Source organism: Candidatus Acetothermia bacterium (assembly GCA_024653305.1).
Lineage (GTDB): Bacteria > Bipolaricaulota > Bipolaricaulia > Bipolaricaulales > Bipolaricaulaceae > JACIWI01.
In genome coordinates this window covers 1-57,551 of sequence record JANLFW010000003.1, presented here as the reverse complement: position 1 = coordinate 57,551, position 57,551 = coordinate 1, and the positions used below count along the sequence as shown (strand labels likewise).

Genomic DNA, 57,551 nt, shown 5'->3' with positions numbered 1-57,551 from the left:
GCACAGCCCACAGCCCTTGCACCGTTCTCGGTCGATGAGCGCCATTCCCTTGGGCATCCCTCCCCCTTCAGTCGGTGTAGAACTTCTCCGAGAGCCGGCCGGCACGGCGTTTCCGCAGCCCGGCCAAGGCGGCCTCCGCCTCGTCCAGCCACCGGGAAAGCCGCCACTCCAGCCGCTCCTCCGGCCGCTCAGGAAGCGGAACACTGATCGAGCGATTGGCCAGCACGGATCGGAACTCGATGGCCTCGCGATGGAACTCGGCCGCCTCCCGATCCCGGTCGGTGACCCGCCGCAACGACAGGGATGGCCGGCCGAGGCGGTCGTACCCGATCACCTTCACCAGCACCTGCTGGCCCTCGGTGAGGTAGTCCTCCACCCGCCCCACCGCCTCCTCGGCGATCTCCGCGAGGTGGAGGAACCCGGCCTCCTCCCCCTCGGCAAGGCCGATCAGGGCCCCGTTGGGGTGGATCTCCAAGACCTTGCCCAGGCTAAGGTCGCCGACCTTGAACTGCATCATCCCTCCTCAACCAAAGGAACGGGCCCCCGCCCACTGGGGAGGCGGGAGGGCAAGCCCCTCACGCCTTCCCGATCTTGCCCGCCTTGATGCAGCGAGCACATACGCGCCTCCGCCGCCGGCGCCCTTGGTACACCGCCCGCACGTACTGCAGGTTGGGGAGCCTGACCCGCCGGCTGTGGTGCCCAGAATGGCTCACCTGTGTCCCGTATTCCGGCCCCCGCCCGCAGATCTCACATACCCTGCCCATCATCCCTCCTTCTGCACGTAGTGCGGCTCAAGCCGCAGCACATCGTCCGGCCCCAGTTCGAGGAACCTGGCCCGACCTTGTCGCGCCACCTCCAGCGGACTCGGCCAGGCCCACAGGGGATCCGCCACCGTCACCCCGGGCGCCTGCGCCCGGACCGCTTCTCCAAACCGGACCGCCCCTGAGCCCGTGAGGAGCACCCCTGCCCGATCGCCGATCCTAGCCAGGGCGTCCGGCCACGGGAGCACGATCTCGCTTCCCGCCCGGTGCGCATCCGCCCAGGCCATGTACACGAACTCCCGTCGGTCGTGGACCCACACCGCGACCCGCCCCGGCCACCACCGCGCCAGCGGCTTCCCCACCACCTCGGTCTGCCGCACGCCCACCACGGGCACCCCCAGGGCTTGGGCCAATCCTTTGGCGAACGCGAGTCCTATCCGGAGGCCGGTGAACGATCCCGGGCCCACATCCACCGCGATCAGGCCGAGTTCCCTCGGCCGCACCCCAGCCAAGTCCAGCACCGCCCGCGCCGCGGGCGCGAGGAGCTCGCCCTGGCCACGGCCGGTGGGGAACATCACCACATATCCTGGACCCTCCTCGCCGAGAAGGGCTACTCCGCCCTGCTCGCCGGCCGTCTCGATCCCTAAAACCCGCATGAACGATGATAGAGCCTCTCGGCCCACGTGCGCAACCGTCGTTCTCCCGCTCATCCGACCAGAAGCGGGGTGGGGGGCCGGGTCGCGCGCACGACCGTCTCCGCCTCCTGCCGATCCCGGGCGATCCGGCGGGTGAGGGCCTCCGGATCGGAAAACCGCTCATCCCCCCGCAGGAACCGGAGGAGGTGGACCTCCACCGGGCCGGGCACCTCCCCAGCCGGAGGGACCAGGAGGTGGACTTCGGCCGACGGGGGAAGTCCGGGGAAGGTGGGGCGTTTCCCAATGTAGAACAGCGCCCCTCCGTCCCCTCCCGGCCAATGGGCCCACGCCGCGTACACGCCCTCCCGCGGCCGCAGGAGCTCGGGCGCGAGGTCCAGGTTGACCGTGGGGAACCCGATCCGTCGTGCCAGGGCGACCCCGGGCACCGGTTGGCCGACCACGCACGGGGGGCGGCCGAGGAGCCGCGCCGCCGCGGCCACCTCGCCGCAGCGCAGGAGATCCCGGATGCGCGCTGAACTCACCGCCCCCCCATCCACCTCGAGCGGCTCCACCACGTGCACGGACAGGCCGAGCTCGCCGGACAGGCGCCGCAGGAGCCCCACATCGCCGGCCCGGCCACGACCGAACCGGTGATCGGGCCCCAGCACCACGCCGCGCGCCCCCAGCCGCTCCACCAACTCTTCCCGAAGGAACACGTCCGGAGCCAGGTCCTGCACTTGTTCCCACCGCACCACCGTCACCTCGTCGGCCAATGCCCCAAGCAGCCGTTCCTTGGCCGCGAGCGTGAGGAGCGATGGTCCCCGTGGGGGGAAGGTGTACGCGGTGAGGATGAGGCCACGCTCCTGGGCCAAGCGCCGCCCTTCGGCGAACAACGCCTGATGGCCAAGGTGGACACCGTCGAACCGTCCCACCGCCACCAGCCGCCCCATCCCCACGCGGTCGCCCATGGCGGGTTCAGGAGGAGCGGTCAGGCTCAGTAGGTCCCCTCGGCGAGGAGGACCCACCCGCCGACGCGCAAGGAGGCATAGCCGATCTGGTCTCCGGCGGGCGACCAGCAGGGGAAGGCATCCCGCCAAGCGTCGTGGGTGAACGGGGTCAGGTTCCGGCCGTCGCGGCGCATGAAGTAGATGTCCGAAGGTCCGCGTCGGTTGGACTCGAACGCGATCCATTCCCCATCCGGGGAGAAACGGGGACACCAATCGAAGAACGGGTCCTCGGTCAACTGTTCCACCCCACCGGACAAGAGATCGAGGATGAAAATGTCCCAGCTCCCCTCCGGGCCGGTGCCCCACAGCCCGACGAACATGAGGAACCGGCCATCGGGGGAAAACTCGGGGGTGTCCTCAAGCCACTCCGGATCCGTCTCGGTCAGGCGTTTGACCTGACGCGTCTCGAGATCCAGGAGGTACAGGTCCCAAGGGCCGTCGCGGTTGGATACGAACGCGATCCGCCTTCCATCCGGGGACACCGCGGGTCGGGCGATGAGGGCCGGCAGGAACAAGAGTTCCTCCGGCTCCTCCCCGGACAGCCGGCCCCGCCACAGGGTGTACCCTCCCTCCACCGGGGTCGCGTACACGAACCAATCCCCGGGGCCGAAGCGTCCCCAATCCGTGCCGGCACCGGACGTGAGCGGGCGCGCTTCCCGGCCGCTCGGGGCAAGGCCGATGTACAGATCACCGGCCTCGCAGAACAGCACGAACCGGCCGTCGACGGACCAATCGAGGGAGGTCAGGGCGAGGAACCCCCCCCCGGCACCGAGCGGGACCAGGAACCCCACGAGCACCCCCAGGATCCAGCGCATTGCCTGCCCATTTTAGGGACGGACGCACGCGGTGACAAACCCGTTGCCCATCCCCGCGCGGGCGGGCTACAATGGCCCACGATGGCCGAACGGGATCTCGGCGCGGAACGGCAGGACACGGATCAGCCCCTGCGGGCCCTGCGTCCCCGCACCCTGGCCGAGTTCGTCGGGCAAACGGAGATCAAGGAGCGCCTCCAGGTCTACATTCAGGCGGCCAGAGCGCGGAACGAGCCCCTGGACCACGTCCTCCTCCTCTCCCCCCCCGGCCTCGGGAAGACCACCCTCGCCTACATCATCGCCCACGAGATCGGGGGGCACATCAAGGTCTCCTCCGGCCCGGCCATCGAACGGCCGGGGGACCTGGCAGCGATCCTCACCCACCTCTCCCCGGGCGATGTGCTCTTCGTGGACGAGATCCATCGCCTGCGACCCCAGGTGGAGGAAATCCTGTACCCGGCGATGGAGGAGTACAAGCTGGACATCGTCCTCGGGGAGGGCCCCCACGCCCGTTCCATCCGCCTGGACCTCGCCCCGTTCACCCTGGTCGGGGCCACGACCCGGGAGGGGCTCCTCACCGCCCCCCTCCGGGATCGGTTCGAGGTCGTGTTCCGTCTCGACTTCTACCGGCCGGAGGAGCTGGCCGAGATCATCCGCCGGGTCGCGCCCCGGCTGGGGGTAGACGTGGAGGAACGGGCGGCCCGGGAGCTGGCCACCCGGGCCCGGGGCACGCCCCGCATCGCCCTCCGCCTCCTCCGCCGGGCCCGCGATGTGGCCCAGGTGGCCGGGACCAACACGGTGAGCCTGGCCGTGGCCGAGGAAACCTTGTCCATGCTGGGCATCGACGAGAAGGGACTGGACGGGTTGGATCGCAAGATCCTGGGGGTCGTCATCGATCGGTTCGACGGGGGACCGGTGGGGTTGGAGACGTTGGCCGCGGCCCTGGGGGAGGACCCGGACACGATCGCCGAGCTCTACGAACCCTATCTGATCGCGTTGGGGTTCATCCGCCGTACCCCCCAGGGACGGCTGGCCACGGACAAGGCCTACGCCCACCTCGAACGGACCCCGAGCCGGCTCCTCTAACAAGGGCTCACGGTCGGCGCAAGAACGCGCGGGCCCCGGACAGGAAGTCCCCCACCACCCCGGCGAACCGGCGCCGGTCCACGAGGAGGGCGCCCGCCGTCCACGCCAGCCCCACGTAGGCAGCCAACGGATCGTAAAAGTAGGCCACCACGAACGGGAGGAACACCCAGGGGAAGGCGATCAGCATCGTCACCGCTTTGAACCGAAGGAACTGGGCGGAGCGGCTGTGCACGGCCAGGGCGACCAGGAGCCCCACCGCGAGGTACACGATGCCCACGGCGCGGGGCACGAGGCCGGTGGCCACCAGGTACACCGCGCTGGCGAGCACCATGAGCATGTCGATCTGGAAATCGTGCTCTCCGATCCAACTGGGTTCCTTCTCCCACCGGCGGGCAAGGCGCCCGTCCACGATGTCGGTGGTCCACCCCACGAGGAGGAGCCAGGCCACCGCCCGCAAGGCCCGGGGACCGGCGGGGATTAGGGCCAAGATGGCCAGGGCGATCAGGACCCGGCTCGCCGTAAGCCAGTCAGGGATCCTCTTCTTCCTGGTCATACGTACCCAATTATACTACTCCCCGATCTGCAGGCCCTCGTCCAGCGGAGCAAACCGGATCTTGGCCTGGGGGAACGCGGGCACCTCCACCGTGAACCGGATCCCGGTGAGGGTGGCAACCACCCCCACCCGCAAGCACCCGGCGAACACACGGACAACGCTCCCCTCCAACTGCACGAGGCGCGCCGTCGGGCCGTCGTATTCCAGCGCGAGCCCGAGGCCCCACTCCGGGACCGGCCGCCACTCCCCGGCGAGCGCTACCCTGGTCACCCGCGCCGGGGAAGCCGCCACCCGTGCCCCGCCGGACAGGGAGAACGCCTCCCCGGACCAGTGCCCTTTGACCAGCGTGTCCTCCCACCGCCACGGGGAAGCGCGGAACCCGCCGACCACGATGACCGCCACCCCCTCGTCCTGCCAGCTCAGGGACCACGTGCTCCCGTGCAGGGCGAAGGGGGCCGGGAGGAACGTGACCTCCCAGGACAGCCCGGGCCGGGAGAGATTCCACCTCGCTGGGAGCGCCGCCTCCGCGGCCAGGTCCCACCCGAGGGACAGCCGTTCCCGCCACCCCCCGGCGCGGGTGGCAAGCTCGAGCGCGAGCCGACTCAGGGGCGGAGTCGCGTCGAAATCGAACGGCGACCGGCCGACCTCCCACCGCCCTTGGTACCCGAAGGACAGCCCCCCCACCGTCAGCCGTGGGGACAGCGAGAAGAAGGCGCGCCCTGCCTCCCGGTACTGGTCAACCCCCAACCGCCACGGAACGTCCACGACGGCCGGCCCCACGACCCACCGGCGGGACCAGGAGAGGTCCACCCCGGCCCGCAAGCTCTCCGTCTGCCCTTCGCGGAAGCGGCCGCCGGAGAGCGTGACGGCCAACGTCCCATCCAGCCACTCCACCTTGGGCCGCGTGAGCGAGAACTCGGGCATGCGCTCGTAGGTTTGGTCTCCCGCCTCCACCCGCCCCCAGGACAGGGACCACGCCCACCCCGCCAGGTCCCCGGACAGGTCCGCGGAGAGCTGGTCCTCGGTCACCCGCAGCGCCGCCCGCCACGGCTCGCCCTCCCACCGCCCTTCCGCGCGCAACCGCAGGCCGGTAGGGCTAGCCCAGATCCCCCCTGTATCCCACACCGCCTGGATGGCCGGGTCGACCCGTCCCGTCCCCACGTACCAGGTGAGATCTGCCGCCCCCGCCACCCCTTCCCCGAAGGCCCAGGGGAAGGACCAACGCAAGAGCCAATCCGCCCCGGCCCGGCCCACCTCGGGGAACAGGGGCGATGCCTCCTCCCCCAGGCGGGCCGCGTAGAACGGGAGCCAACCCACGGCAACGCCGAACGACTCCACCGTCACCCCTTCGGCGAACAGCCACTTCGCGGGCCGGAGCACGAACCGATCGGCGCGTACGAGGTAGGGGGCGTGAGGGAAACAGGGGCAGGTGGTGAACCGCACCGACCGCGCCTCGAGCCGCACCAGTTCCCCGTCCGCGAGCTCGGCTTCCCCCCATGCCCCGGAGAAGAGGAGCGTCTCCTCCTTCTCTGGGCCACGGAACGTGGACCGGCCGGCGAAGCCCGCGGCCACCGCCCCGGCCGGCTCCCCGTCGGGGGTGAAGCGCACGGTGAGGTGCTCGGCCTGGAGCTCGCCGTCGGAACCGGTGAGGGAGGCCTGGGTCGCCTCCACCGTCCACCCCTCCTCTTCCCTCGCCACCAGGTGCGCGGCGACGAGCGTGTACCCTTGGAAGTGGGCGCGGACCCTGGTCCCGGTGAGGACCGTGCCCGCGGAATCCAACACGAGCTCGTCCGCCCACAACTCGGCGAACGGAGGGGCAGCACCCGCGCCCACCCCGATCATCGCCAGAAGCAGGAACGCCAGGGTCCCCCGCAGGCGGAGCCGGTCCACCGCCAGGAACAGCACCAGTCCGAGCAGGCCGAACGCGATGTGGGGGAGCCACCCCCCGAGGAACGCCGGAAGCACGCCGCGGCGGGCCATGGTGCGGGCCCAGACGAACAAGGCCTGGGCGGCGGCGGCGAGGAGGAACCCGGCGATGGCGCCGGTGGCCCGGCCGCGTCGCCCGAGGAGCGCCCCCAGCGGGGCGCCGAACAGCACGAACACGAACGCCGCCACGGAGATCGCGAGCTTCCCGTGGTACTCCACCACCAGCGCCCGGGGATCGAGCCCGCTCCGGCGCAAGAGGTCGATGCGCTCCGCAAGCTCGCGCAGGGACATTTCGCTCGGGGTCTTGCCGCCCAGCACTGCCCGCTGCACGTCCTCCCCCACCTCCAGGGACAAGCGTTCGAACCGCACCAGCTCCTCCAGCCCCCCGTCCGAGGCGAACCGCAGCACCCGCCCGCCGTGGAGCTCCAGCGTCCCCCCGCGGAACCAGCCCTCACGGGCGGTGATCACGTTCGGGAACGGCCCGTCCTGGGGGTACAGCCTGCCGCGGAGGTCGTACACCACCACCCCCATCACCCGCTGCCCGTCGTACCGCTCCACGTAGTAGAGCTCCCCCTCCGCCCCACGGAAGAACACGTCCTCCTGGATGCTCGGCACCGACCCCCGGTACAGGATCGCCATGAGCTCCCGGCGGTAGGCGGCCTCGGCCGGGGGGGCGCCGAACTCCCCGAGCGAGAAGGAAAGCGCGCTCGCCGCGACCCCGAACAGGAGGAACGGCACGGTCAGGCGCCGTAGGGAGTACCCAAGGGCTTGAAAGGCAAGGAGCTCCCGGTCCGCGGCCAGGCGACCGAACGCGAGGAAGGTGGCGAGGAGGGCCCCGGCGGGGATGGCGAAGGTAAGGAGGCTCGGGAGCTTGTAGAGGAGGAGGCGCAGCATCTCCGCGGCCCCCGCCCCCCGGGCGAACACGGCATCGGACAGGGAGATCACGAGTTCCAGGCCGATGAACACCAGGAACGCGAGCAGGGCCACCCCAAACGGTGGCACGATCTCCCGCGCGAGGTACCGATCCACCCGGTGCTGCACGCCCGATCATAACCGGTGATCCCATCCCCCTCCCACCGCGGTTGAGCCCGCCGGGACAAGTCGGTTATCTTTTCCCACATATGAAGGCGTGTGTGCTTACGTGGGGCTGTCAGCTCAACGAACACCGCTCGGAGGAGATCGCGGGGGTGCTCGCCGCGGCGGGGTATGCCCTCGTCGCCCAGCCCGAGGAGGCGGACGTGGTCATCCTGAACACGTGCATGGTCCGCCAGCGGGCCGAGGACAAGGCTGCCGGGCGGGTGGGGGAGCTCGAACGCCTGCGCCGGGAGCGCCCGCTCGTGATCGGCGTGGGGGGATGCATGCCCCAGGGGCGGCGGGACGCGATCTTCCGGATCTGTCCAGGGGCGGACTTCGCGTTCGGCACGGCCCGCATCGCGGAGCTGCCTCGCCTCATCGAGCGGGCGAGGCGCGGGGAGCACTTTGCGTTCCTGCCGGACCCCGACGGCGTTGAAGCCTTGCCCGTCCTCCGCCGGAGCCGATTCCAGGCGTACGTGACCATCGCCGAAGGGTGCTCCCACGCCTGCGCCTATTGCGTCGTGCCCTGGGTGCGGGGGCCCCTGCGCTCCCGCCCGCTTGTTGCGGTTATGAACGAGCTCCAGGACCTGGCCGCGCAGGGGTATCAGGAGGTAACCCTGCTCGGGCAGAACGTGGACGCGTACGGGCGCGACCTGGGAGGGGACACGGACTTTGCCCGACTCCTCCGTGCCGCCGCCCGCGTGCCGATACCCCGCATCCGGTTCACCAGCTCCCACCCCGCGTACATGACCGATGAGGCCATCGCCGCCATCGCCGAAGGGGATAACATCTGCGAGCACGTGCACCTTGCCGTCCAGTCCGGGAGCGACCGGGTCCTCAGGGCGATGGGGCGCGGCTACACCCGCGCCCAGTACCTCGAGCTCGTCCGCCGGCTCCGGGAGCGGATCCCGGGCGTGAACATCACCACCGACGTCATCGTCGGCTTCCCCGGAGAGGAGGAGGCCGACTTCCGGGACACCCTATCCCTGATCGAGGAGGTGCGCTTCGGCACGGTGTACGTGGCCGCGTACTCGCCGCGGCCGGGGACCCGGGCCGCCGCCCTCCCCGACTCCGTCCCTCCCGCGGAGAAGCGGCGGCGCCTGGCGGAGGTGCTCGCCGTTACCCGCGACATCGCCCGGGAGCTCCACCGGGAGCGCATCGGGACCACGGTGGAGGTGCTGGCCGAGGCCTACCTCTCCGATAAGGGCTTGGTGATGGGCAAGACGCGGGACTTCCGCACCGTGCTCTTCCCGGGGGATACGGGTATGATCGGGAAGCTCGTGGAGGTGGCGGTGGAGGGGGCGACCGCAGGGGCGATGATCGGCCAGGAGCGGGTGCGATGATCCTCACCGTCACCCTCAACCCGACCCTGGACAAGTTCTACCGGGTGGATCACCTCCCCCTGTCCCTGGAGCGGGTGGAGGAGGAGATCGTGATCCGCGCCATCAAGTCCAGTACTTCCGCGGGCGGAAAGGGGATCAACGTCTCCGTCTTCCTCTCCGCCCATGGGGTGGACACGGTGGCGATGGGGTTCCTCGCCGGACACACCGGGCAGATCATCCTCCGGGACCTCTTGGCGTGGGGTGTGACCGCGAACTTCGTGTGGATCGAGGGGGAAAGCCGGACCAACGTCACCATCCTCGAACAAGGCAAGGAGTACCACCCGGTCCGGATCCACGAGGAGGGGCCGGAGGTCCCGCACCCCGCGGTGGACATCTTCCTCCGCAAGTACGAGCGCATGCTGGCGCGGGCGGAACACGTGGTGCTGGCCGGGGCCCTGCCCCCGGGAATCCCGGACGACTTCTACCGCACGTTGGTCCAACTGGCCAAGCTGCGGGGCGTGCCCACAGTGCTCCATGCCGGCGGTAGTCCCCTGGTGGAGGCGGTCCAGGAAGGGCCGTACCTGGCCAAGCCCGACGTGCGGGAGGAGCTCCGGTTTTGGGACATGCCCCTCCGCACGGAAGAGGAGATCATCCGGGCCGGCAGGCGGGCCGTGGAGTGCGGGGTCACCGCCTGCCTCATCTCCCACCACGTGACCGGGGACATCCTGATCACCCCGGATGGGGTGTGGGAACTGGAGGCCAAGGTCCCCCTGACCACGTTTAAGAACCTGGTGGGGGCCGACGACGCGTTGGTGGGCGGGATCCTCGTGGAGCTCGCGCGTGGGGCCGCTCTCCTCGATGCCGTCAAGTATGGGATGGCGGCGGCGGTGGCCACGGCCGAGGTCGAGGAAAAGCTGTGCCTGGACGAAGCGGCCATCAAACGGGAGCTCGACCATGTGGTGATCCGGCCTAAGGGGGGCGGATGAAGGCCCGTGAGCTGATGCGCCGGGACCTGACCGCGGCGGACCTGGACACCCCGGTCACCCGGGTCATCTACCTCATGGACCAATCCGGGCTGACCTCGCTTCCGGTGGTGGACGAGGAGGGACGGGTGGTGGGCATCGTGTCCGAACGCGACCTCATCCGGGCCGCCCTGCCGGGATACCTGGACATGCTGCAGTCGGCGTCCTTCCTCCCCAGCGTGAACCAGCTCGCCCGGAGGCTCGGGGAGATCGCGCATGAACCCATCGCCAAGTTCATGACCCGGGAGGTGGTCACCGTGCGTCCCGACGATGGCGACTTTCACATCGCGGACATCATGATCCGTAAGGGACTCAAACAGATCCCGGTGGTGGACGCGGACGGGCACCTGGTAGGGGTGGTCCGCCGCATCGACCTCTTGTACCGGCTGAAGCCGTAACTGCAGTGGAGTTCGTCGCCGTCGCACTGGACAAAAACGCACTTGCGCTGGTGCTCTTCCGCGACGGGAAACCCACGGAGACCGTGCGGGTCTCCTGCGGTGGCCAGGGTGAATCCGGCGGGATCCTCGGACGGGACGAGCGCCTGGCTCAATTCGCCGGGTTCCCCTTCGTCGCCCACGACGCGCCCCGCCTGCGGGCCGCACTGGCCGAGGCGTTCGACCGGCTCCCCGAGGCGCGGTGGGTGGACATGTTGGTCCTGTCCCGCGCGGTGTGGCCAGGCGAGGCCGACCATACCCTTCCCGCCCTGATCCACAGGTTGGGCCTGCCCGTGCCCGCTGCCGAGGACGCCGCAGCCCAGGCCGAGGCCACGGGGCGCGTGTTCCTGGCGGCGCTGGCGGCGGTGGGCGCACTTCCTCCCGGCGCGCAGGCCGTGATCCAGGGGCTCCTCCCAGATCCGGGCTGGCTCGTCCCCCGGAAGCCCCCGCCTCCCCGCCCGGCCAAGGCCCGGTCGCCGCCCCCAGGGGTGGACGAGGCGTTCGCCCGCCTGGAGGCGCAAAGCCGCCTCCACCGGCGCCCCCAGCAACGGGCGTATGCCCAGGCCGTGCGCGCGGCGCTGGAGCAAGGGGGCGTGTGGCTGCTCGAGGCCGGTCCAGGCACGGGCAAGACGTTTGGCTACCTCGTCCCCCTCCTCCTCGCCCTGGCGGGGGGGCGGGAGCGGGCGGTGGTGGCCACCCGTACCCGCGCCCTCCAGGAGCAGCTCTGGCAGCGGGACCTTCCCTTCCTGATTGCTGAGCTGGGGGTGAACGTCCCGTGCGCCCTCCTCAAGGGCCGGGAGAACTACCTGTGCCCCCGACGGCTGGAGGACGCACGTCGGCGGCTCCTGCCCCCGGAGATCCTTGTCCCCCTCCTCGCCTGGGCCGAGCGCACCGCGAGCGGCGACTTGGACGAGCTGACGGCGCTGCGGTCTGTCCCCGGGGGTCCGTCGCTCCTCGCCGAGCTCAGGGACATCCCGTACCGGTGTGGCGGGGCGGCCTGCCCGTGGTGGGGCCGCTGCCCGTCCTGGGCGGCCCGGGACCGGGCGCGGGCGGCCCGGCTGGTGGTGGTCAACCACGCCCTCCTCGGCGCCGACCTCGCCGGCAAGGGGAAGCTCCTCGGCCCGTACCGGTTCCTGGTGGTGGACGAAGCCCACGGCTTTCCCGGAGCGATGCGCGAGGCGCTGAGCCTGAGCCTCACCCCGACCGTGATCCCCCGGCTCCTCGGAGAGCTGCGCCGCGGCCCGGCCGGGCTCCTTGCAGGCTGGGGAGAGCTCGCCGGTGTGGAGGCCGCAATCCGCGGCTGGGAGCGGGCGGTGGCCACGCACCGGGCGTTTTGGAAAGCGGCCTCCGCCACGTTCGAGCGGGAGATCGGGCGCTACGAGCCAGACAATGTGCGCCCCCTTTCCCCGGCCGGGACGGCGTTGGCCCAGGCCGTGGCCGAACTGGCCGAAGCCCTGGCCGATCTGGCCCGGGATCTCCCGGAGGAGGAGGCGGAGCAAGCCGCGGCCATGGCCGCCGAGGCCGGCCGGCTGGCGGGGCTCGTCCGGTTCCTCCTCGCTCCGGACGGGGAAGGGTTCGTGTTCTGGTATGCGCGTGGGCCCACCGGCCTCGTCCTCACCGCCTCCCCGGTGGAAGTGGGGGAGACGCTGGCCGAGCAGTTGTGGACAGAGATCCAGGCCGGGGTGTTGACCTCGGCCACGTTGGCCGTGGGGGACGACGCCACCGCCATCGCCCGCGAACTCGGCCTGGACCCGGACCGCACCCCGTTTTTCTCCTGGCCTTCGCCCTTTTCCTACCGCCGCGTCCGGGCGTTCGTCCTCCGGTACCTTCCCCACCCTGACGATCCGGGCTATCCAGCGGCCCTGGCCCAATCCCTGGGGAAGGCGCTGGCCGCTGCCCCCCGCAAGGGCCTCGTCCTGTTCACGTCCCGCCGCCTGCTCGTCGCCACCGCCGAGCATCTCCCCGAGGTCCCCATCCTCGTCCAGGGCCGCGATGGGGAGCGCGACCAGTTGGTGGCCCGATTCCGCCGCCACCCACCGCCGGTCCTCCTGTTCGGGTTGGACACGCTGTGGGAGGGGATCGACCTCCCCGGCGAGGAGCTGGAGCTCCTCGTGATCGTCCGCCTCCCGTTCCCCGTGCCCACTGACCCGGTGGCCGAGGCGGAAGCGGAGCGGATCCAGGCCAGGGGCGGCAGCCCGTTTCACGAGCTGTTCCTGCCGCGGGCGGTGCTCAAGCTGCGCCAGGGCGTAGGCCGCCTTGTGCGCACCCCGCTCGACCGCGGTGCGGTGGTGCTCGCCGACCCCCGGATCGCGACCCAGTCGTACGGCGGACACTTCCTGGCCGCGCTCCCTGTCCCGGCGACGATGGTCGATGGACCGGACGAGCTGGCCGTTGCCCTGCGGGACCTTTTCCGCTAATCTTAGGGTAACGATGGCCTACGTTCGTGCCAGTCAATATTTGCTCCCCACGTGGAAGGAAGACCCTGCCGATGCGGACCTCCCCAGCCACCGCCTGATGTTGCGGGCGGGGATGATCCGTCCCCTCGCTGCCGGGATCTACACCTACCTCCCGCTGGCGTGGCGGGCGCTGCGGAAGATCGAGGCCATCATCCGCGAGGAGATGGACGCCATCGGCGGGTGTGAGCTTCACATGCCCATCGTCCATCCGGCGGAACTGTGGGCCAAGACCGGGAGGCTTGAGGATTTCGGGTCCCAGCTCGTGCGGTTCCGGGATCGCGCCGGGCGGGACATGGTCCTCGGCCCCACCCACGAGGAGGTGGTGACCGACCTCGCCCGGCGGGAGATCCAATCCTGGCGCCAGCTTCCCCTGATGCTCTACCAAATCCAGACAAAGTTCCGCGACGAGCCCCGCTCCCGCGGCGGCCTCGTTCGGGTGCGGGAGTTCACGATGAAGGACGCCTACAGCTTCCACGAGAGCTTCGAGGACCTGGACCGCTACTACCCCCAGGTGTACCGGGCCTACCTGAACATCTTCCGGCGCTGTGGCCTCGCGCCTCTCCCGGTGGAGGCCGATCCCGGGCTGATGGGCGGCTCGGGGTCCCACGAGTTCATGCTCCCCAGCGAATACGGTGAGGACACCTTCGTCCAGTGCGAGCGCGGCGATTATGCGGCCAACCGAGAGGGAGCGGTGGCGATCAAGGATGCCGACGAGGGGGAACGGGAGCGCCCGCTGGAGAAGGTGGCTACCCCGAACTGCTACACGATCGACGCGGTGGCGAGCTTCCTCGGGGTCCCCAAGCGGAAGACGGCCAAGGCCGTGTTCTACCGGGGCAAGGGCGAGCTCGTGTTCGTGGTGATCCGTGGAGACCTCGAGGTGAACGAGGCCAAGCTCGCCCGGGCCGTGGGGACCACGGACCTCGCCCCGGCCACCGAGGCCGACATCGCCGCGGTGGGCGCGGTCCCCGGTTATGCCTCGCCCATCGGCATCAGGGGGGATGGGGTCAAGGTGGTGGTGGACGATTCCATCCCCAAGGCCCGCAACCTCGTGGCCGGGGCGAACCGGGAGGGGTGGCACCTCAGGAACGTCAATTTCCCCCGTGATTTCTCCGCCGACCTCGTGGTGGACGTGGCGATGGCCCGGGACGGCGACCGGTGTCCCCGCTGCGGGGGGACCCTCCGCGTCACGCGAGGGATCGAGCTCGGGCACATCTTCAAGCTGGGGACCAAATACTCCGAGGCGCTGGGGGCGACGTTCCTCGACCGCGAAGGAAGGCCGCGGCCCCTGATCATGGGCTGCTACGGGATCGGGACAGGGCGGCTCCTCGCCGCGGTGATCGAGCGCCATCACGACGACCAGGGCATCATCTGGCCGGCCTCCGTGGCCCCGTTCCACGCGTTCATTGCCGTGCTCAACCCGGACCGTCCGGACCATGCCACGTTCGCCGTCCGGGTCGCCGAATGCCTGGACCGAGCCGGGCTGGAGGTGCTGGTGGACGACCGGGAGAGAACGGCCGGGGAGAAGTTCCACGACGCCAAGCTCCTCGGGATCCCGGTGCTCGTGGTGATCGGGCCGCGGGCGTTGGCCCAGGGCGAGGTGGACCTGGAGCGGCGCCGGGACGGGGCGCAGCGGAAGGTCCCGGCCGAACCCGACGCCTTGACCCATGCCGTGTACGACCTCCTCCGTGCCGAGTCCAGTTGATCAGGAGCCCGTCCCGCGCTATACTGGTTGTACACAGTGCTTGACCGGTTGGCCAACCCATGAAAGTCTCAGCCATCATCCCGGCGTACAACGAAGCGGAAAGGATTGGAGCCGTCCTGGAACCGTTGCTCTCTGCGCCCTCGGTGGGCGAGATTGTCGTTGTGGACGATGGATCCACCGATGGCACCGCGGAAGTGGCGGATGGTTACGGGGTGCATGTGGTGCGTCTCCCGGCCAATCGCGGCAAGGCCGCGGCGATGGCGGCAGGGGTAGCGAACGCTCAAGGTGATGTGCTCCTGTTTCTTGATGCGGACCTTACCGGCCTCCGCGTCCACCACGTGGAGGACATGATCCGCGCCTATGCGGAGGGGGATGCAGACGTGGTGATCGGCGTGTTCCGGGAGGGGCGTATGGCCACCGACCTTTCCCAACGGATCGCGTCCTTCCTGTCTGGCCAGCGGGTGATGTCCCGCAAGAACTGGGAGCGGGCCAGTGGGGCGGTGGAGGACACGGAGTTCGGGATCGAAGCTGCCCTGACCAAGCTAGCGTTGAAGGAAGGATGGCGCCAAAAAAAAGTGGTCCTGTGCGGGGTAAGCCACGTGCGCAAGGAAGAGAAACGCGGGTTTTGGGCGGGGATGGTCGATCGCATGGCCATGTATTGGGATGTCCTCAAGTCCTTTTTCAAGAAGATTTAAACTAGAAAGCGTTTCGTCACGGCAAAGGGGGCGGTTCGATGGTACCTCATCTCCCAACCCGAGGGATCCTCACACCCATACCGGCCGTGTCCCATGGGGACACTGGCCTGATCCACCTGAGCGTTACCTGTCTTGCGTGAGGTGATCGGCATGCAGATGACCGAGGTACGCGCACTTGGCCCGGAGAAGCTCCAGGAGCTCGCGCAAAACCTTGGGGTCAACGGCTTCGGCGAGCTCGCCCCGGCCGAGCTGGAGCTCGCCACGATGCGCATCCTGGCCGAACGCCAGGAGTTGGTGACCGAGGGCGTGCTGGAGATCATGCCCGACGGCTACGGGTTCCTCCGGGAGAGATCCTGCCTCCCCAGCCGGTACGACGTGTACGTGTCCCCGTCCCAGATCAAGCGGTTCGCTCTCAAGGACGGGGACATCGTGCAGGGCCTGGTCCGCCCACCCCGGGAAGGGGAGCGCTACTTCGCCCTGCTCAAGGTGGACCAGGTGGACGGGATGGACCCCGAGGCTGTGCGCAAGCGAGCGGACTTCCAGCACCTGACCCCGCTCCACCCGAACGAGCAGCTCGTCCTGGAGCACAACGCCGAGGAGCTCTCCACGCGGATGATCGACCTGTTTTCCCCTATCGGCAAGGGGCAGCGTGGGCTCATCGTGTCCCCGCCCAAGGCGGGCAAGACCACCCTCCTCAAGCACATCGCCCAAGGCCTGGAGGCCAATTACCCGGACGTGCGCCTCCTCATCCTGCTCGTGGACGAGCGGCCGGAGGAGGTAACGGACTTCCGGCGCTCGGTGACACGGGCCGAGGTGATCGCGGCCACGTTCGACATGGAGCCCCAGCACCACACCCGGGTGGCGGAGCTGGCCACGGCCGAGGCCAAGCGCCTGGTGGAGGTGGGGTACGACGTGGTGATCCTCATGGACTCCCTGACCCGCCTGGCCCGTGCCTACAACCTGTCCATCACCCCGTCCGGGAAGCTCCTCTCCGGTGGGATCGACCCCACCGCCCTCTACAAGCCGAAGGAGTTCTTCGGGGCGGCCCGGAACCTCGAGGAAGGAGGGTCCCTCACCATCATCGCCACCGCGCTCGTCGACACGGGATCTCGCCTCGACCAGGTGGTGTTCGAGGAGTTCAAGGGCACCGGGAACATGGAGCTTGTTCTGAACCGGGATCTCGCCAACCGGCGGCTCTTCCCGGCCATCGACCTCATCCAATCGGGCACGAGAAAAGAGGAACTTCTCCTCAAGCCGGATGTCCTTCGCCGGGTGTGGATCCTGCGTAAGCTCCTCGCGGAGATGCCGGATCCAGGAAGCGCCCTGGAGTTCATCAAGCAGAAGATGGAACAGACGCGGACGAACAAGCAGTTCCTGGAGTTGATGAACAGTGAGTGACAACCCGATCCTGGCGGTGGCCATCGCCCTCCTGTTCCTCCCGCTCCTCTTGGTCCCGTTCCTCCCGAGCCCCCAGGCGGGGGGGCCGGTGGCCCCGCCGCCGGCGACCGCCTCCGCTTTTCCTACCTACGTGGTCCGCCCGGGGGATACCTTGTCCGGAATCGCCGACCGGCACGGCGTCCCCCTTGCGTACCTCGTGGCCAGCAACGAGATCGCCGACCCGTCGCTGGTACGCCCGGGCCAGCTCCTCTACATCCCCCAAGGGGGGGTGCTGCACACGGTGAAGCCGGGGCAGACCGTGGCCGACATCGCCAAGACCTATGACGTGGCCGAGGACGCGATCCGCAGCGCCAACAACCTTGCCGGCGAGCCGTCACCAGGTGCGCGGCTCCTCGTGCCCGCCCCGGGGACGGTGCCCCAGGCCACCGCGGTCGAGCTCGGCCGAGGGCGGAGCAGCCTGTTCGTATGGCCGGCGCGAGGGCCGATCTCGTCCCCGTTCGGACCCCGCGTTCACCCCATCTACCGGGTGCCCTCGTTCCACTCCGGGGTGGACATCGCCCTTCCCGAGGGGACCACGGTGTACGCCGCCGCCCCGGGGCGGGTGGTGGAGGCCGACTGGCAGGGGGGCTATGGCTTGCTCGTGGTCATCGACCATGGGAACGGGTACACCACCTATTACGGCCATCTATCGCGGCTCCTGGTGTTCCCAGGCCAGTTCGTGGAAGCAGGGCAACCCATCGCCCGGTCCGGGAACACCGGGCTTTCGACTGGTCCTCACCTCCACTTCGAGGTCCGCCAGGGGGACAACCCGGTGGACCCGGTACCCCTGCTCCCGTGATCGTCGTCGACGGCGGCCGTCCCCTGGTCGGCACGGTGCAAGCGTCCGGGGCCAAGAACGCCGCCTTGCCCGCGGTGATGGCCTCGCTCCTCACCACGGACCCGGTGGTTATCGAGAATGCCCCGCGCCTCCTGGACATGGACACCGCCCTCACCCTGGCCCGCACCCTGGGGAAGGAGGTGGGGCGAGAGGGGGGCACGGTCCGGCTCTGCGGGGGGGATGAGCTCGCCCAAGCCGCCCCGGATGCTGTCGTCCAGCGCATGCGCGCCTCGTTCCTCGCCCTGGGGCCCCTCCTCGCCCGCACCGGTGAGGTGTGGATGCCTCTTCCCGGCGGGTGCGCCATCGGCCCACGGCCGGTGGACCTCCACCTGCGGGGGCTGGCCTGCCTGGGGGCGGAGATCGCCGTGGACGGCGGTGTCGTCCACGCCAAGGCCTGCCAGCTTCGGGGGTCCACGGTGTACCTCGACTACCCGTCGGTGGGGGCCACGGAGCAAGTCCTCCTGGCCGGGGCACTGGCCGAGGGGGAGACGGTGGTGGTCAACCCAGCCCGGGAGCCGGAAGTGGTGGACCTGACCCGCCTCCTCTCCGCGATGGGGGCGGACGTGGTGTGGCACATGGACCGGGTGGTCATCCGTGGGCGGCCGGAGCTTGAGGGGGCCACGCACCGGCTGATCCCCGACCGGATCGAGGCCGGAACCTACCTCCTCGCCGGGGCGATCACCCGGGGGACGGTGACCGTGACCGGAGTGCGGCCGGACCACCTGGATGCGCTGCTCGCCAAGATCTCCCAGGCCGGGGTGGAGGTGGCGGTAGAGGAAGCGGCGGTGCGGGTCGCAGCGTCGGCCCGTCCTCATGCGGTGAACGTGCAGACTGGTCCCTATCCCGGGTTCCCCACCGACCTCCAGCCACCGCTGGTGGCGTTCCTGTGCCTGGCCGAAGGACAGGCCACGGTGACGGAGACCGTGTTCGAATCCCGGTTCGGCCAGGTGGAGGCGCTCGTGCGCATGGGGGCGAGGGTCCGCGTTTCCGGGAACACGGCGATCACCGAAGGCGTGAGCGGGCTTCACGGGGCAACGGTGCAGGCCACCGACATCCGTGCCGGGGCAGCGGTGGTGCTGGCTGCCCTGGCCGCCCACGGGCGCACCGAGATCCGCGGGGGGGGCCACCTCGCCCGCGGCTACGAGGACTTTGTGGGGAAACTTCGAGGGTTGGGGGCAACGGTATGGGAGGCAAGCGAACCCTGATCCCGGCCATCGAGGACTACCTCGGCCGGCGGGCCCGGGTCTATGGGCAGGAACGGGCGATCCTGGCCGACGTCCTATCTCCTCAACCCGAGGTTGACCCCGACGAGCGGATGGCGGAGCTGGCAGCCCTGGCGCGCACGGCCCGGGTGGCGGTGATGGCCCAACTCGTGCAGCGGCGAGCACGCCCCGATCCGGCCACGTTCCTCGGCCGGGGCAAGGCCGGGGAGATCCGGAGCCTGGCCGCAGAGGTGGGGGCAGATACGCTCATCGTGGGGGCCGCGATCTCCCCGGCCCAGGCCCGCAACCTGGAGGAGGCGACCCGCCTCAAGGTGGTGGATCGCTCCCAGCTCATCCTGGACATCTTCGCTCAGCGCGCCGGGACCAAGGAAGCGGCCCTGGCCGTGGAGCTGGCCCAGCTCGAGTACCTCCTCCCGCGCCTCCGGGGATGGGGGCAGGCCCTCACCGATCCCGGCGGGGGGATCGGCACCCGCGGCCCTGGGGAAACGCGCCTCGAGCAGGGCCGGCGCGCCGTGCGGCGGCGGATCCAAGCCATCCGTGGGGAACTCGCGCGGGCCCACCAGGCCCGGGACATCCGCCGCCGTCGCCGCCGCAAGGCCGGCCCGCCCGAGGTGGTCATCGTCGGGTACACCAACTCCGGCAAGTCCACCCTGTTCAACCAACTCACCCAAAGCGACGTGCTCGTAGAGGACAAGCTGTTCGCCACCCTGGACACCCGTGTCCGGAGGGTCCCCCTCCCCGGAGGCGGGGTGGTGGTGGTGACGGACACGGTGGGGTTCATCCGGGACCTGCCCCACCAGCTCGTGCCCGCGTTCCACGCCACGCTGGAATCCGTGCACGACGCGGACCTCCTGCTCCTCGTCCTCGATGCCTCCTCCCCGTCCGCGCCGGACCACCTCCGGGTCGTGCGGCGGGTGATCGCCAAGGAGATCCTTCGGCCGGGGGAACCCCATCCCCCCATCCTGCACGTGCTCAACAAGATCGACCTCGTCGAGAGCGAAGCGCAACAGGCGCGGCTTGCGGCGCTCCAGCTCGAGGCGATCCCCCACATCTGCATCTCCGCCAAGACCGGGGACAACGTGTCCGCCCTGAAACGGGCGGTTGCGGCCTTGCTCGCCGGCCAGGCCGTGGCGCGGGCTCACCCCGGTCGGTAGGCGCTGGCTGGCCGACCAGGGCGAAAGCCGTTACCCTACCGGGCGATGGGCCACCGTGAGGCGGGCGCATGCGGGGATTGGTGTGGGAAGTGCCCACACTTTTCGCGGAAGTGCCCGGGCTGCATCCCCCTCCAGCACCTGGACTGCCCGTTCGTGCGGTGCTGCCTCGCCCGGGACATCGAGCACTGCGGCCTCTGTCCGGACTTCCCATGTCGGGAGCTTCGGGAGTTCGTGCCCGACGATCGGCCCGGGTGCCCGCCGGGTTACCACATCGAAAACCTGCGGGACCGGGCGGCCCGGGGCACCGCGGCGTGGCTCGCCGCCCAACGGGAGGCGTGGCGGAAGCCCTGAACCACACTGCGAAAACACCCCCTTCACCGCGGTTGAACGGGTTGGGGGCCTAGGCGGCCGACGGCGCTCGGCGTGGCTTTACCTGGCCTCGCTCGCCGGATAACATGCGGCAAAGGTGGGTGATCCCTGTGCGCAAGATGTTTGCTTTTACGGCCCTTTTACTGTGGGCGATGGTCGGGCTTTCCGCCCCTGAGCTTGTCCTCTACTCCGGCGGCTTCGGGCTTGTTCTGGAGACGCGGACCGTGACCCTGGCCCGGGAAGGCGAGCTCGTCCTGGGCGACCTCCCCCACACCATCCTCCTGGACAGCCTCACCATCGATGGCCTTCCCCTGACCCAGGTTGAGCCCCGTTGGTCGGGCGTGCCCGATCTCGCGGGGCTGGTGGGGGAGACGGTGCAGGTGTTCGCCCACGGGGAGCGCTTGGAGGGGCGCCTCGTCGCGGTTACCGACGGGCTCGTCCTCGCCACCGCCGATGGCCTCCTGTTCCTGGCGAGCTACGATCGCGTCCTGGCCCGGCTGCCCGAGCAGCAGACGGTGCGGTTGGGGTACCGCGGGGCCACCCCGGGCCCGGCGGCGATCACCCTCCGCTACCTGGCCGGCGGCCTCGCCTGGGGGGCCAGCTACACCGCGGTCCTGGGCGAAGACGGGCTCGTCCTGGTGGGCATGGCGACCCTGATCAACCGCACCGGGGTGGATTTCCCCAGTGCCCAGGTGACCCTGGTGGCCGGGGACGTGTACCGTCCTTCCTCGAAAGGAGCAGGGGAAGGACTGGTGCGGGCGTTGGCCATGGCCCCGGCGGACGTGGCGGTGGCCCCGGCCGCCGAGTACCACCGGTACGACCTTCCCGGCCCGATCGACCTCCCCCACGGGACGGCCCTCGTCCCCCTGGTGAGTGCCACGCTCGCGTACACCCGGGCCTACCGGTTCACCGGTGGGCCAGTGGAGGTGCTGGTACGGTTTGAGAACACCGCCTTACCCTTGCCGGCCGGAGAGGTCCGCACGTTCGATGAGGGCGGCCGGCTGTTCGTGGGGGCAGCGCCCATCGGACATACCCCGGTAGGGGAGAAGGTGGAGCTGGCCGTGGGCGCGGCGTTCGACCTCACCGGCGAGCGCGTTCAGGAGGCGCGGCAGCGTCTCGCCGAGAACCTCTACCGGGACGCCTGGCGCATCGCCCTCCGCTCCGCCAAGGAGGAACCGGTGGAGGTGGAGGTGGTGGAGACCCTCCCCGGCATGTGGACCATCACCGAGAGCAGTTTCCCGTACGAGCAGCTGGATGCGCAGCGCGTGCGGTTCCGGGTGGTGGTCCCGCCCTTCGGGAGCGCCGAGGTGCGGTACACGGTGGAGTGGGGGTACTGATCGATCTAAGATATGGCGGAGATGGAACAGGACCTGCCCCGCCTGGAGGACGGGTACCGGCGGGCCATTGAGCGGGCGTTTGAGCGCGTTCCGGTGCGGAATGGGGTGGTGTCCATCCGGGATCTCTGGCTGGAGACCTCGCTTCCCATGGACCTCATCGCCGAACTGCTGCAGGGGAATGGCGTCAAGATCCCGCCGTACGTGGAGCGGGTGGACCTGGACCAAGGCCGGAAGCGTCGAAAGGCACGGCATGGGCGAAAAAGGTAGCATCCAGTTTGGGACCGATGGTTGGCGGGGGGTGATCGCCGAGGATTTCACGTTCGCCAACGTGGCCCGGGTGGGGGCGGCCATCGCCGCCTACCTCGACGACCCGGGCCGGAGCGGGATGGCGATCTACCGGGCGTGGGGGGCGCCGTACCGGCCGGCCGCGGCTGGGCTGATCGTCGGCTACGATACCCGGTTCCTGTCCGATGTGTTCGCCTCCCACCTCGGTCGGACGGTGGCCAAGGCCGGGATTCCCGTGCAGATCACGTCTTCCCCCGTGCCCACCCCGGCCCTGTCTGCGGCCGTGGTGGACCGCGGGCTCGCCGGCGGGGTGATGATCACCGCCTCCCACAACCCGCCTTACTGGAGCGGGGTCAAGGTCAAGCCGGAGTATGGGGGGTCGGCCACTGCCGACGTCACCGCCCGGATCGAGGCCCGCCTCCCTGCCCACCCGCCCGCGGTGGACGACGCGGCGGAACTGGAGTCGGTGGCGATCCAGGCCGACTACCTGGACCGGCTGCGGAAGCTCGTGGACCTCCGGGCCATCGCCCGCGCCCCGATCTACGCGGTGGTGGACGCCATGTACGGCTCGGCCCAGGGGTACCTCCCGGTTCTGTTCCGGGAGATCCGCCTGCCCCACCTCGCCATCCGGTCCACCGTGGACCCCCTGTTCGGGGGGAAGAAACCGGAGCCGCTCGCCGAGAACGTAGTCCCGTTGCGGGCGGTGATCCGCTCCCTGGGCGTCCGGAGCCGGGGGCGGATCGTGGTTGGGCTCATCACCGACGGGGATGGGGATCGGGCCGCGGCAATGGACGAGAACGGAGGCTTCCTCGACGCCCACCGCATGGCCGCCCTGCTCCTGTGGCACCTCATCCGCCACCGGGGGCTCCAGGGGCGGGTCCTCAAGTCGTTCGCCCTCACGGACATGATCCAGAAGCTGGCCCAGGAGGCTGGCCTTCCCTGCCAGGAGATCAAGATCGGCTTCAAGTGGGCGGTGGAGGCGCTCGTCACCGGCACCGCCGCGTTCGCCGGCGAGGAATCCGGCGGCTACGGGTACCAGTGGCACATCCCGGAGCGGGACGGGATTCTCTCCGACTTGCTCCTCCTCGAGCTGGTGGCCGCCACCGGGGAGAGGCTTTCGACCCTGGTGCACCACCTGTTCCAACGGGTGGGCCCACACCACTACGCGCGGCGGGACCTGAAGTTGGCAGCGCGGGTGGCGATCGTGGACCGCCTTCAGGCCCGGCCCCCGGATGAGCTGGCCGGCCAGCGGGTGGTGGCGGTGGAGACCCTGGACGGGGTGAAGCTCCGGTTCGACCGGGGGTGGCTCCTTTTCCGGGCGTCGGGCACCGAGCCCATCCTCCGCCTGTACTGCGAGATGGACTCCCCGGATGGGGTCCAGCACATGCTGGACGCGGCGGAGCAGTTGGTGGAGGGAGGGCTCCTGTGAACCACGAACCCTACGATCCTCACGCGATCGAGGACCGGTGGCGCGACTTCTGGCGGGAGAAGGGGTACTTCAAGGCGGACATCGCCGACACGGCCCGCAAGTTCTACTACCTCAACATGTTCCCTTATCCATCGGGCAAGCTCCACGCCGGCCACGGCCGAAACTACATCCTCGGCGACGCCATCGTGCGCTTCCTGCGTATGCGCGGGTGGAACGTGCTCAACCCCATGGGATGGGACGCGTTCGGGCTTCCGGCGGAGAACGCCGCCATCGAACAGGGGATCCACCCCCGGGACTGGACGTGGCGGAACATCCGCGAGTTCAAGCGCCAGTTCCGGGCCTGGGGGGTGGAGTACGACTGGGACCGGGAGATCGCCACCTGCGAGCCCGAATACTACCGGTGGACGCAGTGGTTGTTCCTCCAGCTCTACCGGCACGGCCTCGCCTATCGGGCCCGGGCCAAGGTCAACTGCTGCCCGAGCTGTGCCACCGTGCTTGCCAATGAGCAGGTGGTGGGCGGCCGCTGCGACCGCTGCGGGACCCAGGTCGAGAGGCGGGAGCTCGTCCAATGGTTCTTCCGCATCACCGCCTACGCCCAGCGGCTCCTCGACGACCTCGCCAGGCTCGACTGGCCGGAGCACGTGAAGCGGATGCAGGAGAACTGGATCGGCCGTTCGGAGGGGGCGGAGGTGACGTTCAAGGCCGAGGACGGCCAGGACATCGTGGTGTTCACCACTCGCCCCGACACCCTGTGGGGGGCGACGTTCCTGGTGCTCGCCCCGGAGCACCCCTTGGTGGACGCGCTGACCCACCCCACCCACCGGGACGAGGTCGCCGCGTACCGGGAAGCGGCCGCGACCAAGACGGAGATGGAGCGGACGGCGAAGGCCTTGGACAAGACCGGTGTCCCCACCGGGGCCCACGCGGTGAACCCGGCCAATGGGGAGCGGATCCCGATCTGGATCGCCGACTACGTGATGATGACCTACGGGACGGGAGCGATCATGGCCGTGCCCGCCCACGACGAGCGGGACTTCGCGTTCGCCCTGAAGTACGGCCTCCCCATCATCCCCGTCATCGCCCGCCCCGACGGGCTCGCCAAGAGCTTCGTCCTCCCGGGCTCGGTCCGGTCTGGGCTGGCCGAGGCGCTCGCGCGGGCGAACATCGCGTTCACCGCCGGCCCCTATCGCGATCGGGGCGCGGCTCTCTACGTCACCCTGCGCGGCGAGGCCGAGATCGACCGGTACATCGACCTCGTGCGCGCCCACCTCCGGCCCGGGTCGTGGTGCGAGGTGGTGGGGGCGCGGTGGGCGTTCATCTTCGACGACGGCGTGGTCCCGTTCGACAGCGTGGCCGCCGACCGGAGGATCCTCGCCCGGTGCAAGGAGCTGGAGCCGAAGGTAGGGGACAAGCGTACGGTGATGGAGATGCTCGCCGGCCTCGACTTCTACCGCGACGTCCTGTTCCATGCCGAGCCCGGCACGATGATCCACTCCGGCCCCCTCACCGGGACGCCCGGCGAGGCGGCGGTGGCGACCACCATCCGCTGGCTGGAGGAACGCGGGGTGGGCAAGGCTGCCGTGCATTGGCGGCTGCGGGACTGGCTGGTCTCCCGCCAACGGTACTGGGGGGCGCCGATCCCCATCGTGCACTGCCCGGAGTGCGGGGAGGTCCCGGTGCCCGAGGAGGACCTGCCGGTGCTCCTGCCGAACGTGCCCACCCTGGGAAAGCAAGGGCTCGCCGATATCCCGGAGTTCATCCTCACCCGCTGTCCGCGCTGCGGCGGGGAGGCCCGGCGGGACACCGACACCATGGACACCTTCGTCGACTCCTCCTGGTACTTCCTGCGGTACGTGTCCCCCAGCGACGGGAAGCGCCCGTTCGACCCGGAGCTCGCCAACTGCTGGCTTCCCGTGGACCTGTACGTGGGCGGGGTGGAGCACGCGATCCTGCACCTCCTCTACTCCCGGTTCATCACCAAGGTCCTCCACGATCTCGGGCACCTGGCGATCGACGAGCCGTTTGCGCGCCTGTTCACCCAGGGGATGATCACCTACCCCGCCTACCGGTGCCCCACCCACCACTGGATCTCCCCGCGGGAGGTCAAGGAGGGGGACCGGTGCCCGAAGTGCGGAGCCCCGCTCGAGGTATCCGTGCTGGCGATGTCCAAGTCCAAGAAGAACGTGGTCCCTCCGGACGAGCTGATCGAGAGATACGGCGCGGACACGGAGCGCCTCTATACCCTGTTCATGGGGCCCCCGGAGCGGGACATCGAGTGGTCCGAGGAGGGGATCCGGGGGGCATGGCGGTTCCTGAACCGGTTCTGGCAGCTCGTGATCGGGGAGTTCCCCCGGATCGCCGCCGCACGCGGGGAGCCCGATCCCGCGAGGTTCGATGCCGCAGCGCTCGCCCTATGGCGCAAGCTCCACGCCACCGTCCAGAAGGTGACCGAGGAGTTCGAGGGCCGGCTCGGCTTGAACACGGCCGTGGCCGCGATCATGGAGCTCACGAACGAGCTTTCCGCGTACGTGGAGCGCTCCGACGCCGACCCCACGCTGATCCGCCGGGCGATCCGCACCGCGGTCCTCCTCCTCGCCCCGTTCGTCCCGTTCGTGTGCGAGGAGCTGTGGCACCGTCTTGGCGAGGGGAAGCCCATCCTGGAGGCCCTGTGGCCCGGCTACGATCCGGCGGCCCTGTCCGAGGGAGAGGTGGAGATCCCGGTCCAGATCAACGGCAGGGTTCGGGCCCGCGTCCGCCTCCCCGCCCGCGACGCCGCGGACGCGGAAGCCCTGAAAGAGGCGGCGCTAGGGGATCCCACGGTCCAGGAGCGCCTGCGCGGCCACGAGGTGGACCGGGTGATCGCCGTCCCCGGGAAGCTCGTGTCCATCGTGGTGCGATGAGGCGGGGCCCAGCGCTCACTCCCCACGCGAACGGAGGATGAAGCGATGCTCGCAGGCATCACCCTCGGCATCGGGGTCGGATTCCTGCTCGCGGGGCTCGGATACCTCAAGGCCCGGTGGGCCACTCGGCTCCTGACGCGCCTCCGCGGCCGAGCCGACGCCAGCGTGGCCGTGGTCATCGCCACCCGGAACGAGGAGAGCGTCATCGAGAACACCCTCCGCACCCTCCTCACCACCGCCCCGCCCGGCGCCCGCGTGCTGGTGGTGGACGAGTCCACCGACGCCACCCCGGAGATCCTGCGCCGGCTTGCCCTGGAGTTCCCCACCCTGGAAGTCCTGTCCGACCCCCAGGTGCGGGGGAAGCCGGCCGCCCTGAACCTGGCCCTGGACCACGTGACCGAGGACATCGTCCTCCTCCTCGACGCCGATGCCCGAGTGGATGGGGCGTTCCTCGCCGAGTACACGGCTCTCTTCGCCAACCCCCAGGTCCAGGCGGTGTTCGCCGACTTTGCGTCCTACAACGCCAGGCGGTCGCTACCGGTGGTGTTCCAGGACCTGTTCTTCGCGTTTGCCAAGACGTTCGTGTTCTCCGGTCTCGTCTGGCGGCCGGTGTTCATGAACTGCGGGGTGTTCGTGCGCCGGGAGGTGTTTCGGAAGGTGGGGAAGTTCGACCCGCGCACCACGGTGGACGACTTCGACCTCGGGATCCGGATGGCCAAGCAGGGGCTGCACGCGGCGTTCGTCCTGGGGAGGCGCTGCCAGATCCAGTACGCCCTGGGGCTCCGGGACCTGTTCCGCCAGCACTGCCGGTGGTACACGGGCGGGATCAAGAAGATGTTCGAGGAGATCCAGCGCGGCGACCTCTCGTACGTCGTCCTCATGGCCGGGGTAGGCGTGGTGGTGTACTTCCCCCAGATGGCCCTGATCCTGGGCAAGGCGCTATCCATCCCGTTCTTGGTGACCGTCGTTCTACCGGGGGCGATGAGCGCGCTCTATGCGGCGGCGATCTTCGCCTACCTCCTTCACCGCCCGCAGAGCGGGCGTGAGGTTTTGGCCAACGTGGTCCTCGGGTTCCCCGCGGTTTACCTCCTGCTCCAGGCGGCGATCGCCGTGTCCTTCTTCCGGACGTTCACCAGCAACCACAGCTGGTACAAGGTACGGCGGGAAAGGGCGTAGGCGCGATGCCGGTCAGGATCACCGTGGTCATGCCCGTGCTCAACGAGGAGCGGTTCCTCCCGGAGACCCTGGCCTGGCTCAGGCGGCAAACGTTCACCGACTTCGAGCTCGTGGTGGTGGACAACGGGAGCACCGACCAAAGCCCCGAGATCGCCCGTCGGTTCGCGGACCGCCTGATCGTCGAGCCCCAGCGGGGGGCGGTGTTCGCCATGCACCGCGGGTTCACCGAGGCGGCCGGGGAGCTCGTCGCCTGCGCCGATGCCGACACCCTGTACCCGTCCGGTTGGCTGGCCAAGATGGTGAAGGCGCTGGACGCGGCCGGCGTGGTGGCGGCCTATGGGCCGATGGGGTTCCGGGAGAGCGGGCCGGTGAGGCGGCGCCTAGAGGTCCTGGGGTACTCCATGCTCGCCGGGCTGTCCCGGGCGTTCGGGGTCCCCTTGGCCGGGGCAGCCAACCTGGGGATGTGGAAGGACGCGTACTTCGCGGTCGGCGGGTACCCGCCCCTCGCCCACCTCGCCTCCCCGGACTTTCGGCTGGTCCAGAAGCTCGCCCGGGTGGGAAGGGTTCGGTTCGTCCCCACCATGGCCTGCTACACCTCGAACCGCCGGTTCGTACGGGCGAACCTCGTGTCCGGGTTCTACCAGGGGTTTCGGTATTGGCTGGACGTGGCCCTAGGCCGGGGTCGGCTCACGGATGACCAGTATTGGGGAAGGGAACACGCACGGCGGAAGACCAATGGCCGGTGAGGGCCTGCCCCGGCCATCCGGCCAGCCCGTCCCGCTCCGGTGGCCCACGCGGCTCGGCAGCTTTCTCCTCGCTCCGATCCGGGAAGTGATCTGGCTGTTCTACGTCGGAGCCATCCTCCTCCTGCCGGCGCTCGTCCGGTCGGAAAAGCGAGGGCAAGTCCCAGGGGGGCCGTGCCTGTTCTGCGTGACCCACGTCGGCAACTTCGACCCCCTGTTTGTGGTCCGGCAGTCCCGGCTGTGGCGGATGAAGGCCGTGTACCAGGTGGACAAACCGTACCCGCTGGTTCGGTTCCTGTACCGCTCGTTCTGGCGGTTCCGGGTCACCCAGGATCCCGAGCTGAAGCCGATCCTCAACCCACGCACGGTAGCCGAGGTCGTCCGCTACCTCCGGCGCGGCGGACGGGTGATGATCTACCCCGAGGGGTACCGGTGCTGGGAGCGACGGCTGTACCCGGGGGTGGCGGTGATTGCCCATCGGGCGGGTGTGCCCATCGTCCCGGTGGGGATCGAGAACGGGTACACCCTCCGTCCGGAGCGGGAGACGGAGCCGCTGTTCCGGGTGGTGCGCCAGGTGATCCGGGACTACCGGCGGCTGGGCCGGGTGACCGTGCACTTCGGCGGCCCGATCTTCCCCGACCCTTCCCGGGCGGAGGCGGAGGACGTGCCACGGCTGATGCGGGCGGTGGAGACGGCCTTTCAGGACTTCTACCGGCGGTTCTATGGCCTCCCCGGCCCGGTGTGGGCTCCCTCGGATGTGAGGTGGCCCTAACCCTGCCCGGACAGGAACTGCAGCACGGCCCGGAGCTGGGCATCCCGGTTCGCCGGGGTAAGGCGGAGGTAGTGATCCACCCCATGGCGGATGCAGTAGGCCAGGGGATGGTTGGACGCCCGGTGCACGGTGACCAGGAGGTTCCTCGCCTCCCCGAGCGCCTGCCCCACCGCGGCCACGAACCGCGGGGAGCAGAGCTCCATCGGCCCCACCTCGTCCACCACCACCAGTTCCGCCGCGTGGATCGCGCGCTCGATCGCCGCCGCCCCGATCTCCTCGAGGTCGCGCAGGTTGAGCCGGTACCGCCCGAACTCGGGCCCGTCCGCGAGGTGGATGTGGGCGAGCACTCCCTCCCGGCCGGTGGCGAGGTCCCGGAGTGCGAACCCCACCCGCCGGCCGCACTTCCGGATCTCTTGGGTCACCATGCCTCCACAGGAAAGCGACACCCGCTCCACCACCCGCAGGACAAGCGTCGTCTTGCCCACTCCAGGCTGGCCGGTGACGGCGATCCTCATCAGGACTGACCTCCCGTGTGAAGATTGTAACCGAGCGTGACCCAGGCGTTCCCCCCGAGGTGTTAGGGACTCGAACGGGTGACGTTCGAGGCCGGACGGCGTACCTTTAGGCCCATGATCGCTGACATCCTCCTGCCCACGTTCCTCCTGGTAGGGGTGGGCTATCTCCTGGGCCGGTTTGCCCGGGTGCCGGCGCAGCCGCTCGCCCAGCTCGCGTTCTGGGTCCTGTCGCCAGCGCTCATCTTCGAGTCCCTGCGCACGGCCCAGCTCCCGGCGGCCCACGCCGTGCTCGTGGCCGCGTTCACCGTGGCCCACTACCTTGGGATGTTCGCCCTGTCCATCCCGGTGCGACGACGGTTGTTCCCCGGCGATCCGGGTGCCCAAGCCGCGGCCTCGCTGGTGCTCACGTTTGGGAACTGCGGCAACCTCGGCCTCCCGATCCTGCTGTTCGCGTACGGGCAACCTGGGGTGGATGTGGGGGTGGTGTTCCTGGCCACGAACACCGTGCTCCTGACCACGCTGGGGGTGGGCCTCGCCACCTGGGAGGGGAGCTTCCGGTGGCGCCGCGTGGCCCTGGGCCTCCTGCGGGTGCCGTGGCCGTATGCGGTGGCGGCGGCCGCCGCCGCCCGCCTTGCCGGCGGGCTGCCCCTCCCCTTGGGCCGGGCCACCGGCCTCCTCGCCGAAGGGGCGATTCCGTTGTTCCTGGTCCTCCTTGGGGTGGAGCTCGCCCACGTGCGCCCGACCCAGGTGGCGGGGCCGGCGCTGGCGTTAGGGGGACTCCGCCTCCTCGGCGGGGGGCTCCTCGCCTGGGGGCTGGCTTGGGCGTTCGGCACGTCCGGCACGCTGCGGGCGAGCCTCGTCGTGGAGGGGAGCATGCCCACAGCGGTGAACAGCTTCCTCCTCGCCCTCCAGTACGACCGCCGTCCGGACCTGGCCGCGTCCGCCCTTCTCCTTTCCACCCTCCTTTCGGTGGGGACCATCTCCCTGACCCTGGTCCTCCTTGAGGCGGTCGGCTAGACTCAGAACGACATGGCCAAGGTTGTGATCACCACCTCTATGTTCCCCGAGGCGGTGGAGCGGCTGCGCGCCGCCGGCCACGCGGTGACGGTCCACGACGGGCCGCTCGCACCCGACGCCCGGCGGGCCCTGGACGCGGACGCCCTCATCTGCCCCCTCTCCGACCGAGTGGATGCGGAGTTCTTTGAGGCCGCGCCCACGCTGCGGGTGGTGGCCAACCTCGGGGTGGGGGTGGACAACATCGACCTCGCCGCCGCCACCGCCCGCGGGATCCTGGTGACGAACACCCCCGACGTGCTCACCGAAGCCACCGCCGATCTCGGATGGGCCCTGCTCCTTGCGGCCGCGCGCCGCATCGTGGAGGCGGACCAGGACCTGCGCCGGCACGGGTTCCCCGGCTGGACGTTCATCCCGCCCCATCTCGGGGTAGACGTGTACGGGCGCACCCTGGGGGTGGTGGGCTTCGGCCGCATCGGCCAAGCCGTGGCCCGCCGGGCCAAGGGCTTCGCCATGGAGGTCCTGTACTTCTCCCGGACCCGCAAGCCGGAAGCGGAGGGAGCCCTGGGCGTTCGCCATGCCTCCCTGGACGAGCTCCTGCGCGAAAGCGACTTCGTGGTCCTGTGCGTCCCGTTGACCCGGGAAACCCACCACCTCATCGGCAAGCGGGAGCTCGCCCTCATGAAGAGCACCGCCATCCTGGTGAACATCGCCCGCGGCCCGGTGGTGGACGAGGAGGCGCTCGTGCGGGCGCTCAAAGCGGGACGGCTCCGCGCGGCGGGGCTGGACGTGTTCGAAGAAGAGCCGCGGATCCATCCCGACCTGATCGGGATGCCGAACGTGGTCCTTACCCCCCACATCGGCTCCGCGACGGAGGCCACCCGACGCAAGATGGCCGAGCTCGCGGTGGACGGAGTGCTGGACGTGCTCGCGGGGCGGCGGCCCAAGCACCTGGTGAACCCGGAGGCGTGGCCGGGGAAGTGAAACCGAAAGCGGGGGCACGGTGTAGAATCGTGCGGAGGTGGTATAGGATGAAGAGGGCGCTCGCGTTGTCGATGGCGGCTCTAGCCGTGACCGGCGGACTGGCACTGGCCCAGTGTGGCTGTCCTCCCCCCGCCGGGCCGTGCTGCTACACGGCGTTCTGGGCAGGAGAGGAGGTCCATTTCCAGCTGGTCCTGCCGTTCGGCATGTTCTGTTGCTGCCAGGAGCGGCCGGGGATCGTGGGCTGGCGGGTGGAGACGATGGCCGGGGCGCTCGTGTACCAAGTGGCATTCCCCGAGCCCAAGGATCCTACATCGCTCACGATGGTGTGGGACCAGAAGGACCAGGCCGGGGACCCGGTGGCTCCGGGGTACTACAAGCTGGTCGTGACCACCGTGGCCGGGGAGCACGAGACCTACGTGAGGATCGCGGAGAGGCCGAGTTGTTGTTTCTTCTGGTGGTGGCCGTGGTCCCGACCGTGTGGGGCCTCGTTGTGCCGGCCGTACATCAAGGTGTTCCGGGCCCCGGCTTGCCCCTCCGGCTGTGCGTTCACCCTGTTCCTGGGCTCCGGGAGCTAGCCGGCATTGCCCGAGCTTCCCGACCTCGAGGTCCTGCGGGATAACCTCACCCCCCGGATCGTCGGCCGCACGGTCCGGGGGGTGGAGGTGTACCGGACCGGCCTCGTCCGCACCGGCCCGGACAGCATAGCGGTGGAGGGGCGGACGTTCTCCCAGATCGGGCGTCGGGGGAAACACCTGATCTTCTCGTTCCACGGCGGCCCCCACCTCATCGTGCACCTCATGCGCTGGGGGTGGCTGTGGCACGGGCCCGCGTCCTACCCACCCAGCCGGGCCACGATCCTCCGCCTTGCCCTGGACGACGGGTTCGACCTGCGGCTGATCGAGCCCGGTGCCCAGCCGCTGGCCGCGGCGTGGGTGGTCCCCGACCCCGTGACCGCCGAGCCGCTGCAGAAGCTCGGGGTGGAGCCGCTGTCGGACGCGTTCACCTGGGACGCGTTCCGGGCCCTGTTCGCCGGAAAGCGTCGTCTCCTGAAGAAGGTCCTCACCGATCAGCACCTCATCGCCGGCATCGGCAATGCCTACGCCGACGAGGTCCTGTTCGTGGCCAAACTCTCCCCGGTCCGTTACGCCCACACCTTGACCGAGGGCGACCAGGAGCGCTTGTGGCGGGCGATCCCGGAGGCCCTGCGCTGGGCGATCGCCGAGATCAAAAAACGGGTTGGGGATGGCCTATTCGACAAGGAGGTGCGGGACTTCCTGTACGTGCACGGTCGGGCGGGGAACCCGTGTCGGGTTTGCGCCACCCCGGTGGCGGAGATCCTGTTCGACGATCAGCGGACGGACTTCTGTCCCCGTTGCCAAGGGGTGAACCAGCCCATGGGTGGGGCCTGAGGACGTGGCCCTCGCCCTGTTCCTTGCCTTTCTGTACGCAGTTGGAACGGCCGTGGTCTTGCCCAGCCCTACCGAGGCCGTGCTCGCCGCAGCGAAGGCGGCCCCGGCATGGGCGGTGATCGCGGTGGCCACCTTGGGCAGGATGGCCGGGAGTTACCTCGTGTTCTTCCTCGGGGACCGGTTGAAGCGGCTGCCGCGGGTGGAGGTGTGGCGGCGGGAGACCCGGTGGGGCCAGTGGTGGCTGGCGATCGGGGAACGGTGGGTGAACCGGTTCGGCGTCCCGGCCCTGTTCCTCCTGCTCCTCATCCCCGGGTTCCCCGATACCGTGGCGATGTACCTCCTGTCCGCGATCGGCCGGAGGCCGCTCGCGTTCGCCCTTGCCGCCTCCGGCGCGTCCGCAGTCCGCCTGGCGTTGGTCCAGGCCGGGATCTGGCTGGCGACGCGCAGCTAGGTCCGGCGGTGACGAAGATGGGCCACGTCGCCGGCGCGCACCGTGCGCTGCCCAGCCCGCGTTTGCACGACCAGCGCCCCGTCCGCCGCGAGGTCCACGGCCACCCCCTCCACCGCCCCCTCGCCCATGGTCACCCGCACCCATCGCCCCAGGGTGCAATTGCGCTGTCGCCACGCGTGGCCCACCGCCTCGGGAGGCGCGCTCGTCCACACCTCCAGGGCCCACAAGACCTCGGCGAGGAGCTCGGCTCGGTCCACCGGACGGAATTCAGCGAGCCCGGCCGCCCCCAGGGGGAGGCCGTCCGGCTCCACATTGAGTCCGACCCCGAGATAGACCGCCTGGGCTCCGCCGTCCTGGACCTCGGCCTCCGCGAGCACGCCGGCGAGCTTGCGGCCGTCCGGGGCGAGGAGGTCGTTGGGCCACTTGAGGCCACCCAGTTGGCACGCATCGACCAGCGCCACCCCGGCCGCGAGCGGGAGGAGGGGAAGCGGCTGCACGGGCCTCAGAAGGACGGAGAAGTACAGCCCGCCTCCGGGACTGACCCATGCCCGTCCCCATCGCCCCCGGCCCGCCGTCTGTCGCTCCGCCAATACCACTGCCCCCTCCGGGGCGCCAGCCCTGGCCCACTGCCGTAGGGCATCCTGGGTGCTTCCCACCACGCCGAGGTACCGGTAGGGGCGGCCGAACCGACCTCGGAGACGTGGCAGAACGACCTGCGGCAGCAGGTCCGGCGAACGCGGGCGATGTCCCAGGCCACCCGCCCGTTCATCGCCCCCCCACATCGAGGTCATAGGCCGGAGTCTACGCGGAACAGGACATTCAAGGGGCCCACCCCACGGGCGCGGAACGCGGGCGCTGGAGTGCAGTACTATCCTCCGTCCTCGATGTGCACCGCGAGCAGGTACGGGAACGCGGCACAACCCTCCCGGCAGGCGATGAGGACGTGCCACCCCCCACCCACGTAGGCCTGGTACTCCAGGCCCACCCGCTCGCCTCCCGCCACACTGCCGACCTCGCGCCCGTAGGGGTCGAACAGGTGCAGGGAGCACCGGCACCCAGACCCGACTTCCAGGGTCAACCGCACCACCTGCCCCGGCCGCAGGTTGACCCGGCACCAGTCGCGGCTGTTCATGGGCTGATAGGGGCCGGGCCACCCGAGCTGACCTTGGTACGAGCCCGGGGCCAGGAAGGGGGCATCCTCCATCCGGTCCGTGTTGTGGAGGGGCAGAGGGATGGGGGCCGGGGTACCAGGGCGCACGGTGGGCCCGGGGGGAGAATCGACCAGTACCCCGCCGGCCACCCCGTCCACCGTTGCCCACAGGATGGCAAACGGGTCTTGCCCGGCGGGCACCGCCCGGCCTTCGCGGTTGCCCTGCACCCGCAGCGATCCGGGATGAAACCCAAGGCGCAGCCCGCTGGGGGACCCGTCCGCGCGCACGGTGAGCTGCGATCCCAGGGCGGGCTCGCGCCGGGAAACCAGGAGCTGGCCGAAGTACACCGCTCCTCCCTCACCCGATTGGACCCGCCGCAGGAGAACCCGGCCGGACCAGCAGGCACGGCCACCGGAGGTCAACGTCAACACCACGGCGAACTCCGCGGGGACGGATCCTTCTTGCGCCGCAGCACAGGCCAGCACGTCCAGGACCACCTGTTCGGACAAGGAGGCCGGGAGGGCGTGGAACTCCCACTGCGCGTAGCTGGCCGGGGTTTCAAGCCAATGCCAGTCCCCGCTCATGCGTCCGGTGGTGTAAAACGCGTTCGGGTAGAGCCGAGCCCCTGACCCCATCAGGTGCCCCAGCGCCAGCGCGATCATCAGGAGAAGCGTTCCTTTGTCCCTCATCCGTTCCCCTCCACCATGGCCCTTCCTCCCCTTCCTCATGGGCGGGTCACGGTCCGCGTCCACCGGTCCCAGTCTCCACGACAAGGTCATCTGGACCAATGAACCGTGGTCACAAGCCGTGGGATACGGGGAAGTTCAGGAACGGGTTCTTTTCCCGGTGCCGAGGGCCACCAGGGCCAGCGGCCCGGGTCATCTGTCCCGGGTCAACCGACGAGGATCGCCGTGACCCCCACTGCCATGCAGTAGAGGGCGAACGGCCACAGCCGCAGCGACCGGACGGCGGCGAGGAAGAACCGGATCGCCGCGAGGCCCCCGGCGAACGCGGTCGCCGCCCCCACAGCGAGTCCGCCCCAGTCCATGGCCTCAAGCCCGCGGGTTGTGACCAGGGCGAACGCCCCGCCCCCGGCGATGGCGGGGACGGACAGGAGAAAGGAAAACCGCACCGCTTCCCGTGGGGTCAAGCCGGTCCCGAGGCCGGCGGCCACGGTGGCCCCGGACCGGGACAACCCGGGGAGGATCGCCGCGGCCTGGGCCAGCCCCACCACGATCGCATCGCCGGCCCGAGGCTGCTCTCGGCGGGTCCGCCGCCCCCACCAGCCGGCCCCGGCGAGCAGGGCCGCGGTGACGATCAGCATCCACCCCACCAAGGCCGGCGCGGAAAACGCCCGCTCCACCACGCCCCGCGCTCCCACGCCCACCACCGCGATGGGCACGGTACCAAGGACGAGGAGCCCGAGGTACCGGCGCTCCCCCCGCCCACGCCGCAGGCTGCGGGTGGCGAGCGTCCACAGATCGCCTCGGAAGTAGACCAGCACCGCAACCAAGGTCCCCAGGTGCGCTGCTGCCTCCAGCGCCACCCCCGGGGAAGCGACCCCGAGCAGCTCCTGGGCCAGGACGAGGTGCCCGGAGCTACTGACGGGGAGGAACTCGGTCAGCCCTTGCACTAGCCCCAGAAGCGCGTAGCGGAACACGTCCTCCCACCCCAGGCAAGGAGAATCCGATGGACAGCGCCCCCGCCTTGCAGACGGGCACGCACTCCCCGCACTTGATGCAGTCCGGGGAGTTGATGTCCCGATGGGGTTCGATCCCCATCGGGCAGGCCTGGACACAGAGTCCACACTGCCCGCAGCGATCGGCCCGCAGCCGAAGGCCGAACAAGCTCACCCGGTTGAACACGGACAGCACCGCTCCCATCGGGCACAGGTAGCGACACCAGAACCGGGACACGAGGGCCATGCCGACCAGGGTACCGGCCAGGGTCCCCATGTGCACGAGGAACGGCGTGTTCACCTGGGCCACCCCGAGCCCTAGGTACGGCAGCGACGCCGTGAGCGACGCCGCCGGGCACAGCTTGCAGAACCAGGTATCCGCGAGGTTCCACGCCGCCACCCCCGTGCCCACCAGGACCAGGAACTTCAGCGGAGAAAGCGCGCGCCGGAAACGACCCTTGCGGAAGGCGAGGAGGTCGTTGACCGTGCCGAACGGACAGAACCACCCGCACCAACCCCGCCCGAGGGCGAGCCCGTACGCGGCCACCGCCCCCACCAGGTAGAACGGCACCGTGCCGGCGATGATCAGGTTCTGCATGAGGCCGATCGGGCACACCGTGATCGCCAGCGGACAGGCGTAGCAGTGGAGGCCGGGGAAGAGGAGGTGGGTCATGCCGATCCCGGTCACGCCGAACACGCCCAGGAGCACGCCCAGCCCCTGGGTTCCCCGGCGCAGGTAGCGGAGCCTCATCGGCCCGCCTCCCGGAGGAGCGCCAGCAGGCGCGCCCCGAGGTGGTGGGTGCCGAACAGGACCTGGCTCGTCTCCACGACGAGGATGGCCGGGACCACCAGGCGCCCGGAGCGGCTCACGCCCGCCGCCTCGGCCCGGGCCGGTTCCTCCTCGGCGTCCACCAGCTCTACCTCCAGGAAGGGGCTCGCCTGGGCCATCTGCTCGACGAGGGAGATCGCGTAGGGGCAGGACCGGCACCATGGGGCATGGAACACCACCAGGTGCACGGGCCGGGCGAGCTCGGCCAAGGTGGCCCTGGCTTCCCGGGACAGGACCGGAAGCTCGGCGTGGACCTCCTCGATCCCCACGCAGGACGTGCACAGCACCGCCCCGATGAGCTGGGCCTGGCGGGACTGGCCGAAGAAGACCCCGGCGGCCAGCGCCGCCCCGGCCACGAGGAGGAGGACGAGGCCCGCCCCGGACAGGCCGCGGCCCCACAGGAACCAACCCACCACCACCCCCACCCCGAGGAGCAAAAGCAGCCACCACGGGCTCCAGGCCCGGCGGGCGGCCGTCGGCGCCACCCCTATGGCCAGCGTCGTCCCCGCTGCCTGGGACATTTGAAAACACGAATCGCCAATGCAGTAGTGGTAAAGGATGTCGATCGTGATCAGGATATTCCCTTGAGCCACGCCCTCGGCCGCGGTGAGGGTGAGGTCGGCCGTGCGCTCGCCGAACGGGGGGATGTCGCCCACCTCCAGAGGCGGGGCGGTGATCCCCTCCGGCGGGCCATGGATGCGCACGCGTAGTTCCTCGGCGAGGTAGGGCGAGGTGTTGGCGAGCTTGACCGCGAGCACGGTGTCGCCCCCGGGGAGGACGCCGACCTCGGTCGGGACTTGCACTTCCAGGATGGGCTTCGGCGGTCCCCGCACCTCCGGCAGGGCCACCGGCGGCGCCTCAGGGGGGAGTTCCTCGGCGCGGGGCTCCGCGAGGAGCTCGGCCACCGCGCGTTCGAGCTCATCCCCCATAGGGTCGCGGAATCGGATGACCCCGCGGCGATCGATGAGGAACGAGGTCGGAATCTGGTACACCCGGTACAGCTCGGCCACGGGGTTGTCCCAGCTCTTCCCCTCGAAGCTCAGGGGCCAGCGGATGCCCTGGGAGGACAACACCGCCCGCAGGTCGCGCTCGCTCGTGTCCAGGCTCACCCCCACGATCTCGAACCCCTGGTCCCGGAACCGCTCGTACACCTCCTTCAGGTGGGGGAGCTCCTGCATGCACGGCCCGCACCAGGTGGCCCAAAAATCCAAGAGCACCACCTTCCCCTTGAACTCGGACAGGGCCAGGGACTTGCCGTCCGGGAACGTGGAGAACCGGAAATCGGGGGCGGGATGGCCGGGGATGAGCGGCACCTTGGGCGGCACGTACGCGGTGGGCGCGAGGAGAACCCAGCTCCCGGACGGGGACACCTGGGCCAGGCCGAAGCTCGTCTTGCCCACGGTGAACGCCTCCCCGAGCGTAAACCGCTCGTGGCCGTCGGGATCGCCGTGGATGACCCCATCCCCGTCCCCGTCCACCGCGTAGAAGTCGTCCTTGGTGCCGAACACCCCGTCCAGGTCCCCATCCACCAGCACGAACGTCACCCGCTTCCCGTCGACCACGAGCTCTCCCCGTCGGGGTGCGCCGCCCACGAGGTACACGTAGCCCCGCCCCTCCGGCCACACCACCGTGAGCGGGTACGGCGCACCTCCTGCCGGCGCGGCGAGGAGCTCGAGCTTCCAGACCACGCGGCCGTTGCCCCGGAGGCCGGGGACCGCCTCCTCGGGGGTGATCCGTCCGTCCCGGTCTCTGTCCACCCACAAGCCGGCCTCTCCGTCCGACCTGACCCCAAGGACCATGGCATACCGGTGGCTGCCCAGGGCGACGTCGCCCCACTGGGCCATCGCCAGGGCCGGCCCGGAAAAGTTCACGTCCCGCGACAACGTGGGGTGGAGCCGGAACGCCAGCACCGCCTGGGCCCAACCCCCGAGGGCTTCCGGAGAAACGGGTTCCAATTGGATCTCTTGGGCCAAGGCCATCGGGATAACGCCGCACAGCGAGAGCACGAGAAGCGCTCGTCTCACCGCTCCGTCCTTTCTTGGCACCGGGCAGCCGCGGCGCGGAGGCGGGCGGCCACGATCTCCGGGCCGGCCAGGGCCAGGACGTCGAACAGGCCCGGCCCGACCCGGGACCCGGTGACCGCGATCCGCATCGGCAGCGCCACCGCCTTCAGGGGAAGCCCCAGCTCGTCGAGGGCTCCCCGCACGGCCGCCTCCAGGGCCGACGGGGACGGGTCGGTCACAGCGGCCACCACCTCCGCGAGCCGCGCGAGCGCCGGAGCAAGCTCGGGGGTGAAGAACCCGCGGTCGTCCTCGGGCAGCGGGACCTCCCCGGGGAACAAGAACCGGGCCGACCGGGCCATTTCCACCAGGGTCCGGCTCCGGTCGCGGAGGAGCTCCGCCGCCCGCAGGAGGCGCGCCTCGCCCAGCGCGGCCACGGCGTCCGGGGTGGCCACCCCCCCCACGACCACGAACTCCGCAAGGAGGGCGGCCAGGCGGGGCAGATCCACGCGGCGGAGCCACTCGTGGTTGAGCCAAAGGAGCTTCTGCTCGTCGAACACCGCCGCCGAGGTGCCGACAGCGTCGAGGTCGAAGAACGCGATCAGCTCGTCGCGGGTGAACACCTCCTGATCACCGTGGGACCAGCCCAGGCGGGCAAGGAAGTTGACGAGCGCCTCGGGCAGGATCCCCCGCCGTCGGTACTCGAGCACGGACAAGGCCCCGTGCCGCTTGGCGAGCTTGGTCTTGTCCGGTCCCAGGATGAGAGGGATGTGGGCGAAGATCGGGGGGTCCCATCCCAACGCCCGATAGAGGAGGAGCTGCTTGGGCGTGTTGTTGAGGTGCTCGTCGCCCCGGATGACGTGGGTGATGCCCATGTCGCGGTCATCCACCACGCACGCGAAGTTGTAGGTGGGGGTGCCGTCGGACCGGAGGATCACCAGGTCCTTGAGTTCCTGATTCTGGAACTGCACTTGCCCGGCGAGCTGGTCCTCGACGACCGTCACGCCGTCCTTGGGGACGCGGAACCACACCGCTCCGTCCGCCTCGTAGGCGGCGCCCCGACGCAGGAGTTCCGCCGCGGCACGACGATGGACCTCCACCCGATCCGTCTGGCGGTAGAACTCGTCCCAGTCGAGGCCCAGCCAGCGCATGGAGGCGATGATCTGGTCGATGGCTTCGTCGGTGGACCGGGTGCGGTCGGTGTCCTCGATCCTGAGGATGAAGGTCCCCTTGTGGTGGCGGGCGAACAACCAGTTGAACAAGGCGGTGCGGGCCCCCCCGACGTGGAGGTATCCGGTGGGGCTGGGGGCAAACCGTACGCGTACGTCGCTCATACCCGCGCATTGTACCGCCCGTTACACTCAGGCCCAAGGATTTTGCCCACGGGAAGGAGCCCGGCTAACATGGGGAGTAAAGGGGGGAAGAATGGCAGTCTCAGCGTACGTGTTGATTCGCTGCCGCGGCGCTACCGAGGGGAAGGTGGCGGAGATCATCCGCCATAAGCCCCACGTCAAACGGGTGGACACGGTATTCGGTGACTACGACATCATCGCGTACCTGGAGTTCGAGGAGCTCCCGTCCAGCTTTTCCGTGGCTGAACTCAACCACATCGTCACCGAAGAGATCCGCAAGGTGGAGGGCGTTTCCTCCACCAGCACCCACATCGTGACCACCAAGTACGCGGAGCGCGAATAGCAGGACCGGAGGCGCAGCAACCGGAGAGGAGTGGAAGGATGAAGGTCCTTGTGTTCGGGGGCACGGGGAAGATCGGGGCGGCGGTGGCGTGGGACCTGGCCAGGGAAGCCACGGTGGAGACGGTAGGCCTCGTCGCCCGATCAAAAGCGGCGCTGGAACGGACGAAGCGGTGGATCGGCAGTCCCAAGATCCGGCTGCACCAGGTGGACGCAAGCGGGCCGGAGGCCCAGCGGGCCATGGCCGAGTACGACGTGGGCGTGATCGCCCTCCCCGACCGGCGCACCAGCTACAAGGTCGCCCACCTGGCCATCGAAAACGGGCTCCACATCGTGGACATGCTCGAGGAATACCACCGGCGGCCGGACGCGTACGAGACAGAGGGGCTGGAGACACCGCCGGGGATGTCGGCTGCCGAGTACGGGGAATGGCTGCACGGGCAAGCGGTGAAGAACGAGGTCACCTTCCTCGACGGGATTGGGTTCGCCCCTGGGCTCTCCAACATCACCGTCGGGGAAGGCATCCGTAAGCTGGATCGCGCGGAGTCGGCGATCGCCCGGGTCGGGGGAATCCCGGCCAAGGCTGCCGCCGCCCGCCATCCCCTGCGGTACATGGTCACCTGGGCGTTCGATCACGTCCTACGCGAGTACATGATCAAGGTCCAGGTGATCACGGAGGGCAAGGTGGTGGAAGTGGACGCCCTCACCGACCGGGAGCGGTTCCGGTTCCGCCAGTTCGGCGTGGACGAGGAGCTGGAGTGCGCCATCACCCCAGGGATGCCCTCGTTCATCTACACCCGGCCAGAGCTCCGCGAGTTCGCGGAGAAGACGATCCGTTGGCCCGGCCACTACCAGGCCATCGACGTCCTCAAGGAGTGCGGCCTCCTCGACCTGACCCCGGTGCGGGTGGGCCGAAAGGAGGTCGTCCCCCGCGAGTTCCTGTCGCACCTGCTCACGCCCAAGCTCCAGCCGGGCCCGGAGGACACCGACGTGTGCGTGATGTGGAACACGGTCCAGGGCACCAAGGGCGGCCGCAGGGCCCGCATCGACTACTACCTGTGGGACGAAGCGGACCGGGAGACCGGGATCTCCTCCATGGCCCGGGTCACCGGGTTCGCGGCGGCGATCGGGGCCCGGTTCGTGGGGGCAGGCAAGATCAAGGCCACGGGCATCGTCGCCCCGGAGGACGCGATCGCCGGCGACCTCTATGCGGAGTTCATCGCCGAGCTCGCCAAGCGCCGGATCGTGGTCCGCGAGATCTTGTCCGTCCAATAGGGAGGTGAAGCCCGTGAAACGCGATCTCGTATCCCTTGCGGATTGGTCGACTGAGGAGATCTGGGAGGTCCGCGACCTCGCCGCCCACCTGAAGCGGGAGCTCAGGAGCGGGATCTCTCACGAGCACGTGCTCCGCGGCAAGACCCTGGCGATGATCTTCCAGAAGCCGTCCTTGCGCACCCGCGTCTCGTTCGAGGTGGGGATGACCCAGCTCGGGGGCCACGCCCTCTGCCTCGGGCCGGATGACATCAGGCTCGGCGAGCGGGAGACCATCGAGGACATCGCGATCGTCCTCTCCCAGTACGTGGACGGGATCATGGCCCGCGTGTTCGAGCACGAGATCGTCGAGGAGTTGGCGCGCTACGCCACCGTGCCCGTGATCAACGGGCTGTCGGACCTCCTCCATCCCTGTCAGGCGCTCGCGGACATGCTCACGATCTGGGAGAAGAAGCGGGAGCTCCGGGGGCTGACGATCGCGTTCGTCGGGGACGGGAACAACGTTGCCCACTCCCTGATCAACGCCTCGGCCAAGCTGGGCCTTCGGTTCCGCATCGCCTGTCCCGCCGGCTACGAGCCCAAGCCCGAGATCGTGGACGCGGCCCGGGCGCTGGGGGCCGAGGTGGAGATCCTCTACGACCCGAAGCAGGCCGCCCGGGGGGCGGATGTGCTGTACGCCGACGTGTGGACGAGCATGGGCCAGGAGAAGAGCGCCGAGGAGCGGCGGCACGCGTTCCAGGGGTTCACGATCGACCTCAACCTCCTGGAGATGGCCAAGCCTGGGGCCCTCGTGATGCACTGCCTGCCTGCCCACTACGGGGAGGAGATCACCTACGAGGCGTCCCGGGCCCCGGGGTCGGTGATCTTCGATCAGGCCGCCAACCGCCTCCACGCCCAGAAGGCGGTCCTGGCGCTCTTGCTGGCGTAGGAGGGGCCGATGCGACTGGAACGGGAAGCGATCGCTGGCACCGAGGAACGATCGGACGCCCTGGTGCGGGTGCGCCCGGGAGAAGGGCTGACCATCGCCGTGCGCTCCAAGTCCGGCCCCATGTACCAGGAGCGCATCGAGGCCGTGGTTCGGGAAACCCTGACCCGTTACGGGGTGGGCGGGGCGGCGGTGGAGGTGATCGAGGCCGGGGCCTACGACCACGTGATCGCGGCCCGGGTCGAGGCAGCGCTCGCGCGGGCCACCGGTGGTGGGGAGGCGTTCCATCAACCGCTCCCGCTCGTCGCCACCCGCCAAGCCACGGCCCGCGACCGCCTGCGCCGCAGCCGCCTCTATGTCCCCGGCGGGAACGCCCGGTTGCTCGCGTTCGCCGAGTCGTTCGGGCCGGACTGCCTGCTCCTCGACCTCGAGGACGCGGTAGCCCCAGGGGAGAAGGACGCGGCCCGGTTCCTGGTGCGGCGGACCCTGGCGACGATGGACTTCGGTGGGACCGAGCTGTGGGTGCGCATCAACCCCCTCGACCGGGGCGGACGGGAGGACCTCAGGGTGGTGGTCGGTGGTCGGCCCCACGGGGTTTGTCTCCCCAAAGCGGAGTCCCCGGTCCAGGTGACGGAACTGGCCGGGCTCCTCTACGAGCTCGAAGGCCGGTACGGTCTGCCGTGGCGCCTGTGGATCATGCCGATCGTCGAGTCCCCCCGCGGGGTGCTCGCCGCGTTCGACATCGCCCAGGCCTCGGAGCGGGTGGTCTGTCTCGCGTTCGGGGCCGAGGACTACACCCGCGAAGTGGGCTGCAGCCGGTCCGGGGAAGCCCTTCTGTGGGCGCGGTCCCACCTCGTGGCCGCGGCCAAGGCCGCTGGGGTCCAGGCTTCGGACACGGTGTTCCCCGACGTCGAGGACGAGGCCGGCCTGCGCGTCGAGACCCTGAGCGCGAGGAACCTCGGGTTCGACGGGAAGGGCGTGATCCATCCGTTGCAGATCGACTCCGTGCACGAGGTGTTCGCCCCCAGCCCCGACGAGGTGGCGTGGGCCCGCGGGGTGGTGGAAGCGGCCGAGGCCGCGGAGGAACAGGGCCTGGGGGCGGTCACGTACCAGGGGCGGTTGGTGGACCGGCCGGTGCTCCTGCGCGCGAAGAGGACGCTCGCCATGGCCCAGGCCCTGGGGATGGAGGTGGGCAATGCCGGTTAACGCTGTGGGTCGGGAGATCCCTGAGACCATCGCCGGGAAACCGGTGCGTCCGTTCCAGGGGGCGTTCGCCACCGTGCCCCAGGGCCACCGGGTCGGGGGGCCGCTCAAGACCACCCGCCCGGGGGCGGGCAAGCTCGCCCCGAGCCTGGAGGAGGCGATCCGCCGCTCTGGGCTCAGGGACGGGATGACCATCTCCTTCCACCACTGCTTCCGCGACGGGGACAAGCTGGTGCTCCAGGTGGTGGACACCTGCGCCCGCCTCGGGATCAAGGACCTGCGGCTGTTCGCCACCGCCCTGTTCCCTTGCCACGAGCCCCTCGTCCGGCACATCCAGGACGGGGTGCTCACCCGCATCGAGGGTTCGATGAACGGCCCGATCGGGGCCTACGTGTCCCAGGGCGGGAAGCTCAAGGAACCTCCGGTGCTCCGCTCCCACGGCGGTCGGTGGCGGGCGGTGGCCTGCGGCGAGGTCAAGATCGACGTCGCGTTCATCGCCGCCTCCGAGGCCGACCCATACGGCAACGCCAACGGGATCCACGGTCCCAACGCGTGCGGGCCGATCTCGTTCTCGGTGATCGATTCCTGGTGTGCCGACCACGTGGTGGTGGTCACCGATAACCTCGTACCGTATCCGGCAGTGCCCCCCACGATCGAGCAGGGGTACGTGGACCAGGTGGCGGTGGTGGACCAGGTCGGCGACCCGGCCGGGATCGTCACCGGCACCCTGCGCGTCACCCGCTCGCCCACCGAGCTCAGGATCGCCAAGCTCGCCGTAGACGCGGTGGCCGCCGCAGGGCTGATCCGGGAGGGGATGAGCTTCCAGGCCGGCGCCGGGGGGACTTCGCTCGCTGCCCAGGAGATCCTCGCCCGCAAGATGGCGAGAGCCGGTGTGCACGCGGCGTTCGCCATCGGTGGGACGACGAAGTACCTGGTGGCGATGCTCAAGGAGGGCCTGGTGAGGACGATCCTCGATGGCCAGGCGTTCGATGGCGAGGCCGTGGAGTCCCTGCGCACAAATCCGCGGCACCAGCCGATCACCCCTGGGTTCTACGCCGACTACAACTCCCTCGGGTGCGCCACGTACATGCTGGACTTCGCGTTCCTCGGAGGGACCGAGGTCGACCTCGCGTTCAACGTCAACGTGAACACCCACTCCGACGGACAGCTTCTCCATGGGATCGGTGGGCACCAGGACGTGGCCGCCGGGGCCCGCGTGACGGTGATCACCATGCCCACCCTGCGCGGCCGGGTGCCGATGATCCGGGACCAGGTTGCCACCGTCACCGCCCCCGGCGAGGTGATCGACCTCGTGGTCACCGAGCGGGGGATCGCCGTGAACCCGCGCCGCCCGGACCTCGCCGAGGACCTCAGGCGGGCGGGGCTCCCGGTGCGAACCCTTGAGGAGATGAAGGCGGCGGCGGAGCGGCTGGTGGGGAAAGGGAAGAGCCCGATATTCGGCGACGAGATCGTGGGCGTGATCCAGTGGCGGGACGGCACGATCATCGACGTGGTGCGGAAGGTGGAGGGTTGGGCATGAACGAGGAAATCAGGAAGCTCCTGCCAGAGGTGGATTGGATCGAGGACCGGACGCTCCGGGACGCGGTGTTGGACACGTACGCCCGGGCCCTGGCCGAGGGCGGCTGGAAGCCAGCGGACATGGCGCGGATGCCGTTCACCCTGCTCAAGGCCTCGGGCATCAGCTACCTCGAGCACGTGCGGGCGGTGACCAAGATCGCCCGTGCCGCGTACGACACGTTTCGCGAGGAGTTTGGCGACCGGGTGCCCCTGAACCGCGACGTGCTCATCGCCGGGGCCCTCCTCCACGACGTGGGCAAGCTCGTGGAAGTTGCGGAGGCAGGAGGCAAGTTCCAGAAGTCCCGGTCCGGGAAGGCGCTGCGGCACCCGTTCTCTGGTGCGGCCCTCGCCTACGCGGCCGGGCTCCCCCCAGAGGTGGTGCACATCATCGCCGTGCACTCCAAGGAAGGAGACCCGTACCCCCGCTCCCCAGAGGGGGCGGTGGTTCACCACGCCGACTTCATCACGTTCGACACCATCCAAGGGCCGTGATCGGTGACGGGTAAGCCGAAGGAGGAGCTAGTGGGCAAGACGTTTGCGGAGAAGGTACTGGCGAAGAAGGCGGGGCTTGCCGAGGTGGAGCCGGGCCAGATCGTGACCGCGCGGCCGGACCTCGGGATGTCCCACGACAACACCGCGGCCATCGTCCAGCTCTTCCACAAGATCGGCCTCAAACGGGTGAAGGAGCCGGGGAAGTTCGTGGTGATCCTCGACCACGTGGTCCCGGCAGCGAGCGTGGAGTACGCCCAGAACCACAAGGACATCCGCGAGTTCGTGCGCGAACAGGGAATCCGGTTCTACGACGTCGGCCGCGGCGTCTGCCACCAGGTGGTGGTGGAGGAAGGGTTAGCTCGACCGGGGGACCTCATCCTCGGGGCGGACTCCCATACCCCGACGTATGGGGCGCTGGGTGCGTTCTCGGCCGGCATCGGCCGCTCCGAGATGGCCGCCCTGTGGGCGACGGGCGAGCTGTGGCTCAAGGTGCCGACGAGCTTCAGGATCGAGCTCGAGGGGGAGCTCCCTGAGCTGGTGACGGCCAAGGATGTGATCCTATACTTGATCGGCAAGCTCGGCGCTGACGGAGCCCTGTATCGGTCGGTGGAGTTCGCCGGTTCGATCGTGGAGAGGATGGGCATCCCCGACCGGATGGTGATGGCGAACATGGCCGCGGAGATGGGGGCCAAGAACGCGTTCATCGCTCCCGACGAGACCACGTTCGCCTACCTCGCCGACCGGACCAAGGATGCGTTCACCCCCATCTACCCCGACCCCGATGCGGTGTACGAGAAAGTGATGCGGTTCGACGTGGGCGACCTCGAGCCCCAGGTGGCCTGTCCGCCGGACGTGGACCACGTAGTGCCGATCTCCCAAGTGGCGGGGAAGAAGGTGGACCAGGTCGTGTTGGGAACGTGCACCAACGGGCGGATCGAGGACCTGCGCCTGGCAGCCGAGGTGATGTCCGGGCGGCCGGTGGCGGATGGGGTCCGGATGATCGTGCTCCCCGCATCGCAGGAGGTGTGGTTGCAGGCGGCGGAGGAGGGGCTGCTCGCCGAGTTCGTGGCCGCCGGGGCACTCGTGCTCAACCCGGGCTGCGGACCGTGCTTGGGGGCCCATCAGGGGATCCTCGCCCCGGGGGAGGTGGGTCTCGCCACCTCCAACCGCAACTTCAAGGGGCGGATGGGGTCACCGGAGGCGGAGCTGTACCTGGGGTCGCCGGCGGTGGCGGCCGCGGCGGCGGTGACGGGGAAGATCACCGATCCCCGCGCGCTGGGGTAGCAAGGGCCCACGCGCGGCTCACGGTCCTTCGCCCTCGTCGGACCACAGGAGCGGGCATAGGAGGAGCGGGCCAGCGCGCTCCAGGGCGCGCAACCCCTCCAGGGCATACTCCAGGAGCGTTGCCCGTTCTTGAGCCGGTGCCAGCCACCGCTTGCCCACCTTGACCTCCCGCGCCGGTGCCCGCGGGTGCAGCCCGGCCAGGGTCCGGGCCCTGGCCAGCGCCGCCTCGACCCCGCCCAGCTCGTCCACCAGGCCCCGTTCCCGTGCCTGCCGGCCCGTCCACACGCGGCCGCGACCGCTGATGTCCAGCGCTTCCCGCGACAGGCGGCGCGCGTCCTGCACCCGGTCCACGAACACGTCGTAGGTGCGGTGAATGCTCTCCCAGACCTTCTTTCGTTCCTCATCGCTGAACGGCCGTCCGGGGTCGTAGAACGCGGCGTGCTGCCCGCGGGTGATCAGTTCCCGGTGGGACCGGAGCTTATCGAGGAGGCCTGCGGTGACGATCTTCGCGGCGAGGACGCCGATGGACCCGGTGATGGTCCCCGGCTGGGCCACGATCCAGCACGCCGGGGTAGCCACGTAGTAGCCTCCGGACCCGGCCACCGCCCCCATCGCCACCACCACCGGCTTCTTCGCCGCGAGCTTGCTCAGGGCCGCGGCCATCGCTTCCGACGCCGTGGCCGAGCCGCCGCCGGAGTCAACGTACACCACCACCGCCGCCGCACGCCTGTCGGCCAGGGCCCGGCGTGCCTCCTGGACCACGGTGAGGTCCCCGGCGCGGGGTCCCCCCACGAGCGGCACCCGCACCGGGGGCTTCCACGGCGGCCGCCGGCTCCGGCCGTCCACGATGGTCCCCTCGATCCGGAGCACAGCCACATAGCGGCCTGGACGGGGAAGGGGCGGCCGCCGCACGCGCGGGCGCGCCTCCTCCCACGGGAGCAGGCGGGCCGGACGGTTGGCGGTCCCCAGGTATGCCGGCAGGTCCTCCTCGCGGGCCAGGCGGTCCACCGCCCCTGCCTCCACCGCCCCAAGGTCGGTGTACGGCGCGTTGTCCACGAGCGCCGTGGCGCGGCCCTCGTCCATGCGCCGCCCAGTGGCAATGCCCTGGAGGAGCTGAGCGTAGCGGTCGTCCATGAGCCAGTCCACCATCTCCCGCATCTCCGCGGACATGCTGCTCCGGGCCACCGTGTCGAAGGCCGTCTTGTACGGACTGATCTGGACCACATCGGCCTGGATCCCCAGATGCTCCAGGGCATCGGCCAGGAACAGGAACCCCTGCCGGAGCCCAAGCGGGGCGATCCCCCCGCCGGGCTGCAGCAGGATCTCGTCGGCGGCGCAGGCCACGTAGTAGCTGGCGGTGTCGTACCGGGTAGACCAAGCCACCACCCGTTTCCCAGCCGCTTGAAGCTCCGCGATCAGGTCGCGCAGCGTTTGCAGCTGCGGGAGAGGCATGTCCAAGAACCGCAAGTTGAGCACCACGCCCCGCACGCGCGGGTCGCCGGCCACGGCGCGGAACCGCTCGGCCAGGTCCTGGAGGCTCGTCTCGGGCGGGAACAGCTTGCGCTGGACGAAACCGGCCCGCGGGGGGCGAAGGTCGGGGTACGTGCCGTCGAGGACGAACAGCACGTAGTCCGGGGCCCACCGCAGCCGACGATGGAGGTTAGCAAGCTTCCACACCCCATACCGCAGGGCAAACGCGATGTAACCGAGCATGTCCTCGTTCCCCTTTCACGTGGGCGCGGCCCGCGCCGGCTCGCCCATCCCCACGCCCACCACGGAAGCGTCCCCTACACCGGCCCCAGCTTCTCCCGCAGGAACGTCACCAACTCCTTGGCTGCCACCCGCTCCTGGAGGGTGGTGTCGCGGTCGCGCACGGTGACCGTCCCATCCTTCAGGGTCTGGCTGTCCACGGTTATGCAGAACGGCGTTCCCGACTCGTCCTGACGCCGGTAGCGGCGGCCGATGGAGCCCTTCTCGTCGTAGAACGCGTTCCAGTGGCGTTTGAGCTCGCGGTAGATGTCCATCGCCACCTCCGGCATCCCGTCACGCTTGACGAGCGGGAACACCGCCACCTTGACCGGGCTCAAACGCGGATGGAGCTTCAGGACTACCCGGGGTTGAGGGACGCCGTTCTCGTCAGGAACAACATCCTCGGCGTACGCCTCGCACAGGAACGCGAGCACCGACCGATCCACTCCGGCCGAGGGCTCGATCACATGGGGGATCAGGCGCTCCTGGGTCTCCTCGTCGAAGTAGGTGAGGTCCTTCCCGCTCCCCGGGTGCCGGGGTTTCCCGTCCGGGCCCAGCTCCACCACGAGCTCGTCCCCTTGCCGGACGAGCTTGCCCTCCATGTGGCTGCGGAGGTCGAAGTCGCCGCGGTGCGCGATCCCCTCAAGCTCGCCGAACTCGCCCTGGGGAAGGAACGGGAACGCGTATTCGATGTCGGCGGTACCGCAACTGTAATGGCTGAGCTCCTCTCGGCCGTGCTCGCGCAGGCGGAGCCTCTCGCTGGAGAGCCCCAGGGACACGTACCACTGGAACCGACGGTCCCGCCAGTACGCGTACCACTGGGGGGACTCCGCCGGGCGGCAGAAGAACTCGATCTCCATCTGCTCGAACTCGCGGGAACGAAACGTGAAGTAGCGGGGGGTGATCTCGTTGCGGAAGCTTTTGCCGGTCTGGGCGATGCCAAACGGGAGCTTCACCCGGGCCGTGGCCAGCACGTTCTTGAAGTTGACGAACATCCCCTGGGCCGTCTCCGGCCGCAGGAACGCCTCCGACTCCGGGTCCACCAACGCCCCGACGTAGGTCCTGAACATGAGGTTGAACTCCCGCGGCTCGGTGAGGTCACAGGCGGTGTGCTCACCGGGGTGCTTGCTTGGCTTGAGCGGGCATTGGCCGGTTTGGAGCTGATCGGCGCGGAACCGGGCTTTGCAGTGGCGGCAGTCCACGAGCATGTCGTGGAACAGATCGTAGTGGCCGCTTGCCTTCCACACCTGGGGATGCATGATGATCGTCGTTTCCAGGCCGACCATCGCGTACGCCGACGGCATCCCCGGGGGCGGGGTGGTGTCGTCGTGGCCGGTGACCATGTCCCGCCACCACGCTTCCTTGACATTCCGTTTGAGCTCTACCCCGAGGGGGCCGTAGTCCCAGAACCCGCCGATTCCTCCGTAGATCTCGCTCGATTGAAAAATGAACCCCCGCCGTTTACACAGCGAAACGACCTTGTCCATCAAGTCCTGTTTGTTGTTCATAGGCTCATCCCTTACCCGGGCACCGGGATGTGTGTCGAGGTCCTAGACTACCGGAGGCCGGCCTCAGGGACAACCCGATGCCCGGGGCCACCGGAGGCAGTAGGGTTCATGTGATCTACCCAAACCTGTCTGTGTGGGCACGGTTGGTGTTATCTCGATCGCACTCGGTGTAGAATTCGCCCATGAACCAGGCATTCGTGATCCTCAATCCGGCGGCGGATCGCGGCCGGGCCGGCACAAGGGAAACGGAGCTGCGCAACGCCCTTGACCAGATGGGTCTCAAAGCCACCATCGTCCGCACCGAGCGGCCCGGACACGGGGCGGAGCTCGCCCGCGCGGCGGTGGCCTGGGGCGCATCCCTGGTGGTGGCCGCGGGGGGCGACGGGACGATCAACGAGGTGGCCCAGGGTCTGGTGGGCACAACCGTCCCGTTGGGGATCCTACCCATGGGCTCGGGAAACGACTACATCCGGGTCATGGGCATTCCCAAGGATCTGTCTGCGGCAGCCGCTCTCTTGGCCAAGGGGCACGTGCGCACGGTGGACGTGGCAGAGGCCGCTGACCGTTTCTACCTTAACTCCTTCGGCATGGGCATCGAGGGCCAGATCGCCGCGGACTACCGGCGCATGCGCATCCTCAAGGGGGAGATCGGGTACCTGTACGCCACCATCCTGGAGGTGGTGCGCTTCCGCTCTTTTCACGCCGAGGTGCAGGGCGACGGGTGGGCGTTCTCCGGAAAGCTCCTGTCCGTGTCGGTCATGAACGGCCCTTACGCCGGGGGCGGATTCCGCCTCGCCCCGCAGGCGGCGATCGACGACGGGACGGTCGACGTCGGACTCATCGGCAACTACCCACGCCTGGTCCGGTTCTGGGTGCTCCCCAAGACCCGGGATGGCAGCTATCTCAAGCTCGCCCGGGTGCAAGCGAGGAAGGCGCAGCGGATCTCGATCAGAAGCGACCGGCCGCTTCCGGTGCACATGGATGGGGAGCTCCTCCCGGAGCGGGTGCGCGACCTCGAGGTGGCGCTGCGGCCGGCGGCGCTGCGGGTGGTGGCCTAGCACCTCGGGAGGACATCCGCGAGTCACCGGCCTGTCCCTCATTCCACCGTCGCCCGCCGGAAGGTCCACTGGGCCACCAGGGCGGCGAGAGCGGCCAGCCCCACGGTGATCCCGATCCCGGAGGCCATGCCACCCCAGTTCCAGCCCACGATGGCGAGCTCCCGGATCGGCGTCACGGCGTGGGTGACGGGGTTAACCCGGGCGATGGCCGCCAGCCACCCCGGCATCGCCTCTTTCGGGAACAGGGCGTTGCTGGTGAACATCACGGGGAGCGTGAGGAAGTTGACCACGGCCATCAGCGTCTCCTGGGTCTTCAAGATGGCGGACAGGGTGAGGGAAATGCCGCTCAAGATCATGCTGAACACCATGGCGATGAGGAGGATCACGACCACGCCGCCCGGACCGGTGGCGAACCGCACCCCAAACCCGGTGGCGATGAGCACGATGATCAGCACCTGGATCCCCCCCTGGACCGCCGCAGCGAGCATCTTCCCGAGCGGGATCGCCCCCCGCGAGATCGGGGCTGCCAGGAGCTTCTCCAGGTACCCGATGCGTCTATCCCACACGATGGACATGCCTGAGAACACCCCGCCAAAGAGGACGGTCATGAGGACGATCCCCGGGGTCATGAACGCCAGGTAGCTCCCCGTCCCGAGCAACTGTTGGATGTAGGGGTTGGCGGTGAGCCCCTGCATCATGTTCCCCATGAGCCCCAGCCACAGGACGGGCTGGACCAACGTCACCGCCAGGCGCACCCGGGCACGGAAGAACTTGACGAGCTCCCGCCAGGCCACGTACCAGACATCGGCCAAGAACGTCATCTTCGGGCCCTCCTCTGCATCCGGCGGGACTTGAAGATCTCCTCGCGCGTCCCTTCCGCCTCCCGGATCTCCTGGCCGGTGTAGTGGAGGTACACGTCGTCCAGGGTGGGGCGCTTGAGGCGCACGGAGGCGATCCCCACCCCATGCCGGGTGGCTACGGCCACGATCTCCGGGATGAGCCGGTCGCCGTGCTGCTCGACCACGATCCGATGGATGCCGTCCTCGCCCCCCTTCACCTCCCGCACCCCGGGGAGGGCGCGGACGGCGGAGAGCACCCCGTCCAGCCTCCCGTCCTCGGCGGCGAAGCGGACGGTGATAAGGTCGCCGCCGATCCCGGCCTTAAGCGCGCCGGGGGTGTCCAGGGCCACGATCCGCCCGCGGTCGATGATCGCTACCCGATCGGAGAGGGCGTCCGCCTCCTCCATGTAGTGGGTGGTGAGGAAGATGGTCATCGCGTGCTCCTCCCTAAGCCGCTCGATGTACTCCCAGATGGTCTTCCGGGTCTGGACGTCAAGGCCCAACGTGGGCTCGTCCAAGAACAGGATCTTGGGGCGGTGGATGAGGGCGCACGCGATGTCCAGGCGCTTGAGCATCCCACCGGAGTAGGTCTCGGCCAGGTCCTTCCTCCTCTCCCACAGGCCGAAGAGCTGGAGCACCTCCTCCCCGCGCCGTCGGATCTCCGCCCGGGGGAGGTGGTAGAACCGCCCTTGAAGGCAGAGGTTCTCCCAGCCGGTGAGGCGGTCGTCCACCGCTGTCTCCTGGGCGGCGTAGCCGATGGTCCGTTTCACCACCCCGGGATCGCGGTGCACGTCCACGCCCTGGACGCGGATCGTCCCGGCGGTGGGCTTAAGGAGGCCGACCACGCACTTGATGGTGGTGGACTTTCCGGCCCCGTTGGGGCCCAGGAACCCGAAGATCTCCCGCGCCTCGACGGAGAAGGAGACCCCATCCACCGCCCGGACCCCCCCGCGGTACACCTTGACCAAGCCCTCGACCTCGATCGCGTAGGCCATTCCTCACTCCCCGACGAGGGCGGAGAGGCGCTGCCCAGCCTCCTCGAGGATCCCCGCGGCCTCCCGGCCCTTGCCGGCGGCGATCGCTTCGTGCAGGAGGGCGGCGAGCCGGGGCATGATGCGGAGGGGGTGGGCCCGGTCCCCGAACGCCTCCAGGACCGCCTTCTCCGTGGTCCCCAGGGCCCGCAGCCACTCTTCTTTGCGCTCGGAGCCCCGGGAGAGGGCGGCCAGGCCGGCCTCGGTCAGCGACCACACCGTCTTGTGGTCCTCGACCCGCCCTTGGATGAGGCCTTGGTCGGAGAGGAGCTGGAGCAAGGGGTAGATAGAGCCCGGGGAGGGGCGCCATCCGATCCTCTCCTCCACGGCCTTCATGACCTCGTAGCCGCTCCGTTCCCGCTCCGAGAGGACCCGGAGCACCCAGTACTTGAGCATCCCCCGTGCGAACATCCTTCCTCCTTCGGTTCCGATATATCGGACCCGATTATAGCTCGGGAAGCGCCTTGGTCAAGCGCTTGATTGACGATGCTGTAGATCCCGGGAAGAGGACGTTCGTCTTCCGGCCGCTCCCGGAACACCTCCTCGAGAAGCCCGACCAGGCTCCCGGGGATCCAGGTGCGGCTCTTGAGCTCCTCCCCAAGGCGGAGACCGAGGCCCGCAGGGCATCCACAAGCGGCCCTTCCCTGAGCACGACCATCTCCCCGGTGTCGATGTCGCACGCCACCGCCGCGAACGGGATGGAAAGCTCCTCGATCCGTACGTCCCCCAACACGGAGCGCAGGTACTTCCTGAGCTCGCCCCCTGAGCTCAGCCCAGCCCGGGGAAACGTGGGGAGGAAACTGCGGACCACCTTCGGCAGGTCGGTGTTCAGCCACTCCTGTTCGATTCGTTCCACAGACACCCCTGCAGCGTAGGCCCCGCCCACTCTCGCCCCACCGGAGGCGAACGCCACAGCTCCATCGATCGGCAGGCCCATGATGCCGAAGATGCCGGCATAGGCACCCTCGGCGATCCCGATGGCACCAGGGGTCAGCCAGGAGAAGAGGGAGGAAATGGTGCTGAGGGCAAAGAAAAGGACAAGCTCTTGGAGCGAGAGAATTTGCCCGTAGGCGAAAGCGAAAAAGATGAGCGGGGCTAGCGCATTGAGCCCTATCGAAAGGGTAATCCGGCACCGTTGGCAACCGCTCCCCGGCGACCAGATAGGGCTTTTCGGACGTCGCCTTCGATCTCGAGGAGCATCTGACTCCCCCCCTCCAGGAAGGCCCAGCGGGGGAGGAAACGGCGGACGAAGGCCAGGCACGACGTGGAGGACAGGGGGGAGCCCGCTCCGCAGCCCCACTACGCCAGCCCCAACCAACAGAGCTGCCACCCCTGCCGCGAAGAGGACCTTCTCGACAACAATCGTGGCCATTCATGTCCTTGTGCCGAAAATCTCCGGGAACCCAGAAGCGCCCGTACGGGCTCGCCCGCGAGGTAACATGAAGGGATCAAGTATCCTAATGCATAGCCCCCGGACATGATTCCGAAGGTGGAGGAAAACGAAGGGCGTATCCCGTGGGCTCGGAGCAGTGCCCTCCATCCTTCCACCCCGCAGGAGAAACTGGCCCCGAAGTTGAGAAGGAGCGCGGCGATGCCCGTCGCCCCCAAGCCCCCCATCCGGGCGAGGATGGCCATGGGGCGGGCCATCCACACCACCGCGAAGACGAGGCCTACCCCCAGGGCCAGGGAGAGGAAGAGCGCTTTGTTCGTCCATGCCCTTTCCATGGCCGTGTGCACCAGTGGAAAAACCTTCGGCATCAGAGGCCCTTTTCTCCCAGGAGTACTCGTCCTGCCATGCGGAAACCATCCCCGATCAACGTCAATGTCCAAGGGCTCAGCGGCCGCACCTTGCGGGCGGAGGTCCATACAACGAGGTCCGGCAGATACCGAACCTTGCCCAAGCGACGCAGTTTTGACCCCAGGAGGATGTCCTCTGAGGAGGCGTAGATGTGGCCGCTCCTGAGGGAGCGAAAGCCACGCACTTTATGGAAGGCGTCCCGTCGGAGTGCAAAGTTAGCCCCCGAGAACAACGGAACCCTCGTGCGCCAAGCCATCCTTTGCCCGACCACCACCCCGATCTCGAGAACGGGCAACAGGTGGTTCCCCAAAACCGTGGGCGCCGAAGACGGCTTGGCCTGGAATGGGCCGAACACCGCGATCACTTCTGGGTCTTCTTCGAACGCTCGGTGGATCCGCGCAAGCCAGTCAGGTGGAACCACCGTATCCGCGTCGGTAGCGGCGATGATGTCCGCCCGCGCCGCCTGGAAACCCGCCTCCCTCGCGTAGCCTGGCCCTCGCCGAGGTTCGTGGATCACCCGGGCGCCGTAGCTTCGCGCGACGGAGACGGTTGCGTCTGAGGAGCCGTTGTCGACCACGATGACCTCGAAATCGGAGAAGGTCTGATGGGCCAGGCTCGCCAAACACTCCCCGATCTCTCGCTCCTCATTGAGCGCCGGCACCACCACGCTGACCTTGGGCCACCGGTTCAAGCTCAGGTGCCTCATCGCCCTTCGCCACCCCCCCGGAGGTACTCGTGGTCCCACACCGGATCGAGAGCCGCTGCGCAGGCCCGGTCATACTCCCGGAGCCCCTGAACATAGGCCGGGGCCAAAAGCGCTCTCTCCGCCTCGCGGTTGATGGGCTTCGGCCGGTGTTTCTCGACGAGCGAAAGGAGGAAGTCGAAACGATCCCGGTGAGGACAGGGCAAGATGAGGTTCTTGGTTTCCTGAGGCTTGGTCTTATAGCCGTAGCTCTTCTGCCAGCTGCGGATCTCCTTAAAGAAGGGGATCTCCATGAGGTCCGTGATGGTGCCGCCCCGCTCGTAGACCTCGTAGATGTTGATCGCGGCATAGGGGATGAACACACACGGGGTAACGTCCCCATTCCAATTGATGTAGAAGTAGCCGGCCTGCCTTCCAGCGGCAAGGCAGCCGTGCACCGCCGTCCCGGAGTTCCAAAAGTCCATGAGGAAGACCTTCTTCTCTCGGATCACCTGCCACATCCGCCGCTGGAGCCGCAACCGCTGTTCAGGGGTGATCATGAGGGAGAGGTCGTAGCTCTTGCCGATCGGCATGTACTGGAAGATCCAGCCGTACAGCGCTCCCTGCTCCTCAAAGTAGAACTCCACCACCTCATCGGACAGGAGTTCGTCGCAGTTTTCCCGGGTGGCGGTCATGGAGACGCCGAACGGGACCCCCGCTGTGCGGAGGTTCTGGAAGGCGTCCATAACCTCGCCGAACACGCCCTTCCCCCGGCGCTCTTCCGTCGTCGCCATTTTTCCTTCCACCGAGATGGCCGGGGCCATGTTGCCCAGTTCCCCCATCCGCCTGGCGGTTTTCTCATCGATCAGGGTGCCGTTGGTGTAGACGAGGAAGTACATGTCGAGGTGCCGCCCTGCGATATCGAGGAGGTCTTTGTCATCGCTTCTGTACAGGAACGGCTCCCCGCCCAAAGCTCCTTCATCTCCCGGAGGATCCGGTCGAAGGTGGCGAAGTTCAACGTTTGTGGCTGGGCCTCGGTCCCGGCGTAGCAACCCACGCAATCGAGGTTGCAGGCGCGGGTGGGGCTGATGGCGATGAAGCCGGGCGGGGAATATCCGTGCTTCTCCTTGAATTCCTCAAGGGGAGGGGTTTTCCCCAGGTAATTGCACACAAGCCGGACAAAGGCCCGCCTGGCCGGTTTGCCCACCTGCCCATTCCTCAACACGCGATCAAAAGAGTAGATAAGCGCCCGCAAAGTCAGC

The 57,551-nt window shown here is 69.2% G+C and carries 55 protein-coding genes (1 of these 55 running past the window's edge); 32 read left to right on the top strand and 23 right to left on the bottom strand.

The features are described 5' to 3' along the window. The 6 genes in view from NUV94_02060 to NUV94_02035 are tightly spaced (at most 58 nt apart) and all read right to left on the bottom strand, a layout consistent with a single transcriptional unit that may run on beyond the window. Positions 1-57: the beginning of a 4Fe-4S binding protein gene (locus NUV94_02060; GenBank protein ID MCR4391575.1), read on the bottom strand. Its footprint begins 183 nt before the window's first position; 57 of the gene's 240 nt are visible here — the first part of the coding sequence; it begins with the start codon at positions 55-57; its stop codon lies off the left edge, out of view. Between the two features lie 10 nt (positions 58-67). Continuing rightward, positions 68-517: a S1 RNA-binding domain-containing protein gene (locus tag NUV94_02055; GenBank protein ID MCR4391574.1), complete on the bottom strand. Its 450-nt coding sequence runs from the start codon at positions 515-517 to the stop codon at positions 68-70. Between the two features lie 58 nt (positions 518-575). Then, positions 576-764, bottom strand: a complete 189-nt coding sequence (rpmB, locus tag NUV94_02050; protein MCR4391573.1) for a 50S ribosomal protein L28 — start codon at positions 762-764, stop codon at positions 576-578. Next, positions 764-1,417 (bottom strand): tRNA (adenosine(37)-N6)-threonylcarbamoyltransferase complex dimerization subunit type 1 TsaB, encoded by a 654-nt coding sequence (gene tsaB, locus NUV94_02045; GenBank protein MCR4391572.1) that lies wholly within the window; start codon positions 1,415-1,417, stop codon positions 764-766. Before tsaB ends, rpmB begins: the two co-directional genes overlap by 1 nt. A 50-nt stretch (positions 1,418-1,467) precedes the next feature. Further along, positions 1,468-2,364 carry a hypothetical protein gene (locus NUV94_02040; GenBank protein ID MCR4391571.1) on the bottom strand — a complete coding sequence of 299 codons (897 nt, stop codon included), beginning with the start codon at positions 2,362-2,364 and terminating at the stop codon, positions 1,468-1,470. Positions 2,365-2,390: 26 nt separating this feature from the next. Further along, positions 2,391-3,218, bottom strand: a complete 828-nt coding sequence (locus tag NUV94_02035; protein ID MCR4391570.1) for a hypothetical protein — start codon at positions 3,216-3,218, stop codon at positions 2,391-2,393. Positions 3,219-3,299: 81 nt separating this feature from the next. Here NUV94_02035 and ruvB point away from each other — a divergent pair, with 81 nt between their 5' ends. Continuing rightward, positions 3,300-4,301, top strand: coding sequence for a Holliday junction branch migration DNA helicase RuvB (gene ruvB / locus NUV94_02030; GenBank protein MCR4391569.1), 1,002 nt, complete (start codon positions 3,300-3,302; stop codon positions 4,299-4,301). 7 nt (positions 4,302-4,308) lie between these two features. Here the strand turns inward: ruvB and NUV94_02025 are convergent, their stop codons facing one another. After that, positions 4,309-4,854, bottom strand: a complete 546-nt coding sequence (locus tag NUV94_02025) for a CDP-alcohol phosphatidyltransferase family protein (GenBank protein MCR4391568.1) — start codon at positions 4,852-4,854, stop codon at positions 4,309-4,311. A 15-nt stretch (positions 4,855-4,869) separates the two neighbouring features. Then, positions 4,870-7,821, bottom strand: coding sequence for an LptF/LptG family permease (locus NUV94_02020; protein ID MCR4391567.1), 2,952 nt, complete (start codon positions 7,819-7,821; stop codon positions 4,870-4,872). Positions 7,822-7,913: 92 nt separating this feature from the next. Between NUV94_02020 and miaB the strand changes: the two genes are divergently transcribed. The 18 genes from miaB to NUV94_01930 all read left to right on the top strand — a co-directional run bounded on the left by miaB (position 7,914) and on the right by NUV94_01930 (position 29,148). Further along, positions 7,914-9,197, top strand: coding sequence for a tRNA (N6-isopentenyl adenosine(37)-C2)-methylthiotransferase MiaB (miaB, locus tag NUV94_02015; protein MCR4391566.1), 1,284 nt, complete (start codon positions 7,914-7,916; stop codon positions 9,195-9,197). Next, entirely contained in the window at positions 9,194-10,162 is a 969-nt protein-coding gene (locus NUV94_02010; GenBank protein ID MCR4391565.1) for a 1-phosphofructokinase family hexose kinase, read from the top strand. Before miaB ends, NUV94_02010 begins: the two co-directional genes overlap by 4 nt. Continuing rightward, positions 10,159-10,596: a CBS domain-containing protein gene (locus NUV94_02005; GenBank protein MCR4391564.1), complete on the top strand. Its 438-nt coding sequence runs from the start codon at positions 10,159-10,161 to the stop codon at positions 10,594-10,596. The genes NUV94_02010 and NUV94_02005 overlap by 4 nt, the downstream gene beginning before the upstream one ends. Before the next feature lie 5 nt (positions 10,597-10,601). After that, entirely contained in the window at positions 10,602-13,049 is a 2,448-nt protein-coding gene (locus NUV94_02000) for a hypothetical protein (protein ID MCR4391563.1), read from the top strand. 13 nt (positions 13,050-13,062) lie between these two features. Then, the gene (locus tag NUV94_01995) at positions 13,063-14,790 is read left to right on the top strand and encodes a proline--tRNA ligase (GenBank protein MCR4391562.1); all 1,728 of its coding nucleotides are present in this window, start codon (positions 13,063-13,065) and stop codon (positions 14,788-14,790) included. A gap of 59 nt (positions 14,791-14,849) precedes the next feature. After that, positions 14,850-15,485: a glycosyltransferase family 2 protein gene (locus NUV94_01990; protein MCR4391561.1), complete on the top strand. Its 636-nt coding sequence runs from the start codon at positions 14,850-14,852 to the stop codon at positions 15,483-15,485. Between the two features lie 141 nt (positions 15,486-15,626). Further along, positions 15,627-16,883: a transcription termination factor Rho gene (gene rho, locus NUV94_01985; GenBank protein MCR4391560.1), complete on the top strand. Its 1,257-nt coding sequence runs from the start codon at positions 15,627-15,629 to the stop codon at positions 16,881-16,883. Continuing rightward, entirely contained in the window at positions 16,876-17,721 is an 846-nt protein-coding gene (locus tag NUV94_01980; protein ID MCR4391559.1) for a M23 family metallopeptidase, read from the top strand. The genes rho and NUV94_01980 overlap by 8 nt, the downstream gene beginning before the upstream one ends. Continuing rightward, a complete protein-coding gene (gene murA / locus NUV94_01975; GenBank protein ID MCR4391558.1) occupies positions 17,718-18,965 on the top strand; it encodes a UDP-N-acetylglucosamine 1-carboxyvinyltransferase in 1,248 nt (415 codons plus the stop codon). Before NUV94_01980 ends, murA begins: the two co-directional genes overlap by 4 nt. After that, entirely contained in the window at positions 18,944-20,137 is a 1,194-nt protein-coding gene (gene hflX, locus NUV94_01970; protein ID MCR4391557.1) for a GTPase HflX, read from the top strand. Before murA ends, hflX begins: the two co-directional genes overlap by 22 nt. A 45-nt stretch (positions 20,138-20,182) precedes the next feature. After that, a complete protein-coding gene (locus NUV94_01965) occupies positions 20,183-20,488 on the top strand; it encodes a DUF3795 domain-containing protein (GenBank protein MCR4391556.1) in 306 nt (101 codons plus the stop codon). Positions 20,489-20,616: 128 nt separating this feature from the next. Further along, positions 20,617-21,843: a hypothetical protein gene (locus NUV94_01960; GenBank protein ID MCR4391555.1), complete on the top strand. Its 1,227-nt coding sequence runs from the start codon at positions 20,617-20,619 to the stop codon at positions 21,841-21,843. Positions 21,844-21,864: 21 nt separating this feature from the next. Continuing rightward, entirely contained in the window at positions 21,865-22,110 is a 246-nt protein-coding gene (locus NUV94_01955) for a hypothetical protein (protein ID MCR4391554.1), read from the top strand. A gap of 31 nt (positions 22,111-22,141) precedes the next feature. Beyond that, entirely contained in the window at positions 22,142-23,557 is a 1,416-nt protein-coding gene (locus NUV94_01950; GenBank protein MCR4391553.1) for a phosphoglucomutase/phosphomannomutase family protein, read from the top strand. Next, complete coding sequence (locus NUV94_01945) at positions 23,554-26,457, top strand: leucine--tRNA ligase (protein MCR4391552.1); 2,904 nt, start codon at positions 23,554-23,556, stop codon at positions 26,455-26,457. Before NUV94_01950 ends, NUV94_01945 begins: the two co-directional genes overlap by 4 nt. Positions 26,458-26,502: 45 nt before the next feature. Continuing rightward, positions 26,503-27,633 (top strand): glycosyltransferase family 2 protein, encoded by a 1,131-nt coding sequence (locus tag NUV94_01940; GenBank protein ID MCR4391551.1) that lies wholly within the window; start codon positions 26,503-26,505, stop codon positions 27,631-27,633. 5 nt (positions 27,634-27,638) lie between these two features. Continuing rightward, a complete protein-coding gene (locus tag NUV94_01935) occupies positions 27,639-28,379 on the top strand; it encodes a glycosyltransferase (GenBank protein ID MCR4391550.1) in 741 nt (246 codons plus the stop codon). Next, positions 28,369-29,148 (top strand): 1-acyl-sn-glycerol-3-phosphate acyltransferase, encoded by a 780-nt coding sequence (locus NUV94_01930; GenBank protein MCR4391549.1) that lies wholly within the window; start codon positions 28,369-28,371, stop codon positions 29,146-29,148. The genes NUV94_01935 and NUV94_01930 overlap by 11 nt, the downstream gene beginning before the upstream one ends. Here NUV94_01930 and NUV94_01925 read toward each other — a convergent pair. Next, a complete protein-coding gene (locus NUV94_01925; GenBank protein MCR4391548.1) occupies positions 29,145-29,663 on the bottom strand; it encodes an NTPase in 519 nt (172 codons plus the stop codon). The two genes, NUV94_01930 and NUV94_01925, sit on opposite strands and share 4 nt — an antisense overlap. A 114-nt stretch (positions 29,664-29,777) precedes the next feature. On the opposite strand from NUV94_01925, the gene NUV94_01920 reads away from it, so the two are divergent. The 5 genes from NUV94_01920 to NUV94_01900 are packed head-to-tail and all read left to right on the top strand — an operon-like array spanning position 29,778 to position 33,521. Then, on the top strand, positions 29,778-30,680 hold the full coding sequence (locus NUV94_01920) for an AEC family transporter (protein ID MCR4391547.1): 903 nt from the start codon (positions 29,778-29,780) through the stop codon (positions 30,678-30,680). A gap of 12 nt (positions 30,681-30,692) precedes the next feature. Continuing rightward, the gene (locus NUV94_01915; GenBank protein ID MCR4391546.1) at positions 30,693-31,661 is read left to right on the top strand and encodes a D-glycerate dehydrogenase; all 969 of its coding nucleotides are present in this window, start codon (positions 30,693-30,695) and stop codon (positions 31,659-31,661) included. Between the two features lie 47 nt (positions 31,662-31,708). After that, positions 31,709-32,236 (top strand): DUF2271 domain-containing protein, encoded by a 528-nt coding sequence (locus NUV94_01910; protein MCR4391545.1) that lies wholly within the window; start codon positions 31,709-31,711, stop codon positions 32,234-32,236. A 6-nt stretch (positions 32,237-32,242) separates the two neighbouring features. Further along, the gene (locus NUV94_01905) at positions 32,243-33,070 is read left to right on the top strand and encodes an Fpg/Nei family DNA glycosylase (GenBank protein ID MCR4391544.1); all 828 of its coding nucleotides are present in this window, start codon (positions 32,243-32,245) and stop codon (positions 33,068-33,070) included. Further along, positions 33,060-33,521, top strand: a complete 462-nt coding sequence (locus NUV94_01900) for a VTT domain-containing protein (protein MCR4391543.1) — start codon at positions 33,060-33,062, stop codon at positions 33,519-33,521. The genes NUV94_01905 and NUV94_01900 overlap by 11 nt, the downstream gene beginning before the upstream one ends. Here NUV94_01900 and NUV94_01895 read toward each other — a convergent pair. The 6 genes from NUV94_01895 to gltX form a co-directional block, all read right to left on the bottom strand. Then, positions 33,518-34,312, bottom strand: a complete 795-nt coding sequence (locus NUV94_01895; GenBank protein MCR4391542.1) for a biotin--[acetyl-CoA-carboxylase] ligase — start codon at positions 34,310-34,312, stop codon at positions 33,518-33,520. The two genes, NUV94_01900 and NUV94_01895, sit on opposite strands and share 4 nt — an antisense overlap. A gap of 77 nt (positions 34,313-34,389) precedes the next feature. Beyond that, positions 34,390-35,361 carry a hypothetical protein gene (locus NUV94_01890; protein MCR4391541.1) on the bottom strand — a complete coding sequence of 324 codons (972 nt, stop codon included), beginning with the start codon at positions 35,359-35,361 and terminating at the stop codon, positions 34,390-34,392. A 203-nt stretch (positions 35,362-35,564) separates the two neighbouring features. After that, entirely contained in the window at positions 35,565-36,332 is a 768-nt protein-coding gene (locus NUV94_01885) for an undecaprenyl-diphosphate phosphatase (protein ID MCR4391540.1), read from the bottom strand. Then, a complete protein-coding gene (locus NUV94_01880) occupies positions 36,271-37,101 on the bottom strand; it encodes a 4Fe-4S binding protein (protein MCR4391539.1) in 831 nt (276 codons plus the stop codon). Before NUV94_01880 ends, NUV94_01885 begins: the two co-directional genes overlap by 62 nt. Further along, positions 37,098-39,203: a redoxin domain-containing protein gene (locus tag NUV94_01875; protein MCR4391538.1), complete on the bottom strand. Its 2,106-nt coding sequence runs from the start codon at positions 39,201-39,203 to the stop codon at positions 37,098-37,100. The genes NUV94_01880 and NUV94_01875 overlap by 4 nt, the downstream gene beginning before the upstream one ends. Further along, the gene (gene gltX, locus NUV94_01870) at positions 39,200-40,513 is read right to left on the bottom strand and encodes a glutamate--tRNA ligase (GenBank protein MCR4391537.1); all 1,314 of its coding nucleotides are present in this window, start codon (positions 40,511-40,513) and stop codon (positions 39,200-39,202) included. The genes NUV94_01875 and gltX overlap by 4 nt, the downstream gene beginning before the upstream one ends. Positions 40,514-40,604: 91 nt before the next feature. Here gltX and NUV94_01865 point away from each other — a divergent pair, with 91 nt between their 5' ends. The 7 genes from NUV94_01865 (at position 40,605) to NUV94_01835 (ending at position 47,624) form a co-directional block, all read left to right on the top strand. Continuing rightward, the gene (locus tag NUV94_01865; GenBank protein ID MCR4391536.1) at positions 40,605-40,874 is read left to right on the top strand and encodes an Lrp/AsnC ligand binding domain-containing protein; all 270 of its coding nucleotides are present in this window, start codon (positions 40,605-40,607) and stop codon (positions 40,872-40,874) included. Positions 40,875-40,912: 38 nt separating this feature from the next. Then, positions 40,913-42,145: a saccharopine dehydrogenase NADP-binding domain-containing protein gene (locus NUV94_01860; protein ID MCR4391535.1), complete on the top strand. Its 1,233-nt coding sequence runs from the start codon at positions 40,913-40,915 to the stop codon at positions 42,143-42,145. Positions 42,146-42,158: 13 nt separating this feature from the next. Further along, positions 42,159-43,070, top strand: a complete 912-nt coding sequence (gene argF / locus NUV94_01855) for an ornithine carbamoyltransferase (GenBank protein ID MCR4391534.1) — start codon at positions 42,159-42,161, stop codon at positions 43,068-43,070. A 9-nt stretch (positions 43,071-43,079) separates the two neighbouring features. Then, the gene (gene citD, locus NUV94_01850) at positions 43,080-44,273 is read left to right on the top strand and encodes a citrate lyase acyl carrier protein (GenBank protein ID MCR4391533.1); all 1,194 of its coding nucleotides are present in this window, start codon (positions 43,080-43,082) and stop codon (positions 44,271-44,273) included. After that, entirely contained in the window at positions 44,263-45,810 is a 1,548-nt protein-coding gene (gene citF, locus NUV94_01845) for a citrate lyase subunit alpha (GenBank protein MCR4391532.1), read from the top strand. The genes citD and citF overlap by 11 nt, the downstream gene beginning before the upstream one ends. Next, positions 45,807-46,340 (top strand): HD domain-containing protein, encoded by a 534-nt coding sequence (locus NUV94_01840; GenBank protein MCR4391531.1) that lies wholly within the window; start codon positions 45,807-45,809, stop codon positions 46,338-46,340. Before citF ends, NUV94_01840 begins: the two co-directional genes overlap by 4 nt. Positions 46,341-46,424: 84 nt before the next feature. Further along, positions 46,425-47,624 (top strand): 3-isopropylmalate dehydratase large subunit, encoded by a 1,200-nt coding sequence (locus NUV94_01835; GenBank protein MCR4391530.1) that lies wholly within the window; start codon positions 46,425-46,427, stop codon positions 47,622-47,624. An 18-nt stretch (positions 47,625-47,642) separates the two neighbouring features. Here NUV94_01835 and NUV94_01830 read toward each other — a convergent pair whose 3' ends face one another. Both NUV94_01830 and NUV94_01825 read right to left on the bottom strand, forming a co-directional pair. Beyond that, positions 47,643-49,337, bottom strand: coding sequence for a S49 family peptidase (locus NUV94_01830; protein MCR4391529.1), 1,695 nt, complete (start codon positions 49,335-49,337; stop codon positions 47,643-47,645). A gap of 74 nt (positions 49,338-49,411) precedes the next feature. After that, entirely contained in the window at positions 49,412-50,860 is a 1,449-nt protein-coding gene (locus tag NUV94_01825; GenBank protein MCR4391528.1) for a glycine--tRNA ligase, read from the bottom strand. Positions 50,861-51,063: 203 nt separating this feature from the next. Here NUV94_01825 and NUV94_01820 point away from each other — a divergent pair, with 203 nt between their 5' ends. Next, positions 51,064-51,939, top strand: a complete 876-nt coding sequence (locus NUV94_01820) for a diacylglycerol kinase family lipid kinase (GenBank protein ID MCR4391527.1) — start codon at positions 51,064-51,066, stop codon at positions 51,937-51,939. Between the two features lie 38 nt (positions 51,940-51,977). Here NUV94_01820 and NUV94_01815 read toward each other — a convergent pair whose 3' ends face one another. The 6 genes from NUV94_01815 to NUV94_01790 form a co-directional block, all read right to left on the bottom strand. Then, on the bottom strand, positions 51,978-52,760 hold the full coding sequence (locus tag NUV94_01815) for an ABC transporter permease (GenBank protein ID MCR4391526.1): 783 nt from the start codon (positions 52,758-52,760) through the stop codon (positions 51,978-51,980). Continuing rightward, complete coding sequence (locus tag NUV94_01810; protein ID MCR4391525.1) at positions 52,757-53,773, bottom strand: ATP-binding cassette domain-containing protein; 1,017 nt, start codon at positions 53,771-53,773, stop codon at positions 52,757-52,759. The genes NUV94_01815 and NUV94_01810 overlap by 4 nt, the downstream gene beginning before the upstream one ends. A gap of 3 nt (positions 53,774-53,776) precedes the next feature. Further along, entirely contained in the window at positions 53,777-54,220 is a 444-nt protein-coding gene (locus NUV94_01805) for a PadR family transcriptional regulator (protein ID MCR4391524.1), read from the bottom strand. A 34-nt stretch (positions 54,221-54,254) separates the two neighbouring features. Then, positions 54,255-54,746 (bottom strand): hypothetical protein, encoded by a 492-nt coding sequence (locus NUV94_01800; protein MCR4391523.1) that lies wholly within the window; start codon positions 54,744-54,746, stop codon positions 54,255-54,257. A gap of 820 nt (positions 54,747-55,566) precedes the next feature. Next, positions 55,567-56,313, bottom strand: coding sequence for a glycosyltransferase (locus NUV94_01795; GenBank protein ID MCR4391522.1), 747 nt, complete (start codon positions 56,311-56,313; stop codon positions 55,567-55,569). Then, entirely contained in the window at positions 56,310-57,260 is a 951-nt protein-coding gene (locus tag NUV94_01790) for a radical SAM protein (GenBank protein MCR4391521.1), read from the bottom strand. The genes NUV94_01795 and NUV94_01790 overlap by 4 nt, the downstream gene beginning before the upstream one ends. Between the last annotated feature and the right edge of the window lie 291 nt (positions 57,261-57,551).

Coding starts and splice junctions, on each gene's coding strand:
- NUV94_02055 (MCR4391574.1), bottom strand. CDS start 517: ATGATGCAGTTCAAGGTCGGCGACCTTAGCCTGGGCAAGGTCTTGGAG.
- rpmB (MCR4391573.1), bottom strand. CDS start 764: ATGGGCAGGGTATGTGAGATCTGCGGGCGGGGGCCGGAATACGGGACA.
- tsaB (MCR4391572.1), bottom strand. CDS start 1,417: ATGCGGGTTTTAGGGATCGAGACGGCCGGCGAGCAGGGCGGAGTAGCC.
- NUV94_02040 (MCR4391571.1), bottom strand. CDS start 2,364: ATGGGCGACCGCGTGGGGATGGGGCGGCTGGTGGCGGTGGGACGGTTC.
- NUV94_02035 (MCR4391570.1), bottom strand. CDS start 3,218: ATGCGCTGGATCCTGGGGGTGCTCGTGGGGTTCCTGGTCCCGCTCGGT.
- ruvB (MCR4391569.1), top strand. CDS start 3,300: ATGGCCGAACGGGATCTCGGCGCGGAACGGCAGGACACGGATCAGCCC.
- NUV94_02025 (MCR4391568.1), bottom strand. CDS start 4,854: ATGACCAGGAAGAAGAGGATCCCTGACTGGCTTACGGCGAGCCGGGTC.
- NUV94_02010 (MCR4391565.1), top strand. CDS start 9,194: ATGATCCTCACCGTCACCCTCAACCCGACCCTGGACAAGTTCTACCGG.
- NUV94_02005 (MCR4391564.1), top strand. CDS start 10,159: ATGAAGGCCCGTGAGCTGATGCGCCGGGACCTGACCGCGGCGGACCTG.
- NUV94_01995 (MCR4391562.1), top strand. CDS start 13,063: ATGGCCTACGTTCGTGCCAGTCAATATTTGCTCCCCACGTGGAAGGAA.
- NUV94_01990 (MCR4391561.1), top strand. CDS start 14,850: ATGAAAGTCTCAGCCATCATCCCGGCGTACAACGAAGCGGAAAGGATT.
- hflX (MCR4391557.1), top strand. CDS start 18,944: ATGGGAGGCAAGCGAACCCTGATCCCGGCCATCGAGGACTACCTCGGC.
- NUV94_01965 (MCR4391556.1), top strand. CDS start 20,183: ATGGGCCACCGTGAGGCGGGCGCATGCGGGGATTGGTGTGGGAAGTGC.
- NUV94_01955 (MCR4391554.1), top strand. CDS start 21,865: ATGGAACAGGACCTGCCCCGCCTGGAGGACGGGTACCGGCGGGCCATT.
- NUV94_01940 (MCR4391551.1), top strand. CDS start 26,503: ATGCTCGCAGGCATCACCCTCGGCATCGGGGTCGGATTCCTGCTCGCG.
- NUV94_01935 (MCR4391550.1), top strand. CDS start 27,639: ATGCCGGTCAGGATCACCGTGGTCATGCCCGTGCTCAACGAGGAGCGG.
- NUV94_01930 (MCR4391549.1), top strand. CDS start 28,369: ATGGCCGGTGAGGGCCTGCCCCGGCCATCCGGCCAGCCCGTCCCGCTC.
- NUV94_01925 (MCR4391548.1), bottom strand. CDS start 29,663: ATGAGGATCGCCGTCACCGGCCAGCCTGGAGTGGGCAAGACGACGCTT.
- NUV94_01920 (MCR4391547.1), top strand. CDS start 29,778: ATGATCGCTGACATCCTCCTGCCCACGTTCCTCCTGGTAGGGGTGGGC.
- NUV94_01915 (MCR4391546.1), top strand. CDS start 30,693: ATGGCCAAGGTTGTGATCACCACCTCTATGTTCCCCGAGGCGGTGGAG.
- NUV94_01910 (MCR4391545.1), top strand. CDS start 31,709: ATGAAGAGGGCGCTCGCGTTGTCGATGGCGGCTCTAGCCGTGACCGGC.
- NUV94_01895 (MCR4391542.1), bottom strand. CDS start 34,312: ATGACCTCGATGTGGGGGGGCGATGAACGGGCGGGTGGCCTGGGACAT.
- NUV94_01890 (MCR4391541.1), bottom strand. CDS start 35,361: ATGAGGGACAAAGGAACGCTTCTCCTGATGATCGCGCTGGCGCTGGGG.
- NUV94_01880 (MCR4391539.1), bottom strand. CDS start 37,101: ATGAGGCTCCGCTACCTGCGCCGGGGAACCCAGGGGCTGGGCGTGCTC.
- gltX (MCR4391537.1), bottom strand. CDS start 40,513: ATGAGCGACGTACGCGTACGGTTTGCCCCCAGCCCCACCGGATACCTC.
- NUV94_01865 (MCR4391536.1), top strand. CDS start 40,605: ATGGCAGTCTCAGCGTACGTGTTGATTCGCTGCCGCGGCGCTACCGAG.
- NUV94_01860 (MCR4391535.1), top strand. CDS start 40,913: ATGAAGGTCCTTGTGTTCGGGGGCACGGGGAAGATCGGGGCGGCGGTG.
- citD (MCR4391533.1), top strand. CDS start 43,080: ATGCGACTGGAACGGGAAGCGATCGCTGGCACCGAGGAACGATCGGAC.
- citF (MCR4391532.1), top strand. CDS start 44,263: ATGCCGGTTAACGCTGTGGGTCGGGAGATCCCTGAGACCATCGCCGGG.
- NUV94_01840 (MCR4391531.1), top strand. CDS start 45,807: ATGAACGAGGAAATCAGGAAGCTCCTGCCAGAGGTGGATTGGATCGAG.
- NUV94_01830 (MCR4391529.1), bottom strand. CDS start 49,337: ATGCTCGGTTACATCGCGTTTGCCCTGCGGTATGGGGTGTGGAAGCTT.
- NUV94_01825 (MCR4391528.1), bottom strand. CDS start 50,860: ATGGACAAGGTCGTTTCGCTGTGTAAACGGCGGGGGTTCATTTTTCAA.
- NUV94_01820 (MCR4391527.1), top strand. CDS start 51,064: ATGAACCAGGCATTCGTGATCCTCAATCCGGCGGCGGATCGCGGCCGG.
- NUV94_01815 (MCR4391526.1), bottom strand. CDS start 52,760: ATGACGTTCTTGGCCGATGTCTGGTACGTGGCCTGGCGGGAGCTCGTC.
- NUV94_01810 (MCR4391525.1), bottom strand. CDS start 53,773: ATGGCCTACGCGATCGAGGTCGAGGGCTTGGTCAAGGTGTACCGCGGG.
- NUV94_01805 (MCR4391524.1), bottom strand. CDS start 54,220: ATGTTCGCACGGGGGATGCTCAAGTACTGGGTGCTCCGGGTCCTCTCG.
- NUV94_01800 (MCR4391523.1), bottom strand. CDS start 54,746: ATGGGCCTGCCGATCGATGGAGCTGTGGCGTTCGCCTCCGGTGGGGCG.
- NUV94_01795 (MCR4391522.1), bottom strand. CDS start 56,313: ATGAGGCACCTGAGCTTGAACCGGTGGCCCAAGGTCAGCGTGGTGGTG.